Here is a 57671-nt window from a genome sequence, read left to right on the forward strand (position 1 = left end):
ACGTTGTCCACTCATAATGTTTTCTCCTATGCAAAAAGAATAGACCATATTTGTCTAGGAGAGTGGTGGCAGTCCATTATCTAACTAAAAGGTGTCTACAAAATCGGTGGCTATTCAATACATTATATGTCTGAATTAGGCTTAACAAATTGTAATATGAATTTTTATAAAGCAGGCTCAATAATTTTCCATGCCGATTCTAATAGCTTTGGCTGGGCAGTGGCATTAGGATGAATTTGATCTGCTTGCATGAGTTTCTTATGACCAGCTACGCCATCTAAAAAAAATGGTATTAATTTTACTTTATGCTTTGCCGCAACTAGTTTGTAGTTATTTTCAAATGCTTGGCTGTACTTTTTACCATAATTCGGTGGAATTTTCATGCCAAAGAGAAGAACTTTAGCTTTACTATTTTTACTGAGTACGACCATTTTTGAGATATTATTCTGAATAATTTGAGGCGGATAGCCTCTCAAACCATCATTTCCACCAAGCTCAATAACGACTACATGAGGTTGATATTGTTGTAATAGCTTTGGTAAACGAGCTAAGGCACCACTGGTTGTTTCACCACTCATACTGGCATTTATTACACGATGCCGCTTGGGATATTTTGAGTCTAACCGCAGTTGTAATAAATTAGTCCATCCCTGAGAGGGAGTCATACCATAGGCTGCACTGATACTATCACCCAAAATAAGAATAGTTTTTGCATGAGAAGTTGTACATACGCTAATAAATATTATCAGAAAGAAAGAGAAACTTGATTTTTTTATAGTCTTAAACATTAGCTGATAATTCCATAAAGTTATTGAGTATGATGTTTTCAATATAACCATAGGTGCTAAAAAAGAAAATCTATTAAAAGCATAGTTTTGTAAAACTAAGATTAAGTGCTTTTCTATGGAATAAGATAACAGCTGACCAATGACATAACAAGCATATCATTGGTCAGCTTAAGGTAAGGCTCTAACTAGTCTAATACATTAATCTTTAGATTTCGTGTAGGCATATGCATAGTTATAGCCATTACCATAGCTATTACTTTGTATGTCAACATTATTAAGAATGATTCCATTGACTTTAATGTCCACATTCTCAAAGCGGTTAATGGCTAATCCCATTTCTTTAATATGTGTTTGAGCATAGTTCGCAATGAGGACATTGACACCAGTATGTCGCGCAATAATGAGACTATCAGTAACAGCTAATACAGGAGGTGTATCAATGACAATATAATCAAACTTTTGTCTTAAATTTTGAATTAAAGCTTCAAATTGTTGGCTATTTAACAATTCAGAAGGATTGTTAGGGTGGCTACCGCGAGGTAAAAAATACAAGTTAGAGTGATCACTAGGAATGATCGCATCATCAATTTGTTTTTGTCCAAGAAGGACTTGAGATAACCCAGATTGATTTTCAGTATGGAAATATTTATATAAATACCCACGACGTAAATCTGCATCAATCAGTAGCACCTTCTTTGAGTTCTGCGCTAATAGTACAGATAAATTTGTCGAGATAAAAGATTTTCCTGCTTCAGGCGATGCACTACTAATTGCGATTACATTGTGCTTTGCATTTGCAAGAGCAAATAAAATCGTGGTGCGAACGCTCCTTAAACTTTCAACAGTCAAATCATCAGAGTGGTTAATTGAGAGAATTGGAATTTGCTTGAGCTTATCAGGCTTGCTTGGTTGATACATTGAGCGAGGAACTGTACCGTATACAGGTAGTCCGAAATTGGTTTCGATCTCAATACTGTCGCGAATCCCAGTGCGCATCATGTTCATTACAAGTGAAATGAGTACACCAAAAAATCCACCTAAAAATACCGAAAGCACTAGGATTTGTAATTTTTTAGGTTTGATTGGCTGAATAGGTTCGACCGCATGGTCAATCACACGAATATTACCAATCTCACCTGCTTTCGCAATGCGCAATTGTTGATAGTTATTTAGTAGAGTTGTATAGAGTTGAGTGTTGACCTCGACATCTCTAAATAATTGTAAATACTGACGCTGGATTTCAGGAAGTCTTTTTAAGTCATTATTTAAACCATTTTGTCTTTCTTGAATTTCCTGCAATTGTGCATTGACTTCACGCATTAGTGGGTGCTCTGAAGTATATTTTGCAGACAACTCAGCTTGTTTTTGCTGTAACTCTAGTTTCGTAGTTTCAAGAGCGATACTTTGGGTTAGAAGTAGTTCAGACTCTTTAGCAACATCAACGGTATTGTTTTGTTCACGAAAACGGTTGAAAGCACGTTCTGCTTGATCTAGTTCCTGTTTTAGCTCAGGTAGTTGTTCATCAAGAAATGAAAGAGTTTGTTGAGTTTCTGCGGAGCGGCGTTCAATATTTTGTTTGATATAAGTTTTTAATATTTCGTTTAAGACCTCAGTAATATGTGCCTTGTCTGTACCTTGATAACTTAAACCAAGAATACCAGTCAGTTTACCTTTTTCAGAAACAGAATATTTACTACTTAACATTTGAACGGCATTGCGCAAACTAAGTTTTTTAATGGTGTATTCCGTCTTGAAACCGTTCGGACTTTCAACTTTTAGTTGTACCAAACCATGGCTACCTGTCCAAATATTATCTTGACTTAATTTACCTTTAAAACTTTCACCTGTATTGGTATTTACAAGATGTAGCTCATTTTTATTTAAACGTATTGTAAAGTCTTGATCTAGATATGGTTGAGCAACTTGAAATTTGGTAATTGTGAATTTATCTTGATGATTGTTAATCTGTAAGCTAGCAGGAGAGTAATTTGCTTTAAAATCAGAACTATTAAATAAGCGATCGCTAAAACTGTTATTTGGTTGATCTACTAAAATATCGAGATTAAGCTTGCGAATGGTTTGACCCAAGATTAAGCGAGATTTTAAAATTTCTATTTCACTTTGTGCTGGAGATTTTTGTTCAATGACATTGGATAAGTCACCAAGAAGTGCAGCTGAGGCGCCCTTATTATCTTCAACTTGCACAAGCGCATCAACTGAATAGGTATTAGGGGTAACACGTAGGTAAAGCAGGGCACACACCAAACTCAAAAAAATACATAACAAAATCAGCTTCCAGTGGCTGAGAATTGAGAAAAACAACTCTTTTAAATCAATTGTGTCTTCAGAGTTTTCGATTTGTTTCGACATTTGAGCTAAGCCTTAAAATAAATTTTCCAATCTTCAATAAATTCATCAATCAACTTAGAAGTATGATCAAATACTTCTTGTGATTTTCCAAATGGGTCAGCAACATCCTTATTTTGCCAATGCCCCAATCTAAAAACTTTCCCTTTCACAAAAGGAAATAGTTCTTCTAAGTGATTTTTTTGTCTAGAGCTCATCACTAATATGAGATCAAACTGTTTCACAAGGTCGTTTGTAACCTGTTTAGAAACATGTGAGCGAATATCTAAGTTAATATTTAACATTGAAATTATTGCTTTTTCATCTGCAGGCTGCTGTGGTATATCTAGCAATCCAGCCGATTGAATGTGTATGTGGGGGTGTCTATGTTTTAATAAAGCTTCCGCCATAGGGCTACGACAAATATTCCCAGCACATAATACTAAAACTTTTTCAAAGTCCATTAGTTACCTAAGCGATCAAAGTTATACAACGCATTAGAGAACGGTAGCATTTGAGTAACCACACGTTGCCAACGAGCTAGACCAGATGCATCCACATATACGATATCGTTACTTTGCATGGCAAACTGATTTGCAAGTCCAAAGTCTGCAAAGTTAGTTAAATCCATATGGTAAAGTTGAGTGGATTGAGTCTGTAAATCATTGCGTAATACGTAAATTCGTTGGGCACTAGCAGATATTGGGTTTAAACCTAAACTTTCGCCTAATACATCACTTAATGTCATACCTTGAGCACGCATAGGAATCGCAACATTTTTTGCTGCTTCGCCCATAACATACACTTTTTGATTTTCTCGTGAGTTTACATAAATAGTATCATTTTTCTTGATAAAAAGGCGGTGTAAAGAGAGTCCTAATTTTTCCAAAGCAACAGGGTTTAAGTCATATACCACACCATCACGAATCAATTGAACAGCAGTATTATCTCCTTCTTGACCGAGCCCACCAGCTTGCCCTATAGCAGCGTAAATGCTTAATGGCTGGTCATTTAAGAAATACTGTCCGCCTTTTAATACATTCCCTTGCACTGAATAGGGTTGACCTTCATATGACAATACTCGCGTTACAGCATCTGGATTTTTAAGATAGGCAGAAAGTTTGCGTGATAGGTTGGTATTAAATTGGTTTAAAGAATATCCCTCAGCTTTAATTCGACCGACAAGAGGGAACTGAATATAGCCAGATTGATCAATACGATATCCTATTGATTGAATGCTTTGAGGGCTAGACACTGCACTGATAGGTGGGGTGATTTCTGGATATGCCCATAGCTGAATTGATAATATATCTCCTTTACTTAAATGATAAGTAGAAGGTTGATAATCAAACAAATTCCCCAAATTTGATTGCAAAAGTTGAGGGTGGGGCTGACTGTTTAGATTTGAAATGGTTTGCTGAGTAATCTGTTGTAACTGTACGGAAGTCCCTAAATCTGTTTGAAATGATTGATCGTTGGGTAATGTATAAGTTTGTAGACCAGACGTGACAGCACAGCCAGTCAATCCCAAACTCAATATTGTAGAAACTAAATATGTAAATCTCACGAGTAGCCCTTAAGATGTAAAATTGTATGAACTTGTCGCTATAATGTCATAAATTGTAGCTGTAATTTTGCTCAAAGATACAATTGGGAAATGTTTAATCGATTGGTGACAAATATTAGCATATTGATTGTAGTATTTGTTGAAATAATGTTAACCGTAAGTGATGTATTCTGATATAGTTGCGCTCAAAATTATTACCAGATCTAAATTATGTCATTTCTCGAGGGGAAATTAGTGAGTTTAGAAAGCTTGTTTGGGAGCAGGGTGTGAAAAAAATCCTTTTAGTATTTGGAACAAGGCCTGAAGCAATTAAGATGGCACCGCTAGCATTACTCTTGAAAGAACAGTTAAATGTTGAAACAAAAGTATGTGTGACTGGACAGCATCGTCAGATGTTGGATCAGGTGTTACATTTGTTTAATCTAACACCTGATTTTGATTTAAATTTAATGAAACCTGGTCAGACTTTGAGTGATGTAACGTCGGGTGTGCTGAAAGGGCTTGAGAAGGTTTTTGAGGAATGGTTGCCCGATATTCTTTTAGTACATGGTGATACAGCTACAACATTTGCAGCATCTTTAGCTGCCTACTACCATAAGGTGAAGATTGGGCATGTTGAGGCAGGATTGCGTACAGGAGATATTTATTCTCCTTGGCCGGAAGAAGCAAACCGCAAGCTTACAGGTGCCTTAACAAATTATCATTTTGCACCTACACAGTCTTCTTATAGTAATCTAATCAAAGAAAACATAAATCCAGAATCTATCAAGGTTACTGGTAATACTGTAATTGATGCATTGCTTACTGTAAAAGATAAAGTCGAAAATGACGCAACGATAATATCTGCCTTTGAACAGAAATTTGATTTTTTAGATTCATCAAAAAAAATGATTTTAGTGACAGGGCATCGTCGTGAGAATTTTGGGCAGGGTTTTTTAAATATTTGTACAGCACTCGCCAATTTGGCGAAAAAATATCCCGACATCCAAATTGTTTATCCAGTTCATTTAAACCCTAATGTACAACAACCTGTAAATGAGTTACTTTCTGGGGTTTCGAATATTTATTTAATAGACCCACAGGATTATTTACCTTTTGTATTCCTAATGAATCGTAGTTATCTTATTTTGACAGATTCTGGGGGGATTCAGGAAGAAGCGCCATCTCTGGGTAAGCCAGTATTAGTCATGCGTGATACAACAGAGCGCCCTGAAGCAGTTGAAGCAGGAACAGTCAGATTAGTTGGAACGGATGTTTCGGTGATTGAAGGTGCTGTAACAGAGTTAATAGAAAACCCTGAGATATATCATGCAATGTCGGCAGCTCATAATCCTTATGGGGATGGTATGGCTTGTCAGCATATTGTGAAATTTCTCCTTAGCTTTTAATTTTAAATAGTATTTTTGGATTGTAGTTCATTATGAGTAATCAAATTCAGCATATTTGTGTCATCGGTTTGGGTTATATTGGTTTGCCAACAGCTGCAACATTTGCTGCTCATGGTATAAAAGTAACAGGTGTGGATGTTAATCAACATGCTGTTGATATGATTAATCAAGGAAAAGTACACATTGTTGAGCCTGATTTAGATGCGCTGGTTCGTGATGTTGTAGCACAAGGAAAATTGTCGGCACAGATTACACCAACAGAAGCAGATGCCTATATTGTTGCTGTACCAACCCCATTCAAAGATGATTATCAACCTGATTTGAAATATATTGAAGCTGCATCGAAAGCCTTAGCTCCATTTTTAAAACAGGGTAATTTGGTAATATTGGAGTCAACTTCACCTGTAGAAGCAACTGAACAAATGTCTGCATGGTTAAGTGAAGCACGCCCAGATCTCACTTTCCCTCAAACCCATGGTGAGCAAGCAGATATTTTAGTTGCCCACTGCCCAGAGCGTGTATTGCCAGGTAAAGTTTTACAAGAGCTCATCAGTAATGATCGTATTATTGGTGGAATGACACCACGTTGTTCAAAAGCAGCATGTGATTTATACAAAATCTTTGTAAAAGGCGATTGTATTGAAACTAATGCTCGTACCGCAGAAATGTGTAAGTTAACGGAGAATTCTTTCCGTGATGTGAATATCGCTTTTGCAAATGAACTTTCGATTATTTGTGACAAGCTAGATATCAATGTTTGGGAGTTGATTTCATTGGCGAATCGTCATCCTCGCGTCAATATTTTACAGCCAGGGCCAGGTGTAGGTGGACATTGTATTGCTGTTGATCCGTGGTTTATCGTTGCTAAAACGCCAGAACAAGCGCGTTTGATTCGTACTGCGCGTGAAGTGAACGATGCCAAACCTGAGTGGGTGATTGATCAGGTTAAAATTAAAATCGCTGAGTTTTTACAGGCAAATCCATCTAAAACGATTAAAGATGTAACTGTTGCATGTTATGGTTTAGCTTTTAAACCAGATATTGATGATTTGCGTGAAAGTCCAGCTTTAGAGATTACAAAGCAGCTAGCTGAACAAGGTTTAAATGTTTTGGCGATTGAACCAAATATTGATACCTTACCTGCAAATATGCCTGCTAATGTTCAACTTATCCAGTTAGAAGAGAAGGAAAGAGCTGATATTCATCTAATTTTAGTTGATCATAAAGATTTTAAAAAGATTTCTTTAGATAATGAATATCTCTTGGATACTAAAGGTATCTCATAAAAATGTTAAAAAAGCATCTACTTTATATAATATTAAATAGTTGTTTTGTCCTTTTGAGCATATCCTTGTCTTTTATTGGGCAAGGATTTGGTTTGTTAGTTTACCTGTCGTCATTTGTTTTTTTGTTAGTTCAATCTTTTAATGTTTTTAATTTTAGATCTAATTACGTTTGGTTTGTTTTTAGTTATCTGGTTTTATTTTATATATCACCTATATTTGAATTTGTATTTCCTGGTGAAGTTTTGGTGGGAAGTCAGTCTTCTATTGCTTTATATCATTTTCTAAATATAAGCTCTATACATGCACTATCAATTTTTTATTTTCTTGTGTTTAGGCCAACTCCAGAAAGTAAGTTGCTTATAAATGATGCTAAATTTGATAGAACACTTTATATAATTGGTGGTGGGTTGCTTTTAGGTACATTATGGATGTTCTTAACAGTAGGTGGCTTTTCTGCCATTAAGAGTACTCGAGTTGATCTTAAATATGTTCAAGGTGGAAAAACCTATTCTTTGTGGATGGTATACTTTTTTTCGTCTTTTTTCTTTTTGTTAGGTATTAAGCTAGCTAAAATAAAACGCAATCCTTTATATATTTTTATCTTACTATTAATTTTTTGTGTATTGGAATTTGTTTATTTTATCGCTCTGAGAAATAGGACGATGATTCTGATGCATCTGACAGCTTTAATAATAGGTGTATTCGTTAGCAAACAAATTGTATTTGAAAATACAAAAAAATATTTAAACGAGAAAATTAAAAAAATTAAGATATTACCTCTAGTTTCTGTTATGTCAATATTAGCAGGATTAGGTATATTTATACGATTTGCTAGGGGTGTTTATTTGGAAGGCGATGGTGAATTAGGTATCTCATGGAAAGATATGTTGATCACTTCCGTAAAATCAGGTGATTTTGGTTATGCGAATATGGTCGTTAATATTATAGATCATGTTTATTACACGGATCTAAGCCTTAACGGTCAGTCTTATTACCGTTTGTTATTAGCTTTCATTCCTGAAAGTATTTATGATAAAAAGATACCAACCACAGATTCGCTAATAGGGCAAATGTTAACTGGTTTAGATGTTATGACAATACCGCCAGGAGTATTTGGGGATGCCTATCTTAATTTTGGTCTGCTAAGTTTTTTTGTTTTTATTGTATATGGTTTGTTGTTAGGTGCTATTGATAGGTCAAAAAATATATTAAAAGCTTATATCTTTTTTTCGCTATCTTTTACTCTTATTTATCATTTTGTTAGGGGATCGTTTGTTAATGTAATAATTTCTTTAATAATAATTTATTTGGGTGTTATTTTAGCCAATAGACTTGTTAGACCTAAATATATATGAAAATTTTAAGAAATAATTTTATACTGATAGGCTTGTCTGAGTTCTTTGCCAAGGGGTTGTCTTGGCTTTCACTGGCAATTATTCCTTTTTTTACTCCTCCAGAAATTTATGGGGAAATAGTTTTATTTTACTCTATAATTATTTTTTTTATGCCTATATATCTCTTTGGGCAAGATCGTTTGATATTGAAAAATAATCCAGAAGAGGAAGTTACTAATTCTGTAGTTTTTAGTATATTAATTGGTCTCTTTTTAGGTTTATTTTTTTATTTTTCTGATTATTTTTTAGCTTCATTTGCAGGCCTAATGCTGGCTTTTAATAAAATATATTTGACCTATTTTAGAGCAAACGAGAGTTTGAAGAGTTATGTTTTGAATCGTATCTCTTATTCTATTTTTAGGTTTTTGTTTGTTGTATTTACAGTATATTTTTTTTATAGTCTTAATAATTATATTTTTTCCGAAATATTTGCGGTTTTCTTTGCAACAATTGGACTCTTTGTAATATGTTTTAAGTCGAAGTGGAAAGTAAGTTTTAATTTTTTTGATAGGTTAAAACATGGATTTCCCCTAATGTTGCATGGGATATCACTTTTTGGAATAGCATTGGTTGACCGCTTTATTCTTGAGCGATTTACTAATTATGAAACTGTGGGGAATTACAGTTTTATTTATATATTTGCTTCTGGATTAATTTTCTTATACTCCATAGTGGGTGTGATTAATGAAAAGAAGATTTATAAATCTATTTTTTTAAAGGATTTATTGTTAAATATTAAAAGTACATTAGTTTTTATGTTTTTATTGGGTTTGGTAGGATCTATTTTAAGTATGATTCTATATCTTGTGTTATTTAATTTCGAGTTTGTTGCTAATTACGATTTTATGCTTACAGAGTTGATTGTACTTCTATTAGCACATTTAGTACTGCCTTTTTATCTGGTTTCTAATTACTTTTTGATTCAACAGGGAAGAAGTTATTTACTATTGCTTTGTTCATTTTTTGCTTTGATGATAAATATTATTTTAAATATTATTTTAATTCCTAGGTTTGGATTGCAGGGTGCTGTTTATTCAACACTGTTTTCAAATATTATATTGTGTATTGCTGTTCTATTTATATCTTATATGGTTTTTCAAGCTTGTAAGCGAGATATTTAATTATGATACGAGTTGCTATTAGTTATAGAGTTCTACAATCTTGGCGTGTTCCAGTATTTGAAAGATTGTCCAGAATTGAAGGGTTGGAGCTTTGTGTATTTTATTCAGATGATTTTGAAGGGACAAAAGTTAAAAGTTATAAGGGAAATGTTGGATTCCCAAGTATAAAGTTACAAACAAGAAAGTTTAGTTTTACTACACGTAATGGTAAAGCATACATTCCATATAATCCAAACTTATATACAGAACTGGATAAATTCAATCCTGATGTAATTATTGTTGAAGGTGCATCAAATTTAATCAATAACGTAATTTGTTTTATATATTCTAAAAAGAAAAATAAGAAAATTATACAGTGGGGATTAGGTGAAATTGAAGGTAGAAAGAAATCAATTCATAGACGACTAGCAGATATATTCTTCAATTATATTGAAAAAAAATCTGATGCCGCTATCTCATATAGTTCGTATGGTTCTGAATATTATAAAAAGATTGGTATAGATGAAAATCGGGTATTTACTGCTGTAAATGTAGTTGATACTGAGAAAAGGTTAAAAGAGATAAAAGAATATTGCTTAAATTGTGATCTTGAATATCCCTCTCCTTTACCACAAAAGCATAATTTTTTATTTGTGGGGGCTCTTTCTGAAAATAAAAATGTTGATTTATTAATTAAAGTATTTAGTAAGTTGTGTAATTTGAATGATAATATTCATTTGACAATAGTAGGTGATGGACCTTTAAGAAACGAGTTTGAGAAGTTAGCTTTTGATTTGAATGTAAATGATCATGTTAGTTTTTCAGGAAATCAAACTGTTCTAGCCCCATATATGTATAATGCTACTCTGATGGTTTTACCTGGTTTGGGAGGGCTAGCTATTTCGGATGCTCTAATTCATGGTGTTCCTGTTGTTTGTACAATAGGAGATGGCTGTGAAAAAGATTTAATTGTTAATAATGGGTTAATTATAAAAAATATAAATGAAGATAATTTATTTGAAAATTTACAGAATTTGATTTTGTCTAAATCTGAGTTGATCCGTATGCGGAAGGAGGCTCAGAATTTTGAATTTAGTAAATTTAATATTAATAATTATGTTGACGTTATATATAGGGCTGTTCGTTATGTTTGTAATTAAACTTTTTAGAAGGACTGTTTTCTTATTCAGGAAATTATTTTTTCTTTTATATAGACCAGATGTCAGATTTTCTTCTTATGCCTTAATTGGCAAAAATACTTGTTTTGGGAAAGGGCGTGATATACAAATTGGGCATAATTTCTTTTGTGGTCGGAATTGCCATATAGCTTCAAATGTTATTATTAAAGATGATGTTATGTTTGCTTCTAATGTTAGCTTAGTTGGTGGCGATCATAAATTTGAGGGTATTCAAACTACTATGAATAAAAGTGGTCGAGACATTTTTCTGACAACAATTATTGAAAATAATGTCTGGATTGGTCACGGGGCAATTATTATGCATGGTGTTCGAATCGAAACTGGTGCTGTAGTTGCTGCTGGAGCCGTTGTGACTAAAAACGTTCCAAAAGATGCGATTGTCGGTGGGAATCCAGCCAGAATCATACGTTATAGAAAGGTTTAGAGGTTGACTTGTAATGAAACAAATTCTTCAAGATATGGCAAATGGTGGTACCACTGTAACTGAAGCGCCAGTTCCGCAATGTTCAAAAGGTCATTTACTGATTTCCACAACGACTTCGCTTATTTCTGCTGGCACAGAGCGTATGTTGGTAGGTTTCGGAAAAGCATCTTTAATTGATAAAGCTCGTCAGCAACCTGAAAAAGTAAAAATGGTACTGGAAAAAGTACAAACAGATGGTCTGCTAACAACTTACGATGCGGTAAAGTCTAAGCTGGCCCAACCACTTGCATTAGGTTATTGCAATGTGGGTATCGTGCATGAAGTAGGTGCCAATGTAGATGATTTCCAAGTTGGTGATCGTGTTGTGTCAAATGGCCCACATGCTGATATGGTGAAAGTACCGAAAAACCTTTGTGCAAAAATTCCAGATAATGTCAGTGATGAATCTGCTTCTTTTGCTGTAGTCGCAAGTATTGGCTTGCAAGGTATCCGTCTTGCTCAACCGACTTTGGGCGAAAGCTTTGTCGTGACTGGTGCGGGTCTTATTGGCCTACTCACCATTCAGATGCTAAGAGCAAATGGCTGTCGTGTTCTTGCCATTGACTTCGATCAAAGTAAATTAGATTTGGCAAAACAATTCGGTGCAGAGATCTGTAATCCTGGTAAAGGTGAAGATCCAGTTGCTGTGGGTCTGGCATTTAGTCGTGGTGTGGGTGTAGATGGTGTCATTATTACCGCGTCAACCAAGGTCAGTGATCCTGTTATTCAAGCAGCACGAATGAGTCGAAAACGTGGTCGCATTATTTTAGTTGGTGTAACTGGCTTAGAGTTAAATCGTGCCGATTTTTATGAAAAAGAACTCAGTTTCCAAGTTTCTTGTTCATATGGTCCAGGTCGTTATGATTCTGAATATGAAGACAAGGGTAATGACTATCCACTTGGCTTTGTTCGCTGGACTGAACAACGCAATTTTGTTGCTGTTCTAGATATGATGGCTGCAGGTACTCTAAATGTAGAACCATTAATTACAGCTCGTTTTGAATTTGAAGATGCACCTAAAGCCTATGATGCCTTGACGGAAGACAAATCTGGTTTGGGTTTATTGCTTAAATATAACTCTCCAGTTGAAACTCGTCTGGAAAAACGAGTGGTATTACGTCCAATTTCAATTGAAGCCCAAAATGCTGTCGTTGGTTTTATTGGGGCAGGCAACTATGCTTCTCGTATCTTGATTCCTGCTTTCAAAAAAGCTTCTTCTCAACTACATACCATCGTAACGTCTGGTGGTATTAATGGTGTCATTCATGGAGAAAAAACAGGATTTGCTGAAGCTTCTACAGATATCGATGCTTTATTGAATAATAAAGATATTAATACTGTAGCGATTGCGACCCGCCATAATAGCCATGCATACTTTGTAGAAAGAGTTTTATCGGCAGGTAAGAATGTTTTTGTTGAAAAACCATTGGCTCTGACTGTCGAAGAAATTGAAAAAATTGAATCGGTTTACAACCAAAATATCCAGAATAATCAATACGCACGAGTAATGGTGGGTTTCAACCGTCGTTTCTCACCACAAGTGCAAAAAATCAAAACTTTGCTGGATACAGTAAAAGAGCCGAAGAGTTTTATCATGACCATGAATGCAGGTGCGATACCCGCGGATCATTGGACACAAGATAATGCTGTTGGTGGAGGGCGTATTATCGGTGAAGCATGTCACTTTATCGACTTGATGCGCTTCCTAGCTGGTTCAAAAATTGTTTCTATTCAGGCTCGACGTATGGGCGAAACTGATGCCGTACAGGTTCTAGAAGATAAGGCTTCAATTACGCTTGGTTTTGAAGATGGGTCATTTGGCACCATTTTCTACTTAGCAAATGGTGCTTCAAGCTTCCCTAAAGAGCGTGTAGAAGTCTTTACAGCAGGTCGAGTACTACAATTAGATAATTTCAGAAAGCTAAAAGCATTTGGCTGGCCTGGATTTAACAAGATGAATCTGTGGCGTCAAGATAAAGGTCAAGATGCTTGTGCTGCGGTCTTTGTAGACAGTATTCGAGATGGAAAAGAAGCACCAATTCCTGCCGATGAAATTTTTGAAGTTGCTAGAGTGACTATTCAGGTTGCCGAAATTTTAAGAGCACAAACATGAGTTTAGTCATGAAAGGTCAAACAGCGCTTGCATTAGGGCTGTTTAATTTGTTCAGAGTGTTTAAATATCGTGTGGGCGTAAAAACAGGTTTAAACCCTGTACAAAAGCTGTCTGCACAATTGCCAACGGGTTGCTTCTTTAATCAGAGTGCACCAACTGGCACAATGAATGTGCCCCTAAACTCAACGTTAACAGCCTTTGGATACCTCAAGTATCCAGTGGCTGGACAGCTGCCGAATTGGTTCTATAGCCCTTTAACCCAACATACCTTTCAAAATACAGAGAAGATGTGGTATCAAATTCCAGATTTTGATGGAAATGTTGGTGATATTAAAGGCATCTGGGAGGCTTCCCGTTTTGACTGGCTAATAGAGCTTGTTCTGCACGAGCGTCGAGTGAGAGATGGGCAAGCATTGCTTCAACTAGATTTATGGTTGAATGATTGGTGTGAGAAGAACCCTGCTTATTTTGGGCCGAATTGGAAATGTGGGCAGGAAGCATCCATCCGTGTCATGCATATCATTACTGCACTCATAGGTTTAGAGCAAGAGCAACATCCGCATGACAATGTCTGTGCATTTATCGAGGCACATTTAAAGCGTATTGAACCTACAATTGATTATGCCATTGCTCAGGATAATAATCATGGGACCTCTGAGGCAACTGCATTGTATATTGGTGGAGCTGTTCTAAATCTTTGGAAACCTAAGTCTCAATATCAGCAATGGCAGGCATTGGGTGAGAAATGGTTGGTCAACCGTGCAAGCAAGCTCATTATGCAAGATGGTGGTTTTAGTCAATATTCGATTAATTACCATCGAGTGATGCTGGATTCTTATTGCTTAGCCGAAATCGTCCGCCAAAAATTCGAATTGAAGCCTTTTTCAGGACAACTATACCGTCAATTGCAGAAAGCGACAGACTGGTTATATGTATTAACCCAAGCTGATGGGGATGTCCCTAATTTAGGTGCCAATGATGGTGCGCGACTGATTCCTGTAAGCCAAACGGATTATCGTGATTTTAGACCAACAGTTCAGTTGGCAAGTACCTTATTCCATCAACATAGTTATTATCCAGAACCAGATTCATATGATGAAAGTCTAACGTTCTTTCAAATACACAAATTGAAACAAGAGAACTTTGAGCTGCCTTCGCGAAATCAATTGTTTAATGAAAGTGGGTTAATCACGTCTCAAACTCATAATTTTTTTATTGCTTTTAAATTGCCTAAATTTAAATTTCGTCCAAGCCAATGTGATGCCTTGCATCTGGATGTTTGGTTTAAAGGACAAAACCTTTTACGTGATGGCGGAACTTATAGTTATAATTCCACCGTAGAAGATTTAAACTACTTTTCTGGCGTTGCCAGTCACAATACCGTTGAGTTTGATCAACATCAACAAATGCCGCGTTTAAGTCGCTTTTTATTTGGTGCATGGCTGACACCAAAAGAATTAACGTATAGCGCTAATGAATTTGGTTGTGGTTATCAAGATCATTGGAGTTGTACACACCACCGTAAAATTTCATTAACAGATAACGCAATTAAAATAGCAGATAATATCTCGGGTTTTCAGCAACAAGCGGTCTTACGTTGGCGTTTACAGCCAGATCATTGGGCTCTTGAGAACAATGTTCTAAGCAATGGTAAAGTGGAGATTATTTTAGAGGCTGAGCATCCGATCACCCTTCGTTGGAGTGAGGGAGAGGAGTCTAGGTACTACTATCAAAAGAGCAAAGTGCCTGTTCTAGAAGTGATTGCTACACAAGCGACTACAATTTTTACTGTAATTAAAGATTTAACATGAAAATATTATATTTGCATCAGCATTTCTCGACACCTAAAGGGTCAGCAGGAATCCGTTCCTATGCTATGGCTCAATCGCTCATTCGTAATGGCCATCAAGTGACGATGGTTTGTGGTTCTTTTGGTGCAGGTCAAACGGGTTTAACCCAGCCTTTTAATAAAGGAATGCGCCGTGGTATGGTCGATGGCATCGATATCATAGAATTTGAACTGCCTTATTCAAATGCGCTTTCTTTTCTCAAGCGTATTTTAATTTTTTTAAGTTTTGCTTTCAAATCGATCAAAGTTGCTTTGACTGAACAATACGATGTTGTATTTGCGACAACGACACCATTAACGGCGGGTATCCCAGGTATTTTTGCCAAGTGGTTTCGACGTAAACCATTCGTTTTTGAGGTGCGGGATTTATGGCCAGAGCTGCCTAAAGCGATGGGGGTGATCAAAAACCCAATTGTTTTATGGATGATGTCTGTGCTTGAATGGACTTCTTATCATTCAGCTGATCGTTTAGTAGGATTGTCTCCAGGTATTGTGGACGGCATTATTAAACGAGGGATTGCTCCTGAAAAAGTAGCCTCTATTCCAAATGGTTGTGATTTAGATATTTTTGCATCTGAGCATCAAGTATGGAGACCTGAGGGTGTTAAACCAACAGATCTTATGGCCATTTTTACTGGGACACATGGCTTGGCCAATGGGCTAAATGCGGTGTTGAATGCAGCGGTAGAATTAAAGAAACGCCAAAGAACAGATATTAAACTGGTTCTGGTTGGTGACGGAATGCAGAAAAAAGCATTGCTTGACCGAGCGGCCGAGCTTCAATTGGATAATGTGATTTTTCATGATCCTGTTAATAAAGCAAAGTTAGCAGGTCTTATGGCCAGTGCAGATATTGGTTTACAAATTTTAGCCAATATTCCAGCCTTTTATTATGGAACGTCACCGAATAAATTCTTTGATTATATTTCAGCAGGCTTGCCGGTTTTAAATAATTATCCGGGTTGGTTAGCAGAGTTAATTACTAAAGAACAATGTGGTTTTGCTGTACCCCCAGAGAATCCTCAAGCGTTTGCTGATGCCTTAGAACAAGCAGCGAATCAGCGCGAACGACTGATTGAAATGGGCAGAAATGGTCAGCAGGTTGCCAGAGAGCAGTTTAATCGTTCTATTCTTTCGCAGAAGTTTTCTGATTGGGTCACAGGAGCGTAATATGCTTAAACGTTTACTGGATATAGTTATTGCTTCAATTGCTTTGGTATTGCTTTCACCTTTATATTTTTATGTAGCATATAAGGTAAAAAAGAACTTAGGCTCGCCAGTCTTATTCCGTCAGGTTCGTCCAGGTTTGCATGGTAAACCTTTTGAAATGATTAAATTTCGCACCATGAAAGACGCACTGGATGAACAGGGCAATCCATTACCAGATAGTGAGCGTTTAACACCTTTTGGCAAAATTTTACGTTCGACCAGTCTGGATGAAATGCCTGAGCTTTGGAATGTAATTAAAGGGGATATGAGTGTAGTCGGCCCTCGTCCATTATTGATGGAATATCTGCCTCTATATAATGAGGAACAGGCTAAGCGTCATAATGTACGTCCTGGTATGACTGGTCATGCACAGGTGAATGGTCGTAATGCGATTAGTTGGGAAGAGAAATTTAAACTCGATACTTGGTATGTAGAAAATCAGTCTACTGTGTTGGATTTTAAAATTATGTTGCAGACAGTGAAAAAAGTCATCGCCAAAGACGATATCAGTGCTGAAGGTGAAGCAACGATGACAAGGTTTACTGGCTCTCAAAACAAGGATGATAGTTTATGACAGTTTCATTGATCGGCGTGTATGGTGCAAGTGGTTTTGGTAAAGAAGTCATGCCTCTTGTTCGTATGCAATACCCACAATTCAGCAACGATAGTTTTGTGTTTATTGATGATGGTCAAGCTGGTACTTTACTAAATGGCTACCCTGTATTGGGCTATGCTGAATTTTTGGATAGACTGAATACTGATAAAGCTGTCACGATTGCCATAGCAAATAGTCAAATTCGTGAAAAGTTAGCAATACGTTTAACTCAAGACGGGATACAGCATTTAAATATTAGAGCAAATAATACAGTCATTTTGGATGAAGTAGATATTGGCGAAGGAAGCCTATTTTGCTCATTTACATGTTTAACATCAAATATCAAGATTGGTAAGTTTTTCCATGCCAATATTTATAGTTATGTCGCACATGATTGCGTGATTGGTGACTATGTGACTTTTGCGCCGAGTGTAAAGTGTAATGGCAATGTTCATATTGAAGATCATGCCTATATCGGTACTGGTGCGGTGATCAAACAAGGTACACCAGATAAACCACTAGTGATTGGCAAAGGCGCTGTGGTGGGTATGGGTGCGGTCGTGACCAAAAGTGTGCCAGCAGGTGCAACAGTCATTGGTAACCCAGCAAGAATTTTAGAGAAAAAATAAAGATTTTTAAAAAATCAATTTAGGAAAGAGATATGTTAAACACTGCATTTGAACCATGGCCAAGCTTTACGCAAGAAGAGGCAGACGCTGTTTCTAAAGTACTGTTGTCGAATAAGGTAAACTATTGGACGGGTCAAGAATGCCGTGAATTTGAAAAAGAATTCGCAACATTTGCAGGAACACAATATGCAGTGGCTTTAGCAAATGGGACAGTAGCGCTTGATGTTGCATTAAAGGCTTTAAATATTGGTGCTGGGGATGATGTAATTGTTACCTCACGCACATTTTTAGCCTCGGCAAGCTCGATTGTCACGGCTGGTGCGAATCCTATTTTTGCAGATGTAGAACTTGATTCTCAGAATATTTCGGCACGAACAATAGCGGCTGTTTTAACACCGAATACCAAAGCCATTATTTGTGTACATTTGGCGGGTTGGATGTGCGATATGGATCCAATCATGCAACTTGCCGCTGAAAAAGGACTATATGTCATCGAAGATTGTGCGCAAGCGCATGGTGCTAAGTATAAAGGAAAAGCAGCGGGTTCAATTGGGCATATTTCGGCTTGGTCTTTCTGCCAAGATAAAATTATGACCACGGGTGGCGAAGGCGGCATGGTCACGACCAATGATGAAAATCTTTGGAAAAAGATGTGGTCATATAAAGATCATGGTAAAAATTTTGACAGTATTTATAACAAACAGCACCCACCAGGTTTTCGTTGGTTACATGACTCATTTGGTACTAACTGGCGGATGATGGAGATGCAGGCTGTGATAGGTCGTATCCAATTGAAGAAGATGGCTGAGTGGACTGAAAAACGTAATCAAAACATGCAGCATATTTATTCTGCATTTGAGAATTCTCCGTATATATCAGTTTTTCAGCCATCCAATGATTATGTGCATGCGGCTTATAAGTGTTATGTTCAAGTGAATATTGATCAATTACCAGAAGGTTGGTCTCGTGATCGCATCATGAATGAAATTTCTGAGTTAAATGTACCTTGTTTTAGTGGTTCATGTTCAGAAGTATATTTGGAACATGCATTTGATGATACGCCTTGGCGTCCAGCTCAGCGTCTTGAGAATGCACAAAAGCTAGGTGAGAGTAGTTTAATGTTTCTAGTGCATCCAACTTTAAGTTTATCGAATATTGAGCGTATGCTGAAGTCGATTACAGAAGTTATTGGTAGAATTGGTGTGGTTACCATTAAGTAACTAATATATAATTTTAATAAATATTTATATGTTAAATCAGATTGGCATCTAATGATGTTGATTTGATTTTTTTAACTAACTTGAGAATAAAGCTAATATGGTTAAACAAGTTGTAGTTAGGTTGGCCTCTACTCCAAGAGTTATAAAACAGATTTTTCTAATAGCATTGGATTTTACAACTCTCCCAATTTTACTTTGGTTATGTTATGTCATTCGTTTATTTGACTTGGGTGCTGAAGTTGTTCCTCATCTTGCTTTTGGTGCTTTTTGGGTGACTTTATTATCGATAGTCTCTCTATTTATATCTGGTTGTTATCGTCATATTGTACGCAGTTTTAACGAGTCCTTAATATTTAAATTAGCTATCGCCACTGCAATTTGCATGATTGGGATGTATGTGATGGCGTTTAGTACATCTGCATTTATTCCGACATCTATTCCAGTAATGTTTGGATTTATGATGTTTGCTTGGGTTTGGTTTAGCCGTGGTGTTATTCGGTTTGTAGTTAGTTCTTATTTAAAAGCGGATACTCCCAAAAAACGAATTGCTATTTATGGGGCGGGCGCTGCCGGTCAGCAGATCGCAGCTGCTTTATATCGTTCAAATGAGCATTTGCCTGTTTTTTTTATAGATGACAAGCAATCATTAACTGGGCAGATGGTTGGTGGTCTAAAAGTTCTACAATCTAAATACGCCTTACAATTGATTGAAAAAAAATCGCTAGTAGATGAAATTTTGATTGCTTTACCTTCAGTTGGTCGTCTTCGTAAAAGAGAAATTATTCAATTTTTAGAACCTGCTCACGTTAAAATTACTGAAATTCCTGGATTGACGAGGCTGGTTGATGGGACAATACGTATTTCAGATATTCAAGAAGTTGACATTGTTGATTTGTTAGGACGAGATCCTATTCCACCTGTACAAGAGCTTTTATTGAAGAATATCCAAGATAAAGTAGTTTTAGTGACAGGGGCGGGTGGCTCTATCGGCTCAGAATTATGCCGTCAAATTGTAAAAAATAAGCCCAAAAAAATCATTATTTTTGAGATTACTGAGTTTGCGTTATATAGCATTGATAAGGAGCTTCGATTAACAAGTAATATGACTATTATTCCTATATTGGGGACTGTACTTGATCAAGGGAAACTAGAGCGAATTATTGAGCAGTATCAAGTTCAAACAGTTTATCATGCGGCTGCTTACAAGCATGTACCTTTAGTAGAGTGTAATCCAATAGCAGGTTTAAAAAATAATGCAATTGGGACGGCGTTTAGTTTAAATGCAGCAGTAAAAAATGGTGTGGAAACTTTTGTATTGATTTCGACAGATAAGGCGGTAAGACCGACAAATGTTATGGGGGCTTCTAAAAGAATGGCAGAGTTATACTGCCAAGCTTTAGCAGCTGAACAAAATACTACTCAAATCAGTATTGTTCGATTCGGTAATGTGCTTGGATCTTCTGGCTCCGTTGTTCCACTATTTAAACAACAGATAGCTAAAGGTGGCCCTATCACTGTAACACATCCTGAAGTGACTCGATATTTTATGACTATACCTGAAGCCTCACAGTTAGTTATACAAGCTGGTGCTTTAGGTTTAGGTGGAGATGTATTTTTATTGGATATGGGTAAATCTGTTCGAATCCAAGATTTAGCGCGTCAAATGATTTCTTTGAGTGGGTTGCGAGTGCGTGAAGCAGGATCAGTAGATGGTGATATCGAGATTCATTATTCTGGATTACGCCCTGGTGAGAAGCTATACGAAGAGTTATTAATTGATCAAGAAAATACTGAAACAACAGTGCATTCAAGAATTCTACGTTCTTATGAGAAGCAATATCCTTTGGATGAATTGTTGCCCATTTTTGAACGCATTAATCAACTAAATGCTACAAATCAAGATATTGACTGGGCATTAACCCAATTAGAGTATTATGTTGATGGTTATCATCGAGGTAAAGAGGTTTGTGTTAACTAATATTGGGATCATTGTTTGAAGCAATCGGTAATATAAAAAGACACTTTTTTAAAGTGTCTTTTTATTACTGTAAGCTTATAGAGCTAATTAGTATTTACTTATTTATTTGTTCTATAAAAACAGATTTAATACGATCGAAGTGTCTATAGATATATGAGTGTGATAGCCGATCTCTGTTGTAGAGCATGTTATCTAGATTTAGGGGTGCCTCATAAAGACGTGTTCTTGAACCTGATCCAGCTATTAAATTCCTATCTGTATTTACTTCAGTTCGAATTGATTGTGTGTAATGATTGTCACCAGATACTTTCAACCAATTTGTATTAAAAGCACGCTTTGGTGTCAATGGTAGGACGATTTCTAAACCAGCAAAGCTACGAGCACTATTTTCATTGTCTTGTTTTGTTTGTTGATAAAATACATTAATGTCAGTGTCGGAAAACGTAAACCGACTAAGTGCTTTCATGCCGATATCACCATCAAGGAATTGACCAGCTTTTAATTCTAACTGTACATCATGATTTGGAAGTTGGTACCTATATCCTGCTAATACAGGTTGGTAGTCATCCTCTACATTATCATACTGGAAATATCCAACCGTCAAATTGAATTGATGTAATTGGTTCGGTGTGACGTATCTTGTTTCAGCAAATGTACCGTAGGTATCAGGATAGAGTTGCCCGACCGCAATATGCGCATTAATTTTACTCGCTCCGAAGTATTGATGTAACATCGCTCGGTCGATCCCACTGTCAAGGCTTTGATTATGAAAAGCTCCATTTTCTTCAAAGTCGATACTATTATCAACGGGATGGATATAACGTGCTTCAGCCAATAAACCATCCCACAGTAATGGAATTTCTAATGTGCTAGATACTCCTACAGAGTAATCAAATACTCCTAACTCTGTTCCTAAAGCATAATTGAGTACAGGAGCAAGAGTGATTCTTGGTTTGCCTATTAGGGAGGAATTATGTAAATGATCTTTATGGTTTTCTAAATCTTTCATTATATTGCGTAATGATTGACTATCAGTGATCAAATTTTTAATCGCTTGTTGCTGACAGTTTTTATTACTTGTGGCAAGCCATGTATCTAAGCATTGAGTGTTTACTTCAATGGCTAATGATGGAAGGCTTTCTTTGGTTAAGATAATTTCTAATGTATTGCTATTTAGCGGAACCATAGACTTATAGTAAATAGCTAAAATAGCACCAATCGCATCTAACTCATTCCATTGGTATAGCTGATTTTCAAGTGTAATAACTAACTTATTGTTTGAAAAATTATATACTACGATATTGTCAAAACCATGATTTTTTAAAGCTTGTTTCAAAGTTGGTAAGTTGTCACTGTAATTATCTTTAAAACTAACACTTGTATTCACAGCTATATTTTTAGGTTGAATTACTTTAGGGAGCTCTGTGTGGTGATTATTTTCATTAAGAGTATATCCTGTTGTATCGTGATCAGAAGGTCGATTATCAGGATAGAAGGCAAGAGGTCTTTGTAAACTCAGTCCCCAAATGAAATCCCCATCATTTGCAAAGTCATACTTTAGATCTGCGCTTAGATTAAAGTTGGCTGGTAAACTTTGCGGTGGTGTTAGAGCGCGTAAACCAAGTTGTGCATCTTTTCCGTCGTATTCTGCAATACTTTGAACCCATGGAGTTGCTTGATAAATAATATTAGCAAATGTCCCATCAACACGGTTTTTTAATCCATGTTCTTTTGCTTCAGAATATCCTAAACTGATATCTAGATCCTGCAATTGCCAAGAAGCTACCCCGTAAACTGTTTGAAAGTTAGCAGCGGCGCCTCCAATATCGGTAGCGCCAATTGCAAATTGTGGTTGGAGAGGTGAGTTGGGGGTGAGCATTCCCCAGGGTAGTGTCGGCAATGTTATTTTTAGCGACGCGGATAAATCTCGAACGATACAATCACCACTAAAACAAACCTCATCATTTGATCGATCTGCAAGCCGACCAAATAACTCTACATTAGGTAGTATACCTATACCCAAAACGTAGTTGTGATCATCATACCCAGTATTTTGAATTTGGGAGTCCAAGCTGTTGCTATAACCCAATGCAAAATTACCATGATCTAAGCTTTTTGCTACGGGTGTTGAAAGTGCGCCAGTAAATCCTGATGGGCTAATTCCAGAAATTTCTGCGGATGCTTGTGTAGTGACAAAGAAGCAACTCAAAATAGCTAAGTGGATTTGAGATCTTTTAAACACAGAAAATTCCTAAAATAGTTGAATATTAAAATTATTGAAAAAGAATAAGTGACCACTGTAAAAACAGAATGATAAGATTATAAATCAGTACAATTAATTTAAAGTCTTATTATTCGAAAATCCACTATGAAGCCGAAGCTCCATAGTAGGTGGGTATTGATTAATTCGAAGCGCCACTTGCACCAGTAATTACAACTGATTCACACTGAAGGTTCGGATAGTTGATGTCGATGGTTTGTGATGTCGCACCAACAGTAATCACTTGAGATTGGAAGCTCCAATTACGAGTATTGTAAACCCAAAGATTGTATTGAGAGCCTTGCTCTAAACCAGTAAAGTTGCCAGATGTACCATATTCAAATAGCCAATCGCTCCAATCTGAACGCACTAAATCAATATATGCAGGGACAGGGCGTTTGTTTGATCCGCTTGGGCAACTTTCAGTTACATTTACTGTAATTCCACTCACAACATTAGATGGAGCTGCTACAGGGACAGATGCACCAGCACATAGATCAACAGGAGCAGTTGTTTCACCAACTACAGTATTACCACTTAACACTTTAACATTAACTTTGGTATTGCGTGGGTAGTTGAAGATGGTTTGAGAAGAATCACGAACAGCAGAATATGAACGGAAGAAACGTAATCCATTTTCACCGATGATTTCAAAGTTTAATGGACGATTATCCTGTGCTGTACGGTTCAAATTCAATGTCGCTGTACACGTGTTGTAGTAATAATCTAAGTTCCAATAAGATAAGTGATTCGTAGTAAATGTTACAGTCCAATCACCATTCGCCTTAGCTGAAATGGTACCATTGGCTTCAAATTTCCAATTACCAGTTGTTTCGTCAAAGCTCCATACAGGATATGTATCTCCAACTGCTAATGCAGCACCTGTAGCTGGGTTTTTAGAATCTTTAGGTAGATCGATTGAAAGTTCAATATTGCCACTAAATTTCTTAATTGGAGTACCGTTAGCCGCTGTTAAGTTAAACTGCGCAAAACCACCAGTAATGAATGCACCATCATTGCGTGAAGCGCCAGTAGAGTCTACTACAGTTGGTGCGAAACCACCTGGGAAAGCTGAAAGTGCGCGAGATTCATTATTGCCAAATTTAACAATAGATACGTTCACACCATTTGCTGACAGTTCAGCGCCATTTTCGTCATAAACTTTAGTACCAGCTGGGATAGAGATAGTAGCAGTACCAATAGACTCGTTGTTCACTGTTTTAGCAGTTGTAGACTTGGTGTAACCTGCTCCTAGATTCGCAGTTTCAGTAACCATTGCTAAACCTAGGTTAGTATTTGCATTAATAGTAGCTGCATCACCAGTGTTCAGTAATTTAACTAAAACAGTTTGACTACCCGCTTTAGAATTGGTCTTTGAAAGTTGAATACCTGTTTCTTGCCAGCCCTTGCTACGATTTCCAGCTACTACTGTGAAATAATTGCTATCAGATAAGTTTGCTGCAATCGATAACATACCGTCAGTAACAGCAACAGTTTTGCCAGCTAATGATGCGCCAGTAGAATCAACGACATCAGTTGCAGTACCTGCAAATGTGACAGTAAGCTCATCGTCAATTGGTTCAAGTGTTGTGCCAGTAGCATCTACAAAAACTAATTGGTATTTGTAGGTTTGTTTTAGTTCAGAAATAGCAGAAGTAGTAGGTCGTTCAACTGTACGTTGAGTCTTACTATCGCCACTTCCCCCACATCCAGCCATCAAAGCTAAAACGCTTGACGCCAAAATAATTTTTGTTGCTTTCATCGTTAGTACATTCCCTAGGTCAATAAATCAATTAGATCATATTACACTAAATGTATATATGTTATACACTTTATAGAATAGTATACTCGTTCAAGTGCTTTCAAGACATTTTGTAAAAAAATCACAATCTCAACTGATTAATTGAGATAGTTGATTTTTCAAGTCTAACAAAACTTCTTCTTTGTCGATTATATCAGTGTTTTCATTTGCTTAGACATGTTTATTTAATATTCTTCAGAAGTGTGTTATTCAATATTTTTTGTAAAAAATAATTTACTAGCCTCGTCTTGCTACGTAATTCTGCCATAGTTGTGTTTTACAGATGTGTTATTGATTAATTCTATTTAACATTCTATTGCACAATTAAAAATTTATTGTAAGTATTCGCTATGATTCAAACGCAACAGCTCTCACAAGTTATACAAATCCATGATCAGCGTATCCATGTATTAAAGTCGATTGATTTAAAAATTGCTGAAAAGGAACAAGTCGCAATTACAGGACGTTCAGGTTCAGGAAAATCTACGCTACTGGGTTTGCTTGCAGCACTTGATCAGCCTTTTGATGGTGAAGTGCATCTTTGTGGTCATGCGATTCACAGCATGTCAGAAGAACAACGTGCCAAAGTACGTTTGGAAAATATTGGCTTTGTTTTTCAGTCTTTCCAGCTTTTACCACATCTGAGCGCACTGGATAATGTGTTGCTGCCGATGCGATTGCAAAGTGCCTATCGTTACAATGAAGCAAAAGAGAAAGCCCAAGCAATGCTTGAGCGAGTCGGACTGGTACGCCAAATGTCACAAACGCCTAAAGTCTTATCAGGTGGTGAGCAACAACGTGTTGCCATTGCCAGAGCGTTGGTCACAGAGCCAAAAGTGGTGTTTGCTGATGAGCCGACAGGCAATCTTGATCAAGATACTGCAAAAGAGATTGAACAGCTTTTATTTCAGATGAATCATGAGCTTGGTACGACATTGGTGTTAGTGACGCATGATCAAAAACTTGCTTCACAATGTCAGCGACAGTTACAACTTGAAGACGGTAATCTATTGGAAAGTACACTTCGCAATGCATTATCTGACTTGAAGATGGATGTATAAGTATGCGTTTATTTTCAAGTTTACTTCGGCAGAGTTTTCACAGCGGTGGGATTACTTTACTGGTCGTTGCTTTGGCATTGGCGATCAGCGCCAGTACTGCACTACGATTTAGTAATCAACAAATTCAATATGCGATCGAGCAACAAGCAGGGGAATTGCTTGCCTCGGATATGCTGATCGAATCCAATGAGCCGCTTGCAGATACATGGCAACAAAGCGCAATACACCACGGTTTAAAGACTTCGCAAAGTACCGTATTTAGCTCGATGGCACATACAGGCGAGCATTTCGTCATGGTCAATGTCAAAGCAATCGATGATGCATTTCCCCTACGGGGTGAACTGGATATTTCACCGACTGCCAAGCCGATCAAATCAGGTGAAATTTGGCTCAGTCCGCGTGTTTTTGATTTGCTTCATGTCAAGGTCGGCGATCAAGTCGATATTGCTGATGGATCATTTACCGTGACTGGCGAAATTACCTATGATGCCAATCAAGAAACAGGTTTTTCAGCCTTTTCGCCAACGGTGATTATTCATCAAAATGATGTCGCTCGGACTAATGCGGTACAAGTCGGTAGTCGGATTGATTATCGACTATTGATGGCAGGGCAACCCGAGCGATTACAAGCCTTCCAAACTGAAAATAAAAAGCTCATCGAAGAACCGCTGAAACTGCGTGTCGCCAGCGAAGGCAATTCACGGCTGATGCGACCAATACGCAATCTCGATACCTTTATGCAATTGGCGAATCTATTGACCTTATTGCTGTGTGGTATTGCCATTGCACTGACATGTCAGCGTTATGTGGCGCAGAATCAAGATCATATCGCCTTACTACGTTGTATGGGCGCGTCTCGTGGGCAAATTATCTTTGCATATCTTGGTTTATTAGGTGTGGTTGGTGGGATTGCCACCATTATCGGTACTATTTTTGGCGTGATTTTTGGCTATTTGTTGCTGAATTTGATGCTGAGCACTATGCCAAATATACATCTACAATTTTCAATTTTCTCGATTCTAATTGGTCCTTTGCCGAATGCGATTTTGACGTGCTTAGTGATTTTACTCGGTTTTGTGTTGCCGAGTATTTTGCATCTTGCCAAAGTGCCACCGATTCAAGTGCTTCGTAATAGTCAGATTGATCCTATGGCACTTTGGACTTTGGCGCTGTCTGCTGTATTTAGCCTTGCGATTTTCACCTTATATTTAACAGAAAATCTCACGCTTAGTCTGATGGTGATAGGCGCATTGGCACTGCTTTGTGTGTTGTTATTTTTACTGATGTGGGCTGTGCTCAGCTCGATTCGCAAAAGTAATGCACGATTTGAACAATGGCTTCGAGCACCTGCACAGCTGAGTCTGCAAATGACCGCTTTGGCATTGGGACTCAGCTTAATTACAGTGCTGTTTTTATTGCGCGGTGATCTGCAAAATCGTTGGGAAAATCAACTGCCTGAAAATACGCCCAATCAATTTGTTTATGGTTTACCGCCGTTCGATCAAAAAGCCTTAGTCGATCAGATTGATCAACTGGGCTGGCATCGCACGCCATTTTATCCCAATATTCGTGGGCGCTTAATTACCAAAAATGGACAAGCCTTTTTACCTGAATTGATTCGTGAAAATAACAGTTTGCGCCGTGAGCTCAATCTGACCCAAGCCGATCAATTTCCTGCGGACAATGAGTTAACTGCGGGTACAAAAAACTTTACAGCGACACATCAAGTATCTGTTGAGCAAGAAACAGCGGATAATTTGGGTATAAAAATTGGTGATGAGCTGGGCTTTCAACTGCCTGATGATGAGCTCAAAGCAAAAGTTGTCAGCCTGCGAAAAGTGGAATGGGAGAGTTTTAGTCCAAACTTTTTCTTTATCTTTTCCCCGGATACGTTATATGAAAATGCAGGAAGCTATCTCGGCAGTTTTTATGTACCTGATGCAGAAAAAGAACAATTGGTGAATGTGATTCAGCAATTTCCAACCACAGTATTTATTGATATTGACGGCATTATTGAGCAAATAAAACGTATTGTGAATGTCATTACGCAAGTGGTAAGTCTTCTTGCTTTCTTGGTGTTTTCCGCAGGGCTTTTGGTGTTGCTTGCTTGTTTGAATTTGATGATGGACGAACGCCGTCAAGAAGTGGCTTTACTTCGTGCGATTGGTATGTCGCAGCAAAGTTTAAAACGTTATCTGACCACAGAGCTGGCATTTATCGGATTTGGTGCAGGGGTTTTGTCAATTGCTTTTGCCGAAATGGTGTCTTATATCGTGGCGTGGCGTATGGAAATGCCGTGGTCTGTACACTATTTGTATTGGCTCATTTTACCGATATTAATGGCGATCTTGTGTGGTGTCATTGGGCGTTATCGATTGACTAAGTTATGGAAAATTTCACCGCTGAGTAGCCTGCGTTCTTTAAGCTAAATTTTTAGTAATTAAGAGCATTTATGGAATGAAAATATTGATTTAAAAATTACATTCTGTAACTTAGCTAGATGATGATGTTTGAAGTCTCACAATAATTAGGAAGACTTTGATGAATTTTATGGTTTGGATCATTCGTTGTATCGCTGTAATTGCGCTGTGTATTCAATTTGCTTATGCCAGTAGCACACTACAACCGGGCATTATTAATGGCAATGACGCAACTGATGCAGAGTTTCCGTGGCAAGTAGCTATTACCATTGATCCTGACTATCCATATCCTGCACACATTTGCTCAGGGAGTTTAATCTCTGATCGCTGGGTATTGAGTGCAGCGCAATGTGTTAAGGGGGGGAAATTGATAGGCAAGTCGTCAATTATGACATTCTTGCCGGAACGCAGAAACTTGATTCGGAGCAAGGACAAACAATTAAAGTCAAACGCAGTATTATTCATGAGCAATATCATGACACTACCTTTTTAATGGTATTGCTGTATTGGAACTAGAGAAGCCAGTAGATATGGCGTTATGTGGCTATAATTGTCAAATCACTGAAACCATTAGCCCAGATATTGAATCACAAAATATACGTGCTTCAACATCGCTATTTGCTTCAGGTTGGGGTGTTACTGAAGATTGTAATAATAGCGATTCGACGTATTGTTTGGATCAAGAGTTTACTGATGAAGAGCTCGAGAAAATTTATCCAAGAACATTGAAATTTACGTCATTGAATGTTGTTGAGTGTATTTCTCCATCATCAAATTACCATCCCTTGCAAATTGGATTATATATGATGTGTGCTGAATCCATGACAACACCAAAATCCGATACATGCTATGGCGATAGTGGCTCTAGTCTGACGCTTAAAGACCGCACAGCGAAATCCTATGCCGTAGGAATAACCAGTACAGGCAATGGTTGTGGTAAAGAAGGCTACCCTGGTGTCTATACCAAAATCTCTAGCTATCAGAAATGGATTAAAAATAATACAGGCTTAGAGATTGTCGAAGTTGTGGGAGAACCAGTAACGGAAACTCCTGAAAAAGAGCAACCAACGTTAACGATTAATACAAGCTCTAGTAGCAAAAGTAGTGGTGGTGGTAGTGTCGGTATTTTGATGCTTTTCGGTTTGGTGGGATTGAGTGTCATGCGTTCTCGTCAGCGCTTCACTACGAAATAATGCACAATTAAACGACGCTTAAATCGTTATCAGCGTGTTGATGGGTTATAATTCAAACCATCAACACTTTTTTTATTTGTGCTATGCGTGGCTTATATCTCATCACCAATGATGATCCTTTTGAATTATTAATTGAAAAAATCTCGACAGCCTTGGCGACCGATCAAGTTGCGCTGTTGCAATATCGTCGCAAAAAAGTTGAAAAATCTCATCAAGATACTGAAATTGAAAAAATTCTAAAAATCTGCAATCAGTACAATGTCCCTTTAATTATTAATGATGACTTAGCACAAGCACAGCGTTTTGGCGTACATCTGCATCTTGGGCAAGATGACGGCTCTATTGTTGAGGCACGGCAAGTATTAGGTGAGTCCGCAATCATTGGTCGTACTTGTTTAAATGATCTGTCCTTAGCTGAGCAAGCAATAAAAGACGGCGCAAGCTATGTGGCATTTGGCGCAATCTATGGCTCAACGACGAAACCAGAAGCGGGCAATATTGGTTTAGATGTTTTAAAGCAAGCTAAACAACAATTTGATATTCCCATCTGCGCCATCGGCGGATTAACAGCAGAGAATGCTCAAGCAGTCATTGATGCAGGTGCTGATTTATGCGCCGTGGTCAGTGATATAATTGGGATTGCATCTGAACTCATCCCACAACGTGTTCAAGCATGGTCAAAATTATTTAATCCTTTTTAATCGAATTACGATTGAAGTTCGAAACTGTCTTTAAATTATTCAAATCGAGAAATTTTATGTTCACTTCTGCCAAACAAGCACAACTTTTTGAAGAAGCTTCAAAGCATATTCCAGGTGGTGTCAATTCACCTGTACGTGCTTTTAAAGGCGTTGGTGGTACGCCAGTATTCATCAAACGGGCAAAAGGTGCATATTTATGGGATGAAGATGACAATCAATATATTGATTACGTTGGCTCGTGGGGTCCGATGATTTTAGGGCATTCCCATCCTGATATTGTGCAAGCTGTGCAAAATGCTGCTGAAGATGGGCTGAGTTATGGTGCGCCGACTGTTGCTGAAACCTCGCTGGCAGATGTAATTTGTGAAATTCTCCCTTCGATTGATTTAATCCGTATGACTAATTCAGGAACAGAAGCGACCATGACGGCGATCCGTCTTGCTCGTGGCTATACTGGACGAGATAAAATTATTAAGTTTGAAGGTTGCTATCACGGTCACTCCGATTCACTCTTGGTCAAAGCAGGCTCGGGATTATTGACTTTTGGTGAACCAACTTCCAAAGGTGTGCCTGAAGATTTTGCCAAACATACCATTGTCTTGCCGTTTAACGACATTGACGCTTTAGAGCAATGTTTTGAAAAATATGGCGCAGAGATCGCAGGTGTGATTGTCGAACCTGTGGCGGGGAATATGAATCTCGTCATTCCAAAAGATGGATTTTTACAAGCGATTCGTCGTGTTTGCGATCAATACAAAGCAGTATTTATCATTGATGAAGTGATGACAGGATTTCGTGTGGCGCTCGGTGGTGCGCATACATTGTACAATGTTGAGCCTGACTTAATCACTTTAGGGAAAATCATCGGCGCAGGGCTTCCAGTCGGTGCATTTGGTGGGAAGCGTGAAATCATGGAATGTATCGCACCACTTGGTGGCGTGTATCAAGCAGGCACATTGTCAGGAAATCCTTTGGCGATGCGTGCAGGATTGGCGATGTTTAAACATATTTGTCAAGATGGTTTCTATGCAAAGCTTGAAGCGCAACTGGCGAAATTACTAACAGGTTTACAATCTGCTGCTGATGAAGTGGGTATCGCCTTTAAAACCCAACAAGTCGGTGCTATGTTCGGGATGTACTTTACCGATCAAGACGATTTATCAAGCTTTGAAGCGATGTTGAAATGTGATGTTGAGGCATTTAAGCAATTTTTCCACGGTATGCTCAAGCGTGGTGTGTATCTTGCGCCTTCGGCTTTTGAAGCAGGCTTTATTTCATCTATGCATAGCGACGAAGATATTGCCAAAACCATTGCTGCGGCAAAAGCCACATTTGCTGAAATGGTAGATAATGCCTAGTTTTGGTATTTTTTATCAATTTTCTGTGTGATATGTGAATGCTACACTTTGCACGGCTTGTTGGTGGTTAAGCTATTTGATGTTTAAGCGAATTGCTTCAACAAGCCAATCATGTTTCGCCAAAGATTAAAAGGATTTTCAATGTCATCTTTCACATCAGTAAAAACCCACGCTAAACAAATTAAAATTCCTGCAACCTATATGCGTGGTGGGACAAGTAAAGGCGTATTTTTCGAACTGACTGACTTGCCAGAGGCGGCGCAGACAGCAGGACGGATTCGTGATCAACTTTTACTGCGTGTCATTGGCAGTCCTGACCCTTACGGCAAACAAATTGATGGCATGGGCGGTGCAACATCAAGTACCAGTAAGACAGTCATTTTGTCGAAAAGTGAAGTTGCTGATCATGATGTGGATTATCTATTTGGACAGGTGTCGATTGATAAAGCTTTTGTCGATTGGAGTGGGAATTGTGGCAATTTAACTGCTGCGGTGGGTGCATTTGCGATTAGTAACGGTTTAGTCGATGCAGATCGAATTCCTGAAAATGGCATTTGTACAGTACGCATTTGGCAGAAAAATATTGAGAAAACCATCATTGCGCATATTCCAATGACGGATGGTGAAGTACAAGAAACAGGTGACTTTGAACTGGATGGTGTGACTTTCCCTGCGGCAGAGGTACAAATCGAATTTCTTGATCCTGCCGATGATGGTGAAGATGGCGGTGCGATGTTTCCTACAGGAAATGTGGTGGATACGCTTGACGTACCCAATATTGGCAGTTTTCAAGCGACCTTTATCAATGCAGGCATTCCAACGATTTTTCTAAATGCAGAAGATTTGGGTTATACAGGGACAGAGCTACAAGATCAAATTAATAATGATAATGACGCATTAGCAAAGTTCGAAACCATTCGTGCTTATGGTGCGTTGAAAATGGGTTTAATTCAAGATGTGAGCGAGGTCGCATCACGTCAACATACCCCAAAAATTGCCTTTGTCGCCAAACCGATTGACTATATATCATCAAGTGGCAAACATGTTTTATCAAGTGATATTGATGTGTTGGTGCGAGCACTGTCGATGGGGAAAATGCATCATGCCATGATGGGAACGGCAGCGGTGGCAATCGGTACAGCAGCGGCTATTCCAAATACTTTGGTTAATCTTGCAGCAGGTGGTGGTGAGCGTCAAACAGTACGATTTGGTCATCCATCAGGTACGCTCAAAGTCGGTGCAGAAGCGGTACAACACAATGGTCAATGGCAAGTGAAAAAAGCCATTATGAGCCGTAGTGCACGAGTAATTATGGAGGGTTGGGTACGAGTTCCTGCGGAAACTTTGCAATAATCTTATTTAAAAAGAATGAAATTTTAAGGCATTGAGTCAATACAAATTGGCTCTAGATGTTCTTTTCTTATGTATACCTCTTCAAGGTGAATCGGTTCGTTTGGGAAATGCGTCAGCTTCATTTCATATGGAGTTAACGCTAATATTTGAAATGATTTTTTGTGCGAATTATTTTTTTCATAAAATGAAATGATATTGTTGCTGTCAATGTCGAAATCTAATTTCTCTTGATGATCAATCTGAAAATTCTGTGTTTCCGCATTACAGGTCATGGTATAAAAAGTTGCCTGTTTTTTATCATCAATCTCAATTAAATTCGCTACATTTGGACTAGATGGTAATAATGACCAAAAGCCAATAATACGCTTTGGCTCAAATGCAGACACAATAGAACTGCCAAACATGAGCAGTAAATAGAACGTTAATTTTAAGGATAGAGTGTTGTAATTCAATTAGAACCTCTACTTCAGTCAATTATCGACTTAAATGTGACGGCAAGGTCGTCAGTAATGAATCACCGAGGCGTTGTATTTCATCAGCATTCAAATGTTTATTTAAACGATGCCATTGCCCATCAAGCAAAATCTCAAGTGGTGCATATTGCGATTTATAATTCATCTTGTTGGAATGTGGCACCCAATAGCCAAGATAAAGATAACTTAAACCCAGACTTTTTACATAGTCGATTTGATTGAGAATGGAATACACGCCTAAGCTACGTTTCGCTTCTTCAGGTTCAAAGAAAGTATAGACCGCAGACAACCCATCATCGAGTTGGTCACAGGTTGCGACACTCAATAAACGATCATCTTTCCAAAGCTCAAGGAAAAAACTATTAGTACAGCTATTGACTAGAAACTTTTCAAACTGTTCGTAGCTCGGTGGAAACATATCCCCATCATGATGACGCAGACGAATATATTTCTCATACAAGGCATAATGATGATCTTGCTCTTGCGAGGTTGGCGTAATACGCATTTCTAAATCTTGATTACGCTTGATGGTTTTCTTTTGTTGGCTATTTGGAATGAATAAATCAGCAGGGACACGAGAAGATAAACATTGGCGACACAGATGGCATTCTGGGCGATAGATGAAATCACCACTACGACGAAAGCCTGAACGAGAAAGTTCTGATAAAGTTACTGTGTCGATGCGTTGGATTGGATCAAGAAAAACCATACGTGCTGAACGACGAGCCAAATAACTACAATCATGCGGTGGCGTGATGTAGTACTGTAAATCGTCTAAAGAGGTGAGTGGCGAGTATGATTTCATTGGCAATACCTATTTTGCGATGTGGTGATTGTCAATTGGCTAATTTATTGCGCAGAAGCTATCAAATATTGTGTTTCTGCAAGTCCTTTCGTAGAAAATACACTGTTTTGATACGGTTGCCAATCAATATTGGGCTGAGTGATGGTTTTTTCTAAAGATTGTAAAAAGTCAGCTCTTGGTAGCGCAGTCGCACCTAAACTCAACAAATGATCGTTGACCAATTGGCAGTCTACCCACGGCAAATTTTCTTGTTTAGCAAGGAGCATCAAGCTATAAAAAGCCATTTTCGAAGTATCAACGCGCGAATTAAACATGGATTCGCCGAAAAAGCCTCGTCCAAAGTTTAGTCCGTACAATCCACCAATCAGATCCTCACCATCCCATACTTCGACACTATGGGCAAAACCGAGCTGGTGTAATGCAACATATTGTTCGATGATTTCATAACTAATCCAAGTTTCTCTTGCGTAGCTACGAGGCGCTGCACATTGAGAAATGACGTCCCGAAAAGCCTGATCAAAACGAATTTGATAATCGAACTTTTTCATGTTGCGGACTAAGCTTTTACTCGGTTGAAATTGTTCAGGGTAAATCACACAACGTGGTTCAGGACTCCACCAACAGATTGGATCATCTTCATTAAACCATGGGAACAAACCTTGCTGATAAGCACAAATCAAGGTCGAAGGGTGTAGATCTCCACCAATGCAAATCAAACCTTGTCCATGCGGATCAGCCTCGTTAATATGAGGAAAATCATAAGCACAAAATGCGCTGATTCGACTGTCATGATCGGTGTGGGATGTGGACATATCATGCCTGTTTTAAAATTCTTTTAGAAAAAGTATATAGCAATTTGGAAAATGAAAAATATCAAAACCGTAAAGTATAAATGGATTGCAAAAAGTTTAGACAATAAAAAACCAAAGCAACATGCGTCACTTTGGTTTTGAATGATTGAACTAATGAAAGATATAGATTACAGATTGTCTAAATACACATCTGCATCTAAGGCAGCCATACAGCCCGAGCCAGCCGAAGTGATCGCTTGGCGATAAACATGATCCGCCACATCACCCGCAGCGAATACACCTGCAACACTGGTCGCAGTGGCATTGCCTTGTAGACCGCTATTAATCACGATATAGCCATCATTCAAAGTCAATTGATCTTGGAAGATTTCGGTATTCGGCTTGTGACCAATCGCAACGAATAAACCTTGTACATCAATATCTTGGGTTGAACCATCTTGAGTAGACTTGATGCGTACACCAGTCACACCTGTTTGGTCGCCAAGCACTTCATCGACTTGATTGTTCCAAAGAATTGAAATTTTACCTTCTATTTCTTTGGCAAAGAGGTGATCTTGCAAAATCTTTTCAGAACGTAAGCTGTCACGACGATGTACCAAAGTCACATGCGAAGCGATATTCGATAAATATAAGGCTTCTTCAACAGCAGTATTACCACCACCAACCACCATGACTTTTTGATTTTTATAGAAAAAACCATCACAGGTTGCACATGCACTGACGCCTTGCCCCATGAATTTTTGCTCGGATTCAAGACCCAAATATTGTGCAGTCGCACCTGTCGCAATGATCAAAGCATCACAGGTGTATTCACCCATATCGCCTTTGAGGACGAATGGACGAGTCTTTAAATCCACTTCATTAATGTGATCGTAAAGTAACTCTGTACCAAAGCGTTCTGCATGTTCTTGCATGCGCTCCATCAATGCAGGACCTGTCAAACCATGTTCGCCACCTGGCCAGTTATCAACTTCTGTAGTTGTTGTCAGCTGACCGCCAAGTTGCATACCTGCAATTAATAAAGGTTTTAGATTTGCACGTGCAGCATACACCGCAGCACTATAACCTGCAGGACCAGAACCGAGAATAATCAATTTTGAATGACGCGCACTCATTTACTTTTCCTTAAATTTAATAGCATTGAAGTATATGCGCCAAGTATACGTGATTTGGCTATGAATTTGGGGCTTTCTTCGACGTGTAATTTGAATCATGAAAATCAGCTTTTTCGATTGATTTGTGTGAATTAAGCCATTCGGAAATTACGACATATGTGAGTGCTCTTCAAGCCAACTCACCAATTTTGGCCAAAAATGCTCTGCGTTACTGCGACCTGAGATCATACCGAGATGCCCACCCGGAACAGCTTGTAGCTCAATATCTTGACTTGACGTAATTGAAAGCAAAGGTAACATCGCTTGTTCAGTTACGATATCGTCGTTGTCACCGTAGGCGAGGAGCATGGCACTCTGAATACGTTTGAAATCAAAATGATAATTTTTATAGTTTGCTTGACCTGTTTTTAATGGATTTTGTAGCCAAACCCATAACAACATATCTCGATTAATCGCACCCGGATAATCCACCATATCATCTAAAAAGTCAGACAACGTCGCATGCGCTTCAACTGTGCCAAGATCATGGGAGTGTTTAAGCATTTGCCAATGGGTATCTAAGGTTTTGATTGGATTTAAAAGCTTATAACCTAAGGCATTGAGCCATCCAGAAGTATGTAGGAAGTGGTTATTCATTGCTTTTTCAAGCCAAGCTTGACGTCCTTTTTGATCTATCTTGAACAGCTTATGTGATTTTGCAAAAAGTTGTCCAATCGGTCCCGAACTATAAGAGTCGATTGGGCTACCCATAATGACGATGTTACGAATATGCTGATCTTGATTTGATGCACTATAGAGCAAGGTGAAAATTCCACCCATGCTCCAACCGTGTAAAGAAACGTCTTTGCTATTAGAATGCTTTCGCACAGCCTGCATAAAGTGCGGAATTGCTTTAAAAATAAAATATTCAAAATCCAAATGGCGATCACTGCGATTGAGTTTTCCCCAATCCATCAAATATACATCAAAGCCATTTGCGGTGAGATAGCCCAAAAGTGAGCGCTCTGGAAATAGATCATAAATCGACATTTTTACCGCAAGTGGTGCAACAATGACCAAAGGTATGCGTTTGGTTGTCGTCGTTTGACTTGGATAAAAACGTAGCTTTGCCTTGTCAAAAAAGGAAATGACTTGATATGCCAATTGTTCTGACTGCACTTGTGATTGCTGATCAAAAACACGTTGCGTTAGATGCTTAGTCGCAGGTTTTATACGACGTTCAACTAGCCGTTTCAAACGTGTTGATGGACGTTTCTTGATTGCTTGAAATGGCGGTGTCGGTTTTTGAGGAATATCGTTCATATCAATCCATTTTGAAGTTGCCATTTTGAACTTGCGATTTTGAAGTTTAAAACTTGATCACAAGGTTTCAATTTGGCTTTTATACAGATTTCTCAATCAATTTCTAAATTAGCTTTTAGCAATGAATATTTGATTCAAACAATGCTTATTTAACAACATCTTCGGCTGTTAAATTTGCATTCGCTATCCACTGATGCAAACTGTACTGAACTTTTTTAGATTTTACCTTGACCAAAACTATCAGCACTAGCAAAATGAAGTCAGTTTTTTGTATAGGGCAGTCCTTTTGACTGTAAACACATGTCCCAATCATCAGATTCTTTTGAAGAACATGAATATGCTTTAGCCACTTTGGCGATTCGTACAGGTCATGACCGCACCTTTGAGGGCGAGCATAGCGAACCAATTTTCCTCACCTCATCATTTGTTTGTGAAAGTGCTGCTGATGCCGAGGCGAAATTTTCAGGGAAAATCGAGGGAAATACTTACTCTCGCTATACCAATCCGACGGTTCATACTTTTGAAAAGCGTCTGGCAAAACTTGACGGTGCAGAGCGTGCAATCGCCACCAGTTCAGGTATGGCAGCAGTCCATGCGATGTGTATGGCGTATTTAAAAGCAGGCGATCATGTGATCTGTTCACGTGCAGTATTTGGTTCGATCATTTCATTGTTTGAAAAGTATGTGATGAAGTTTGCTGTGGAAGTGACCTTTGTCGATCTTAACGATCTCGATGCTTGGAAAAATGCAATTCGCCCAAATACACGATTACTGTTTATCGAAACACCGTCTAATCCCCTTGCTCAAGTGGGTGATATGCAGGCCATTGCCGATATTGCCCATGCGCATGGTGCTCTGTTTGCGGTGGATAATTGTTTCTGTACGCCAATGTTGCAACAGCCGATTAAGTTTGGTGCCGATTTGGTATTGTATTCAGCGACGAAATATATTGATGGGCAAGGACGTGCGCTCGGTGGTGCAGTGGTTGGTAGTCACAAGTTGCTTGAAGAAGTGAATGGTGTGATTCGTACACTGGGCAACTCGATGAGTCCGTTTAATGCGTGGATATTTTTAAAAGGTTTAGAAACCTTGAATATCCGTATGAAAGCGCACTGTGAAAATGCGCAGAAACTTGCTGAATGGCTTGAACAACATGACAATGTTGAAAAAGTCTACTATGCAGGATTGCCAAATCATCCAGGGCATGAGCTCGCCAAGAAGCAACAAAAAGGCTTTGGTGGCGTGGTATCATTTGTGGTGAAAAATGCTCGTCAAGGCGCATGGCATGTGATTGATAGCACCAAATTCTTATCCATTACCAGTAACTTAGGCGATGTCAAATCAACGATTACCCATCCTGCGACCACTTCACATGGCAGAATGTCGGATGAAGCGAAGCAAGCCGCTGGTATCGTCGAAGGTTTGATCCGTGTATCGGTTGGGTTGGAAGATATTGATGATATTATTTGCGACTTAAAACGTGGTTTAGACCAACTCTAGGAAACTCGATAAACCATCTGCGTCGGCAAATTTCTATATTGCACATTGAAATTTGTGCGACTAGCAAGGTTGATCAAAACACCCTAAAGCGATATAAAGTTTTAAAACTGATTTAATTTTTTGAAAGAAAGGATAATACTATGAATATCAATATGTTGATGCAACAAGCACAGCGTATGCAAAAGGATATGGAAGGCAATATCAAAAAAGCCAAAGAAGAGCTTGCGCAAACTGAAGTGCACGCCGAAGCAGGTGGTGGCTTGGTCAAAGTGACCATGACAGCTCGCTTTGTGGTGAAACGTATCGAGATCAATCCTGAGCTTCTACAAGACGAAGCGGATATGATTGAAGACTTGATTGCTGCTGCGGTCAATGATGCCGTGCGTCAAGCGGAAGCAATTTCTGATGAAAAACTCAAAGGTGCGAATAGCGGTATGGGATTGCCACCAGGTTTATCAGGGATGTTCTAATCCGATACTTAAAATTCGTGTTTTAAATAATCGCTTTTCGCAATCAGTTGAGTGTGTTTATATCGAACACACTCAAATTTTTAAATGATCTTTCAATCTGTAGTGTTCTGTAGTTATGTATAGCGATCGCTTTAGTTTCCTTGTGCAAAAGTTGCGTTTATTGCCCAGTGTTGGCTCCAAGTCTGCACAGCGTATGGCATTGCATTTATTGATGCGACAACGTGTTGGTGCGTTGGAACTCGCTCAAGCAATCACCGATGCAGTAGAACATATTCATGAGTGTTCAGTCTGTCATTCATTGACCGAGCTTGACGTTTGTGAGATCTGCTTGGATACCGAGCGAGATCAGCAAGTACTGTGTGTGGTGGAATCGCCTGCAGATGTGTTTGCGATTGAGCATAGTGGTAGTTTCAAAGGGCGTTATCATGTGTTACATGGGCATTTATCACCACTAGATGGGATTGGTCCTGAAGAGGTGGGGATTCCGCATTTACTGCAACGCTTGAGTGATGGGCAAATTCAAGAAATTATTCTTGCCACCAATGCCACGGTAGAAGGTCAAGCGACAGCGCATTATTTGGTCGAGGCGTGTCGCCAGCTGCCAGTTCGGATTAGTCGGATTGCACAAGGTGTACCGCAGGGCGGTGAGCTTGAATATGTCGATAGTCATACCTTGCATCAGGCGTTGACGCATCGTTTGATGCTCAATCAGGATTAAGTTGCTGTAGCGAAGTCTGTGTTCAGGTTCAGGCTTAGATTTACTTTTATAATTTGTATTATCAATACTGTGTTATTGATTAAGGAATTTTATGCACTATAAATGGATTGCATCGCAAGCAGAATTGCCTGCAATCAGTGAAAAATTAAAACAAAGTGCAAGCCATGCGCTCGATACCGAGTTTATCAAGATCGATACGCTGTACCCAAAATTAGGTGTATTACAGATCAATGTTGATGAGCAAGTGTATTTGGTTGATGGCAATCTTGATCTATCAATACTTTGGCAAGCAATTTTTGAGGCAAAGCAAAATATTTTCCATGCTTGCGGAGAAGATGTTGACCTCATTTATCATTATGCACAGCAAAAGCCACTGACCAATATTTTTGATACCCAAGTCGCTATGGCGTATCTCGGCTATGGTATGCAGATTGGTTATCAGCCTGCGGTGGAAACCATTCTAAATATTCAAGTGGAAAAAGATCAAACGCGTTCAGATTGGTTGGCACGTCCACTGACCCAAGAGCAAGCGCAGTATGCCGCAAATGATGTGTTGTATTTACAGCAACTTGCTGATCATTTAATTGATGATTTAAAAGATAAAAATTTATATAAGTATGTGCTAGAGGATTGCCAAAACTATTGCCAATCCTTAGCGCAAAATTATTCTCCTGAAGATGCTTATTTGGATATGGCGAACTTTCGACATAGTTCCAAACAACTGACGCAACTCAAACAGCTGATGACATGGCGAGAAGAACTTGCACTTCGAGAGAATAAGCCACGCAGTTATATCCTCAAAAATGGCACGATTCAAAAAATCTTGGAACGTCATCCAAAGACACTTCACCAGTTGGCGAGTCAGTATGAGATTCGTTCGAGTGTTTTGCGTGAACACGGCAAACATATTTTAAGCTTAATCAATGACTTACCAGACCAATCAACATGGCTAAAACGGCTACCTAGACCTTGCCGTTATCAGCTCAAAGAAACCAGTGTGGCGATTGAACAGTTATTACAAAATGTCAGCCAAGAGTTATCTGTACCAATGGATATTTTGGTTCGCAAAAAATGGATGACACAACTTCAAGTCTTTGCAACGCAAGATCAGTCAAATTTAGATCAATTGAATCCTTATTTGTTAGGTTGGCGTTTGGAATGTGTGACCAAGCCAATTCTTGCCTTAATTGCTCAGGATATGGAAGCACAGCCACAGTCTGTTTAGCATAAAGTTTTACGATCATTGAAATTGACGCAGTGTTTATTTTCAAACTATGTATATTTTCAAACTGTGTATATTTCGAAATTACGTATATTTCGAAGCTAGGTATATTTCGAAACTAGGTATATTTTCAAACTAGGTGAACTTTGAAACCGTAACTTTGCAGTCACCATTTGCAATACTTCGTAAGACATTTCGGTGTATGCTGAATTTAACTAGGGATAAGTTGTGCTTTGAATCATTTATTCTGCGTGGCGTAAGCTAAGAAGTTTAGGTTCAAATTTAGACTTAAAAAATGCTTCAAGTTATAATTCGCCATAGTTTTGGTTTTTTCAAACTCAATTTTCCCTCAAATAACATAAATGAGTAACGCAGATGATTTGTGATATTTATCGATCAAGCAAACGTGATGAGATGTATCTCTACGTAGCACGTTCAAATGTGCAGGGTGAAAGTCAAGCAGATGCCGATAGCGATCATGCTACGGATCCTTTTGCTAAAGTCCCTGAAAGCATGCAAAAAGCGTTTGGTCGAGCAACATTTGTCATGCAACTTGAGCTCACTCAAGAGCGTAAGTTGGCACGAGTATCTACCATGCGTGTACTCGATGCACTACAGACTCAAGGCTATTTTGTGCAGATGCCACCAGATGGTTTGATTAACCCGAATGCTGTTGCGCCTGAAGGTTTGCGAGGAGCATAAATATGGATCAGATCTTAGCTGGATTGCAGTCTTGGTGGTATAGTTTTCTCAGCTTATTTGACACCATTCCAGAAGACACCATTGCTGTCACTGTCTATGTTGGTGGAACGATCATTGCGCTATGTTGTTGGTATAGCGTAGCAAAGCGATTACCAAGCCCATTAGGCGCGTTGACGTGGATTATTTTGTTTGCCTGCTTGTCGACACCGACCGTTTCAGAGGGTGAAAATGCAGGACTTGCACCAGCACTGATCGGGATGATTTTTGGAATTTTAACAAAAGAGCAGAATCTAATTTGGTCGAATCTCTCAGCAATTTTATTTGTGGCAGCGATCTGCTTTTTGGTGATGTTTTTTTGGTCCCGCTATCAAAATCAACGTAAAAATCTGCAGCAACACTCACGCTAATACAGCGTAATGCGAAATATCGGTCAATGCCTTTTCGCAAAAAATTTGTTTCACTAGAATTCATCAATTGGATTGAATAGGACATTTCATGCAAACACAACAATTTGAAGGCACTTCACAATACATCGCCACAGAAAGTTTAAAGTTGGCAGTCAATGCTTCTCGAACTTTGCAAAAACCATTGTTGGTCAAAGGCGAGCCGGGTACAGGGAAAACCTTGTTGGCGGAGCAAGTGGCAGATAGTTTGGGCATGAAGTTGATCACGTGGCACATCAAATCGACCACCAAAGCACAGCAAGGCTTATACGAATATGATGCAGTGTCACGTCTGCGTGATAGTCAGCTTGGCGATGATCGTGTTTATGATATTAAAAACTACATCAAACCTGGGAAATTATGGGAAGCCTTCACCAGTGAAGAGCGTTGTGTGCTGTTGATTGATGAAATTGATAAGGCAGATATTGAATTTCCAAATGACTTATTGCATGAACTGGATCGTATGGCATTTTACGTGTATGAAACCGGTGAAACCATCAGCGCAAGCCAACGTCCAATCGTGATTATTACCTCAAATAATGAAAAAGAATTGCCAGATGCGTTCTTGCGTCGTTGTTTCTTCCATTACATCGAATTCCCTGATGAAGCGACCATGCGTCAAATCATTGATGTGCATTTTGAAAATATTAATAACACGCTCGTGTCGGAAGCACTCCAAGTTTTCTTTAAACTGCGTGATGTTCCAGGTTTGAAAAAGCCACCGTCAACCAGCGAATTGATTGATTGGTTACGACTACTCATGGCAGATGATGTACCTGAAGATGTACTGCGCAATCGTGATAAGAGCTCAGCGATTCCGCCGATGTATGGTGCATTACTCAAAAATGAACAAGATGTACAGTTGCTTGAGCGTTTAGCCTTTATGTCACGTCGCTAAGTACAAGCAGACGAGGGCAGAAGAATGTTTATTCGTTTATTTTACAAACTGCGCAAATATGGCGTACCAGTCACTACTCGTGAGTTGATTGACCTCAATCAAGCCATTGCGAGTGGCGTGATCTTTGCCGATCAAGAAGAATTTTATCAATTGGCTCGTACCGTCATGGTCAAAGACGAGCGTTACTTTGATAAATTTGATCGAGCCTTTAAAGATTATTTTGAAGGCATTGAAAGTTTTGATATTGATGATTTACTCAATCAAGTCAAACATTTGCCTAAAGATTGGTTTGATCTTGAACTTTTAGAGAAGCATCTAACGCCTGAACAACGAGAAGAATTGCTTAAAGCGGGATCACTCGAAGAATTGATGAAAATGTTGGAAGAACGCTTGCGTGAACAACATAAAAAACATCAAGGTGGAAATCGTATGATCGGCACAGGTGGTACATCGCCATTTGGTGCATTCGGTGATCATCCTGAAGGTGTGCGCATCGGTGGCCCAGGGCGTAAAAAGTCTGCGGTGAAGGTGTGGGAACAACGCAAATATCAAAACCTCGATGATGATCAAATACTCGGTACACGTCAGATGCAAATGGCACTGCGTCGTCTGCGTAAGTTTGCCCGTCAAGGCGCAGAAGAAGAGCTCGATATAGATTCCACTATTCAAAAAACGGCACAAAAGGGCATTTTGGATGTACAAATGGTGCCAGAGCGCCGTAACCGCATCAAAGTACTGATGTTATTTGATATTGGCGGTTCGATGGATGCGTATATTGCTCAGTGTGAAAAACTCTTTAGTGCAGCCAAGACTGAGTTTAAAACTTTAGAATATTTTTATTTTCATAATTGTCTGTATGACTATGTCTGGAAAGACAATAACCGTCGTCAAAGTAGCCGTATGGAAACTTTTGATTTGTTTAATACCTATGGCAAAGACTATCGGGTGATCGTGGTCGGTGATGCAAGTATGGCACCGTATGAGCTATTTTCTGAAGGTGGTTCGGTGGAATATATGAATGCGGAAACAGGTGTGGTGTGGCTACAACGTCTGCGCAAACATTTTGAAAAAACAGCGTGGCTCAATCCTGAAGAACAAAATTATTGGCAATATACCCAGACCATTCAAGGCATTAAACAAGTCTTTGAAGATCATATGTATCCAATGACGCTGAAAGGTCTTGAGGATATGACGAAATATTTGTCACGTTAAAAGATGACTTTCCACCGCAGATAAATTCGTTAAACAGATGGTTTTTCGAAGTTCACAGACAAAATAAAGGTCAGTCAAGATGCGAGGCTTAACTGACCTGAGTCTTCGATTTGGGACGTGCATAAGATGCCATTATTACCACGTCGCAAACTTGAGAAAATGATCATCATTGTGAATATCGAATCCATTGATCTAAATGGCTAACTGCGGATGCCGTGCAAATTAGACTTTAGAATAGATCAGAGAGAATATGATCAATGTTATTCTATAAACGCTATAGTGATGGGATTGGTTGACAAGATATTTAGAAAAATTTGAATATTTTTGCCATTTTTTTAAGTTAAAATTTAAAATCCAATCTATTCATCAACTTATCCAAATCACCTTAAATCAATCATTCTGTGAAAATCTTATGAAACAATCGTTGCCTTATATCATCTATTTTCTGTGTTGGTTGATCGCACTGACTTTTGCACTTGGTGCACTAGGTATGCTACTTCCTCAAGTATTTAGTGTGTTGGTGCTTTTACCGTACATGATCAGTTTTTATTTGATGGCGAGGCATTTCGTCAAAAAGATGAAAGATGCTCCTGATATGACAACACGATGGCACCTCAGTATAGGCTGTGCCACTGCGTTTTGGTTTTATAGCATCATTGCAGGGATTGTCGGCATTTTCTTATTGCAGGGTAGTGTGGACTTCGCACCGATCGCACATGCGCTCAGTAGTACAGCATTTGTTTTTGTTTTCTTATCAATCTTCTTAATGGTGAATGCGTTTTTGGTGTTGCTTGGTTTTTGGTTTTTGGGTAAGCCGACGCAGATGATGTTAAATAAATACAACCAATAAATTTAGCCCTTATCACAACAATAAAAAAATCACGCCGAAGCGTGATTTTTATTGCATATATTTTGCTTATGGAGCAGCAAAGCTAATACGACGGTTACGGAATTTCCCTTGATCTGTTGCATTATCAGCAACTGGTTGGCTAGAACCTGCACCAGTAGAAGTCAATGCTGTCGAAGGTACACCTTGCTCAACAAGATATTCTTTCACCGCATCAGCACGTTCTTGAGATAAAGTCACGTTTTGGTTTTCATTACCAGTCGAGTCTATGTGACCTGTAATGTTCAATGCCGCATTTGGAATGACTTTCATCACTTCAACCGCTTTGTTTAGCACGACTTCATTTTCGTCAGGAATATCATCGCTACCGACTTCAAAGTTGATCACTTGAAGATTCAATGCATTCGCAAGATCGGCAGGCGTTGAGTTTGCATCAAGTGCATCTAACGCATTCATGGCAACTTGGACACTTTGATCAACAGTCGATTGCACATCTAAAGTTTGCGCACCTTCAACTGTTACACCTGTTAGTGTGCCTTGCAATTGGCTAACTAAATTGTTTAATGCAGTTGCATCAGGCGCATTCACAATCACTTTGCCATCTTTAAATTCAGCTGAAGCATTTGGTACAGCTTTGATTTGTGTCAATGCGGCTTCAAGATTTTCTTGACCTACAAGTGTCATAGCATTGTTATCATCGACTTGAATGTTGTCACATTTTTCACTTGTACCAAAGACATTGGCTACAGCATCGAGAATGTTGTCTTTTAGAGCTTGATCGCCAACCTCACCGCCACAGGCATAGACTTCATTGCCTTCACATGTCGTAATGTTGAAGCTTGAAAAGTCTTTATTTGCATCATCTGTAGGCACAGGAGCAACTTGTCCAGTGGTCGCATTTTCCGCAGGAGCGGTTGCTTTATTGTCATTACAACCACGCCATAAGAAGAAAATACTCAAACCGAGGAGTAATAAACCGATTAGAGTTAACAAGCCTTTTAATTCGCCACCTGAGTTTTTTCGTTTGTCGTTGACGAATAGTTAGACGTTGTAGCCGTGCTTTCATATTCTTGCCTGCTTGGATTATTCAGTACATGAGGTAATACAGCTGATTTTATCTGTTCGACGATATCCATAATGGATCCTCCAGTGTCGCTTATTTTTTTGAACCGTAAGGAACATATAAAATTTAAATAACAAGTTCATCAAATAATAATGCTTTGTCTTTACGATTCCTTATCGCAAAAGTTTTTAAAAGATCAAAAAGTTGTTAATGACAACTTCGTAATCCATATAACATGTTCATCATAATTAAAAAGTGTGCGCTAGTTCAGTTTTTATTTAGTACACTTTGTAATCAAATTGTGAGTTGTTCTTTACAATTGTTTGTCAAATAAGGAGAAATTACGAGCAAGCTTTGATATTCCTAAGAATCAAAATTATACGAAGGAAGTGGCTCGTCGCTATTCCATCTCGATCATTTTTTCTGTAAAATAGCGCATCCCTTACCTGCAGGTCGTATTGCATGGTGCAATCGAGCCGAACAGGTATCTAAAAGAGGTTGTTATGGCAGTTAAGTTAAAAACTCGCCGTGGTGCAGCTAAACGCTTCAAAGCGACTGCAAACGGTTTTAAACGCAAGCAAGCGTTCAAACGTCACATCTTGACCAAAAAATCTGCAAAGCGTATTCGTCAATTACGCGGCTGTGTAATGGTTCATGTTTCTGATATGAACTCAGTTCGTCGTATGTGCCCATACATCTAAGGAGATTTTAAATGGCTCGTGTAAAACGTGGTGTAGTGGCGCATCGCCGTCACAAGAAAATTCTTGCTCGTGCAAAAGGTTACTATGGTGCGCGTTCACGTGTTTATCGTGTAGCGTTCCAAGCTGTGATCAAAGCTGGTCAATATGCTTACCGTGACCGTCGTCAGAAAAAACGTCAATTCCGCGCTTTGTGGATTTCACGTATCAATGCTGGTGCACGTCAAAATGGTCTGTCATATAGCCGTATGATTGATGGCTTGAAAAAAGCTCAAGTAATCATCGACCGTCGCGTATTGGCTGACATCGCTTATCATGATGCGGTTGCATTTGCTGCTTTGGCTGAAAAAGCGAAAGGTGCATTGGCTGCTTAAGTCATTGATATTAAAAAAACGCACTCTATGTGCGTTTTTTTATGCCTGTAAGTTTATAATGGAAAAGCGAATTAAAAAATCCGTTTTTCATCTTGTTTAGTGGGTAAAGTCGCAATGGTTCGTTTTAATTTTTCTGCAATTGCAAAGTAATGACTTGCAGTTACATCTTCTGTGATCACACTTGGTTTGCCTTGATCAGTATTTTCACGAATCACTGCGTTGAGTGGTAGATGACCCAGCAAAGGCACATGATATTGTGTCGCAAGCTGATCACCGCCACCTATACCAAAAATATGATCTTCATGCCCGCAATTCGAACAAATATGCGTGGACATATTTTCTACAACACCAAGAACTTTGATATTCACTTTATTAAAGAGTTCGATGCCTTTTTGTGCATCCATGAGTGCCACATGTTGCGGAGTGGTCACGATCACTGCACCCGACACAGGAATACGCTGTGCTAAAGTCAGTTGAATATCGCCAGTACCCGGTGGCATATCAATGAGTAACACATCAAGATTCGGCCATTGGGTTTGGTTAAAGAGTTGCATCAAGGCGCCAGTCGCTTTAGGTCCACGCCATGCCACAGGTGTGCGCCCATCGCCAGTGAGATGACCGATCGACAGTACAGGCATGCCATAGGCATTGAGCGGGACGAATTGTTCATTCTCAATCAGTGGCGTTTGACCTTCATTACCGAGCATGGTTGGAATGCTTGGACCATAAATGTCTGCATCCAAGACACCCACTTTTAACCCTAACTGTTGTAAAGCAAGCGCAAGATTCACCGTTGTGGTGGATTTACCGACACCGCCTTTACCTGATGCAACCACGATCACATGTTGAATATGTGGATGAGCTTTGACATCGGACTGTGTTGGCGCAGGCTTTTTAATTGGCGCTTCATCATTTTTTGGCTGATATGTACTCGGTGCTTGATCGGTTTGTTTAGTTTGATTTTTATGAACTGCATTGCCACTGGCATCTTGTACAGGCGGTAGTTTTGTAGTGCTTGTAGACTTTGTAGCACTTGCAGGTTTTGCCTCATTATTTGCTTGAGGATTTTTCTTTTGCACCACATGTAGGTTTAAAGTTTCTACACCTGCTTTTGCTAAATCTTCACTGAGCGCATCATGGATCTGCTGAAGATCATCAATTTCACTTTCATAGACAAAAATACTCAGTTGCAAGGTATTTTGTTCAATTTTGAGCTGAGTAATGCGATCTTTTAAAGCATCATTGCTTTTTGGTAATTGGAATTGTTCAAGGTACTGTTCAATGCGTTCCTCATTTAGACTTGGCGAAGTCACCGCTTCATTGCTAGTGGAGAACTTTGCTTTTAAAGCAGAAAACCAAGACATGAAAAACTCCAAAGGCTGATCGCACAAAGACGTAGTGTATCGAGAAATTTTAAAAATATTAAGTAAAAACCACGCATTTGCTATTCAGCTTTTTGACAAAGGTTATTGATTAAGCTGAATAGGGCGCAAAATGATGCAATCGCCGAATTAACCTGCAAAATGTAAAGCGAGTTTTTGCATGGCTTGACCACGATGGCTGATTTTATTTTTTTCAGATTTAGGCAGTTCCGCACTTGAGCAATTCAACGTAGGAACCCAAAACAACGGATCATAACCAAAACCTTGTGCACCACGAATTTCCGTTAAGATCTCGCCGTGCCATAAGCCTTCCACCACGATCGGCAATGGATCATCCGCATGACGCACCAAAGCCAATACACAAACAAACATCGCAGGAATCACGGTATTTTCAGCACGAAATGGTAAAAGTGACTCTAAGAGTTTGGCATTATTGGCATCATCATTGCCGTGTTCACCTGCATAGCGTGCAGAATAAATCCCTGGCGCACCGCCTAAGATCGGGACGACTAAGCCTGAATCATCTGCGATCGCCGCTTTGCCAGACTGACGAGCAGCATGACGCGCTTTGATGATGGCATTTTCAATAAAGCTTAGACCATCTTCGATCGCATCCTCAATGCCAAGCTGTGCTTGCGGAATGATTTTGGTATCGAGATTGAGGTTGGCAAATAAACTTTCAAATTCAGCAAGTTTGCCTTTGTTGTTGCTGGCGAGCACCAATTCTTTACCTTGCCATTGCGGTCGTTTGTTGTGTAAGTCTGATGCTGAAAGTGCCATCGTTTTGCCTTTTATGATCTAAAAAATTTCTGAAAACTAGGGTCTGTTGACACTTCACAGATGCTTGCGACTATGGATGCTTTTTAGGCGATACGAGGCAGGAATGAGGAAGTTTAGTCATTCTAAATGACTCATTGCTAACGAAGTATGAGACGCACTGCGTCGCAAGGAAAGCATCCTAGTTCCGAAGGATTATCGCTAAAACTGCCATAAACTTCGTTATGAAACTTGGCAAGGGAGTGACCATTCCCTGCGTTTCATGCCTTGTTTATGTGGTTTTAGCGGATAACGCAATGCATGGTTGAAATGTCAACAGACCCTAATTATAAGAAAAAGTCGGCGTTTGCAAAACAACAACAATGTTAATTGACTGATTTTTAGGAGTAGTCAGTGCGTGGAAATATTTTGAAACAGTGAAGCGAGTAGAGTGACTTTACAGCAAAAACAATTGATCTAATCTAGAGAATACCGCCTCTGAAAATACAACTGGAAGTTTTGCAAGCGGACATCTCATGCCGAAGCTTTGTGTAGCATCATGAAGCAGCTATTGAGTTGATAAAACACTGAAATAAGAGGTAATTAGCCCATGTCACTCAACCCGAAAAAAGCATTTAAACATGCGACTTTTCATCGTATCGAGCTACTTGCAAGCCGAGCTTGCGGATGCTTTCAATGCCTAAAAATCTATACGCCTGACGTGATCGAACAATGGTCAGATCAGGGCAAAACCGCACAATGCCCATACTGTGGTGCCAACTCAGTGATTGGCGATGCGTCAAAATTTCCGATAAATGATAAGTTTCTGATGAGTTTGCAACAAAGCTTTAGCTGAGTAGCCAACTGAAATTCAGAAATTAATCTGATGGAAATAAATACACTGAAATCAAAAGCAGTCTAGGTCATTCCTATTGCAAATATATGACACCTATATTCTTACATTATAGGTTTCAATACATTTTTTGGACAGTCTACATTTTAGAATTAAGCGTTCAAGCTGAAACTTAAAATGGTTCTTGCTTTGATTTCGGTGTTTAATTTTTTTAAAGTTGGATAATTCGAAAACTTACTCGAAAACCATGTCAAAGACTAACTCGACTTGCGTTTCACTAAGTCCATCCACCAATTGTCTTGATGATGAGTTTTCCATGCAGGATGCTCAATCAATAGATTGAAATCACAGCTTGGATGATCTGCGTATTTTTTCAACCAATGACGTGTCATCGCCACTTCTTTTTGAGAAATCGCAGCATAGGCAAGCATAAAGAAAATATCGACATCTTGATAATGCGACAGTGGTTTAAGCACTTGCTGGGTGATGAGTGCAAAGCGAGTTTCACCTGTCACTTCAAAATAAATCATGTATGCCTGCGCAAGATGTAAGGACAGCGCAAGATAAAGACTTAAAGGCATCTCATCGACTTCAACACGTGCTTGCTCTAGGATCACAATCGCTTCTTGCAAAAAGTGAATTTGCTCTGATTTGACACGGCTGTGCGTCACTAATTCGAGGCGTAACTTGCCACGTTCAAGCGCAAGTTCAGACGAGTTCTCTTGTAGATAAGCTTGATCAGTTTCACCAATTTTACTGATGAGTAGTTTGCTTGCTTCGCTCATAATGCCTCGCTAAATTGCTTTGAATTTACGAATTTGAACTTAAGGAAATAAATTCTACAGCTATAAATGAGGGTGAATTGGATTTAATCAAGTTGGAATGAGGTGACTAACTTATATACTTTAGCCATTCAAAGTTAAAGATAAAATGGCATCTTTAGGAGGCGCTGTACTGACTTGAATCGCCAATCGTCCAGGTTGAACACGTAAACCGCAAATTTCAAATTGATCGACCAATTGGCGAACGAGTTCTTTGCTTTCACGCAGGATATTCAGCCCCGGTAAAATACTGAAATCGGTCAGGCTAATGAGTCGCTCGGTCATCCAAGATCGGTTGTTAATAAAATCTATGAATCCTGCTTGCTCAAGATCAATGTACCAAAGGCGGTGTTTTTCTTGACGAATTCCCGGAATATCTCGAATCAGATGATTCATAATTTTTGCTACAGGAATACGGTTGATGACTTCAAACCCAACCTTGCCGACACGACGTGTTGCCCAGTTGGTCATGGTGCCTGCATGACGCACTTGCAGATCAAGGTGTTCATCAGTTTGTTTTAAGCGCAAAAATTTTTCTTTACCTAGTCCACATTCCAGTACCTCGAATTTTAAGGTGAGGCGATAGAGTACACGGCTATAATGCCCATCGACTTCGATCTGAAATTGATCTTGCCCACATTGCACTGTGATGTTGTCAATATCTTTAGAATCGACTCGGCTTCGAATTTGTTTGTTGAGTAACACTTCGGGTAAATACAGTGTAATTGGGTTGTTGCCGAGGAAGTTTTTCGCCATATTGAGGCTGACACTGCGAGCGACTTCACTGGTTTCTGTGACCAGTCCTCGGACTGCTTTCGATGAATAGTTTTTCATGCCAACCACGCTATTTTTGGTGTGTTGGCTGATTTGATCAAGGGTGTCTAGCGTTGTATTGGTAACATGCCCAAGCGCACCCACAATATCCGTCGTCGTATCAGTGGCGAAGTTTACCGCAATCTTGGCACGTTTAAGCGTAGAACTAAAAGTCTTGTTGAGGAGTTCCCGAGAGTTTGGCTGATTCACATCAATACCAGTATCAAAATAATCCACACTTCGACTCATTTCAGGCTCGATATCTAGTTCTGGTTCGAGCTCTGATGCTGATTTTGATACTTGTTTTAATCCTAATTTTGAGTCTTGGTCTGTAAGTGGTGTTATTTCGGTGTTGCTAATATCTGTTGAAATATCAGGTGTTGCTACTTTCGTTTTGAGTGGTTCAGCTTGTTTAAGCGGATTTGATGACTTTTTTGAGGTTTTGCTAAGTAAATCATTTTGAGTCGGCATGTCCGAATTGACGTGATCGTCGTTCTGATCGTGCATGTCATACTCCTGTTGTTATTGTCCGAAATGTCCAAAGCGACGATAAAAAAGCAATCCAATGTGTACCAATGTGGAAATATCAAAATGCCTTTTTGGAATAATTTTAATATAACAAAATTCTAGGCAAGATTGTCAATGACTTAGACGTGGCAATTTTTGGATTTTTTTACAGCGAGATTTTCACTCAAATGCTTTAACTTAGGAATTTTAGCCGAGTACAGGGTCGCTATTACGCATCCATGCTGTGATGGAGAGTCGATCTTGCTTGGTTTCAAGCACTTCATGTAAGAGATCACTTTGGAACAATACCAAACGATTTGGCTGTGGCTCGATCACATGCCATTGATCTTGAATGTCTTGTAGGCGAAGTTGACCTTGCCAATCATCGTGCCATTCAGGATGTAGATAGTATACGGTGGAAAATACTCGACCATTTTTTTGTTGTGGATTGTCCCGATGTAAGGCGTAGAATTCACCTGCGTGATAGCAAGAAAAATGCGCTTCAATATCTCGAATGCCTGCAAAGAAGTAACGATTTAAATCTTGTGATAAGCATGCTAATTGTTCGATATGTTTTGAAGCCAAAGTCAAATGTGGCTCAATCCATAGGATATGATCGCTACGAATCTCCGTCATTACACCATCTTGAATAGATGCTTTACGAAATTGATCCAAATGCGTACTGCATTCTTGCTGAAGCGCTTGCATATATTCCAAAGGATAAAGTCCATCAATGATGCTAAAACCTTGAGTTTGCATTTCGTTGAGGATGTGTTCGATATCAAAATGTACATGAAGCTTGAGAGTGTGCTGACTCATGATAAGCGCCGATCAAAAGTAGAGTGAATAAAGCAACAAGGTATAAATAACAATGCAAATTTTGCTTATTCGTATTGTATGAAACAACACATTTGAATCAGCTTGGCTATTGTAGTGTATGTCGATAATGAAAGTCATCGAGAAAGTCGTACAACGGACGCACAATATTACAAATCATTTCATGCTAAAATAGCAGATATTCAATCATTTAAATTTAAGCTCAATGAATTATCGTCACCATTTTCACGCAGGTAACTTTGCCGACGTGATGAAGCATGTTTTACTGATGCAACTTTTACAACAAATGAACGCCAAAGATAAACCGTATCGATATGTGGATACGCATGCAGGTGCAGGTAAATATAATCTTGCGGATGCACCTGCACAGCGTTCAGGTGAGTATTTGTCAGGTATTCATCGTTTGATGCAGCTCAACAGTAAAACTCGCAAAGAAGCGCCTGAAGTCGTACAAGACTATCTCAAAGCAGTTGAAAATCTGCGTGAAACAGAAGGCAAGGGTGTGTATCCTGGTTCTCCGTGGTTTGCCCTAGATACCATGCGTGAGCAAGATGTCGCTACGGTGTTTGAATTGCAAAGTGATGTCTATGCACAGCTCCGTCATAATTTGTATGATCGACGTTTACAAAGCCATCAACGTGATGCCTATGAAGGTTTGTTGGCGGTGATTCCACCGAAAGAAAAGCGTGGCGTTGTGATGATTGATCCACCGTATGAAATTGAGCGTAAAGACTTTCCGCAGTTAGTCGAACTGATTCAAAGTGCTTATAAGAAATGGTCTACAGGTGTTTTTGCAATTTGGTATCCGATCAAAGATCGTGCCATGATTGAGCGTTTTGAAAAGAAAATGCAAAAGACAGGTATGCGCCGTCAGCTAGTCTGTGAAATCTGTGTGTGGCCTGATGATACGCCTGTCGGTTTGAATGGTTGTGGTTTACTTGTCATCAATCCACCGTGGCAGTTTGATCAACATGCTGATGATGCTTTGCAATGGCTATTGCCACATCTCAAAATGGCAGAAGGCGCACAGGCAAAAGTGAAATGGTTGGTGGGTGAGTAAGTTGGACTTGCTCACACTTGATGAAGTTTAAAATAATTCAAAATAGGAATAATGATGCACGATTCTAACGATACGCAACATGACGCCAAGCAGTCGATACAGACAGATACGATGCCAAAAGAGCACAGTGAGCAGAAAGCTTCAACAGGCTTGGATTATGACGGCATTACCTTTGAAGTGGTGGAAGAAGAGCAGACGGCAACTGGTAAAGTGCGCCGTCGTGGCATCTATCTGTGGCCGAATCTGATTACCACAGCGGCATTACTCAGTGGTTTTTACTCGATTATTGCCAGTATGAATGGTCAATATCTGCAAGCGGTGTATGCGATTATCATTGCGGCGCTACTCGATGGCTTGGATGGGCGTGTGGCTCGTGCGATTGGTGCACAAAGTGCTTTTGGTGAGCAGTTTGATTCATTATCTGATTTACTTGCCTTTGGTGTGGCGCCTGCGATCTTGATGTATAGCTGGAGTACGCATGATTTGGGTCGCATTGGCTTGGCATGTTGCTTTATCTATACCGTTTGTGCAGCATTTCGTTTGGCTCGTTTTAATGTGCAAATTGGTACTGTGGATAAACGTTACTTCATCGGAATAGCCAGTCCGCTTGCAGCAATTATCGTGATTTGCTCGGTATGGGTACAGCAAGACTTTAAAGATACACTGGACTTCAGTGCGGTATGGTTGCAAGGTTTGAATGCTGCGACCATGGTGATTGTTGGTTTATTGATGATTTCAAACTTAAAATATTATTCATTCAAAGTGATGGATCGTAAACGTGTACCGTTTGTAATTATGATTCCTGTCATTCTGATTTTTTCTGCGATTACTTATAACATTCCAGTTGGGATTTTGATCGTGTCAATTATTTATGCACTTTCAGGCATTGTGACCACTTTGATGAGTCGTAAGCAATCCGCTTAAAATTCAAAATTTTGCTGTAAAAAAACGGTCAATGGAGCAAATCAATTGACCGTTTTTTGTGGATGAGAGCGATGTGAATTAACGCTTTTTCACGATACCGTCATTAATCATTTGTTGGAAGTGTTCAATCACACTCACTTTAATATCACGATAATGAATGCCCAATTCTTTGATACTACGATCGGCATTAAAGTAAATTGGATAACCCATGTTCAATTTGACAAATTTACGGCTTAGTCCATAGATCGGTGCAATGGCTTGGAATAGGATTTTTGGCGCTTCCATTTTTGGGAATGGATATTTTGAACCAAACTTATTGGCTAAGATTTTACCCATTTCAAGCAGACTAAGTGTTCCACCACTGACGATATAGCGACCATGCGCACTTTCTGAGAAAGCCGCTGCAATATGTGCATCTGCGACATCACGCACATCAACAATGCCATTCCACATCGCAGGTACACCAAACTTCAATGTGCCATCACCAAACTGTTGCAACACTTCGACGCTACCAGATTGTGTGCTTGAAGTCAGCGATGGTCCCATCACCAGTGCTGGGTTGATACAGACGAGGTTCCATCGGCTTTGCTCTGATTGCATTTTCCATGCTTCACGTTCGGCAGCGACTTTAGAATATGGATAAGGTTGATGATCGGCGCTACTGGTTTCATTCCAATGGCTTTCATCGAAGCTATTATTTTCAGTATCTTTGATCTCAGCTGCGTCCCCATAAGTCGATGCGATACTTGAAGTCAGCACGACACGTTTGACCGTATTGGTACGATTGACTGATTCGAGCACATTGCGCGTGCCTTGGATCGCTGGCTCGATAATGTCTTTCACGGCATCTTTATAATTGCTGACCACAAAAGGTGATGCGGTATGAATTACTACCTCACAGCCTTGCATCGCTTCGTCAAAAGCTTGCGGTGTCAACAGATCTGCTTTAAAGAATTGGATTGGTGTTTCAGTTTGTTTTGACAGCTGTTCTAAATGTGCAATTTTATCTTTCTTTGATGGGTCACGGACTGTCGCATGAACAGGTGTACCTTGCTTGAGCAAGCCCTCAATGATCCAACCTGCGACATAACCTGTTGCACCAGTCACCAAGACAGGTTTTGATTTATCAATAATAGCCATTTTTCACCTAAATTTTAATGAATATATCCTTAACCGCACCCAACATCTAAACGATTGATTCTCTTATCTCTTGTGTTTAGATCGTGCGAATTTTTTATATCTTAAATCACAGACGTGACAACAACAAGAATTCATAGATGGGTGTGCAATAAAAAAGCTCACTTATCGGTGAGCTTTTCATTTGAAGTAATGATTTATTTCTTACTATGTTCATTGAGTAAAAATTCAACCAAAGCCTTTTGTGCATGCAGACGATTTTCAGCTTCATCCCACACCACAGCATTTGGATGATCGAGCATATTTTCTGAAATTTCTTCGCCACGATGCGCAGGCAAACAGTGCATAAATAAACAATCAGAATGCGCCAGTTGCATTAATGCTTCATTGACTTGATAGTTGGCAAAGGCTTTTTCACGAAGTTTTTGTTCTTCTTCCTGTCCCATGCTTGCCCATACATCGGTCACGATCAGATCGGCATCTTTGGCAGCGGCTTCAGGTGAATTCACGAGTTCAACATGATCTGCAAATTCAGCCAAGAATTTTGGATTTGGCGTGTAACCTTCAGGCGATGAAATGCGCAGTTTAAAACCAAGCATTTGCGCTGCTTCCATATAAGAGTTGCACATATTATTACCATCACCAATCCACGCAAC

Annotated in this window: 53 protein-coding genes (1 of these 53 running past the window's edge); 34 read left to right on the top strand and 19 right to left on the bottom strand. The window is 39.1% G+C overall.

Going from position 1 to position 57671, the window contains the following annotated elements:
* Positions 1-164 precede the first annotated feature (164 nt).
* The 4 genes from MKI79_RS05440 to MKI79_RS05455 all read right to left on the bottom strand — a co-directional run bounded on the left by MKI79_RS05440 (position 165) and on the right by MKI79_RS05455 (position 4701).
* Positions 165-788, bottom strand: coding sequence for an arylesterase (locus MKI79_RS05440; RefSeq protein WP_241571041.1), 624 nt, complete (start codon positions 786-788; stop codon positions 165-167).
* A 198-nt stretch (positions 789-986) separates the two neighbouring features.
* Complete coding sequence (locus MKI79_RS05445) at positions 987-3158, bottom strand: polysaccharide biosynthesis tyrosine autokinase (protein WP_241571042.1); 2172 nt, start codon at positions 3156-3158, stop codon at positions 987-989.
* A 5-nt stretch (positions 3159-3163) separates the two neighbouring features.
* Positions 3164-3598 carry an arsenate reductase/protein-tyrosine-phosphatase family protein gene (locus tag MKI79_RS05450; protein WP_241571043.1) on the bottom strand — a complete coding sequence of 145 codons (435 nt, stop codon included), beginning with the start codon at positions 3596-3598 and terminating at the stop codon, positions 3164-3166.
* On the bottom strand, positions 3598-4701 hold the full coding sequence (locus MKI79_RS05455) for a polysaccharide biosynthesis/export family protein (RefSeq protein WP_241571044.1): 1104 nt from the start codon (positions 4699-4701) through the stop codon (positions 3598-3600). The genes MKI79_RS05450 and MKI79_RS05455 overlap by 1 nt, the downstream gene beginning before the upstream one ends.
* Before the next feature lie 266 nt (positions 4702-4967).
* Here MKI79_RS05455 and wecB point away from each other — a divergent pair, with 266 nt between their 5' ends.
* From wecB to MKI79_RS05525, 13 genes are all read left to right on the top strand, one after another.
* Complete coding sequence (gene wecB, locus MKI79_RS05460; RefSeq protein WP_241571045.1) at positions 4968-6089, top strand: non-hydrolyzing UDP-N-acetylglucosamine 2-epimerase; 1122 nt, start codon at positions 4968-4970, stop codon at positions 6087-6089.
* 32 nt (positions 6090-6121) lie between these two features.
* Positions 6122-7375: a UDP-N-acetyl-D-mannosamine dehydrogenase gene (gene wecC, locus MKI79_RS05465; protein WP_241571046.1), complete on the top strand. Its 1254-nt coding sequence runs from the start codon at positions 6122-6124 to the stop codon at positions 7373-7375.
* A 65-nt stretch (positions 7376-7440) separates the two neighbouring features.
* Positions 7441-8730 (top strand): O-antigen polymerase, encoded by a 1290-nt coding sequence (locus tag MKI79_RS05470; protein WP_241571047.1) that lies wholly within the window; start codon positions 7441-7443, stop codon positions 8728-8730.
* Positions 8727-9890: an oligosaccharide flippase family protein gene (locus MKI79_RS05475; protein ID WP_241571048.1), complete on the top strand. Its 1164-nt coding sequence runs from the start codon at positions 8727-8729 to the stop codon at positions 9888-9890. The genes MKI79_RS05470 and MKI79_RS05475 overlap by 4 nt, the downstream gene beginning before the upstream one ends.
* A 2-nt stretch (positions 9891-9892) precedes the next feature.
* Positions 9893-11029, top strand: a complete 1137-nt coding sequence (locus MKI79_RS05480; protein WP_241571049.1) for a glycosyltransferase family 4 protein — start codon at positions 9893-9895, stop codon at positions 11027-11029.
* The gene (locus tag MKI79_RS11660) at positions 11016-11492 is read left to right on the top strand and encodes an acyltransferase (protein ID WP_274619067.1); all 477 of its coding nucleotides are present in this window, start codon (positions 11016-11018) and stop codon (positions 11490-11492) included. Before MKI79_RS05480 ends, MKI79_RS11660 begins: the two co-directional genes overlap by 14 nt.
* A gap of 13 nt (positions 11493-11505) precedes the next feature.
* Positions 11506-13644 (top strand): bi-domain-containing oxidoreductase, encoded by a 2139-nt coding sequence (locus MKI79_RS05495; RefSeq protein WP_241571050.1) that lies wholly within the window; start codon positions 11506-11508, stop codon positions 13642-13644.
* Entirely contained in the window at positions 13641-15455 is a 1815-nt protein-coding gene (locus tag MKI79_RS05500) for a heparinase II/III domain-containing protein (RefSeq protein WP_322111812.1), read from the top strand. Before MKI79_RS05495 ends, MKI79_RS05500 begins: the two co-directional genes overlap by 4 nt.
* Entirely contained in the window at positions 15452-16663 is a 1212-nt protein-coding gene (locus tag MKI79_RS05505; RefSeq protein ID WP_241571052.1) for a glycosyltransferase family 4 protein, read from the top strand. Before MKI79_RS05500 ends, MKI79_RS05505 begins: the two co-directional genes overlap by 4 nt.
* Position 16664: 1 nt before the next feature.
* Positions 16665-17276, top strand: coding sequence for a sugar transferase (locus tag MKI79_RS05510; RefSeq protein WP_241571053.1), 612 nt, complete (start codon positions 16665-16667; stop codon positions 17274-17276).
* Positions 17273-17926 carry an acetyltransferase gene (locus MKI79_RS05515; protein WP_241571054.1) on the top strand — a complete coding sequence of 218 codons (654 nt, stop codon included), beginning with the start codon at positions 17273-17275 and terminating at the stop codon, positions 17924-17926. Before MKI79_RS05510 ends, MKI79_RS05515 begins: the two co-directional genes overlap by 4 nt.
* Positions 17927-17958: 32 nt before the next feature.
* On the top strand, positions 17959-19146 hold the full coding sequence (locus tag MKI79_RS05520) for a DegT/DnrJ/EryC1/StrS family aminotransferase (protein WP_241571055.1): 1188 nt from the start codon (positions 17959-17961) through the stop codon (positions 19144-19146).
* A 97-nt stretch (positions 19147-19243) separates the two neighbouring features.
* Positions 19244-21124, top strand: a complete 1881-nt coding sequence (locus MKI79_RS05525; protein WP_241571056.1) for a polysaccharide biosynthesis protein — start codon at positions 19244-19246, stop codon at positions 21122-21124.
* Positions 21125-21218: 94 nt separating this feature from the next.
* Here MKI79_RS05525 and MKI79_RS05530 read toward each other — a convergent pair whose 3' ends face one another.
* Positions 21219-23366, bottom strand: a complete 2148-nt coding sequence (locus MKI79_RS05530; RefSeq protein WP_241571057.1) for a YjbH domain-containing protein — start codon at positions 23364-23366, stop codon at positions 21219-21221.
* Between the two features lie 160 nt (positions 23367-23526).
* The gene (locus tag MKI79_RS05535) at positions 23527-25146 is read right to left on the bottom strand and encodes a hypothetical protein (protein WP_241571058.1); all 1620 of its coding nucleotides are present in this window, start codon (positions 25144-25146) and stop codon (positions 23527-23529) included.
* Positions 25147-25535: 389 nt separating this feature from the next.
* Here MKI79_RS05535 and MKI79_RS05540 point away from each other — a divergent pair, with 389 nt between their 5' ends.
* From MKI79_RS05540 to prpF, 7 genes are all read left to right on the top strand, one after another.
* Positions 25536-26246, top strand: a complete 711-nt coding sequence (locus tag MKI79_RS05540) for an ABC transporter ATP-binding protein (protein WP_241571059.1) — start codon at positions 25536-25538, stop codon at positions 26244-26246.
* 2 nt (positions 26247-26248) lie between these two features.
* On the top strand, positions 26249-28675 hold the full coding sequence (locus tag MKI79_RS05545; RefSeq protein WP_241571060.1) for an ABC transporter permease: 2427 nt from the start codon (positions 26249-26251) through the stop codon (positions 28673-28675).
* Positions 28676-28787: 112 nt separating this feature from the next.
* Positions 28788-29159 (top strand): trypsin-like serine protease, encoded by a 372-nt coding sequence (locus MKI79_RS11665; RefSeq protein ID WP_274619068.1) that lies wholly within the window; start codon positions 28788-28790, stop codon positions 29157-29159.
* Positions 29160-29172: 13 nt separating this feature from the next.
* Positions 29173-29859: a trypsin-like serine protease gene (locus MKI79_RS11670; RefSeq protein WP_274619069.1), complete on the top strand. Its 687-nt coding sequence runs from the start codon at positions 29173-29175 to the stop codon at positions 29857-29859.
* A gap of 83 nt (positions 29860-29942) precedes the next feature.
* The gene (gene thiE / locus MKI79_RS05555) at positions 29943-30560 is read left to right on the top strand and encodes a thiamine phosphate synthase (protein WP_241571061.1); all 618 of its coding nucleotides are present in this window, start codon (positions 29943-29945) and stop codon (positions 30558-30560) included.
* A 56-nt stretch (positions 30561-30616) separates the two neighbouring features.
* The gene (hemL, locus tag MKI79_RS05560; RefSeq protein WP_241571062.1) at positions 30617-31918 is read left to right on the top strand and encodes a glutamate-1-semialdehyde 2,1-aminomutase; all 1302 of its coding nucleotides are present in this window, start codon (positions 30617-30619) and stop codon (positions 31916-31918) included.
* 141 nt (positions 31919-32059) lie between these two features.
* Entirely contained in the window at positions 32060-33271 is a 1212-nt protein-coding gene (gene prpF / locus MKI79_RS05565) for a 2-methylaconitate cis-trans isomerase PrpF (protein WP_241571063.1), read from the top strand.
* Between the two features lie 23 nt (positions 33272-33294).
* Here the strand turns inward: prpF and MKI79_RS05570 are convergent, their stop codons facing one another.
* From MKI79_RS05570 to MKI79_RS05590, 5 genes are all read right to left on the bottom strand, one after another.
* A complete protein-coding gene (locus MKI79_RS05570; RefSeq protein WP_241571064.1) occupies positions 33295-33657 on the bottom strand; it encodes a hypothetical protein in 363 nt (120 codons plus the stop codon).
* 88 nt (positions 33658-33745) lie between these two features.
* Positions 33746-34549: an arginyltransferase gene (locus MKI79_RS05575; RefSeq protein ID WP_241571065.1), complete on the bottom strand. Its 804-nt coding sequence runs from the start codon at positions 34547-34549 to the stop codon at positions 33746-33748.
* 44 nt (positions 34550-34593) lie between these two features.
* The gene (aat, locus tag MKI79_RS05580) at positions 34594-35361 is read right to left on the bottom strand and encodes a leucyl/phenylalanyl-tRNA--protein transferase (RefSeq protein ID WP_241571066.1); all 768 of its coding nucleotides are present in this window, start codon (positions 35359-35361) and stop codon (positions 34594-34596) included.
* 167 nt (positions 35362-35528) lie between these two features.
* Positions 35529-36476: a thioredoxin-disulfide reductase gene (trxB, locus tag MKI79_RS05585; protein ID WP_241571067.1), complete on the bottom strand. Its 948-nt coding sequence runs from the start codon at positions 36474-36476 to the stop codon at positions 35529-35531.
* Between the two features lie 147 nt (positions 36477-36623).
* Positions 36624-37802, bottom strand: coding sequence for an alpha/beta fold hydrolase (locus MKI79_RS05590; RefSeq protein ID WP_241571068.1), 1179 nt, complete (start codon positions 37800-37802; stop codon positions 36624-36626).
* A gap of 276 nt (positions 37803-38078) precedes the next feature.
* On the opposite strand from MKI79_RS05590, the gene MKI79_RS05595 reads away from it, so the two are divergent.
* The 9 genes from MKI79_RS05595 to MKI79_RS05635 all read left to right on the top strand — a co-directional run bounded on the left by MKI79_RS05595 (position 38079) and on the right by MKI79_RS05635 (position 45793).
* On the top strand, positions 38079-39278 hold the full coding sequence (locus tag MKI79_RS05595; protein ID WP_241571069.1) for an O-succinylhomoserine sulfhydrylase: 1200 nt from the start codon (positions 38079-38081) through the stop codon (positions 39276-39278).
* A gap of 140 nt (positions 39279-39418) precedes the next feature.
* On the top strand, positions 39419-39748 hold the full coding sequence (locus tag MKI79_RS05600; RefSeq protein ID WP_241571070.1) for a YbaB/EbfC family nucleoid-associated protein: 330 nt from the start codon (positions 39419-39421) through the stop codon (positions 39746-39748).
* Between the two features lie 115 nt (positions 39749-39863).
* The gene (gene recR, locus MKI79_RS05605; protein ID WP_241571071.1) at positions 39864-40466 is read left to right on the top strand and encodes a recombination mediator RecR; all 603 of its coding nucleotides are present in this window, start codon (positions 39864-39866) and stop codon (positions 40464-40466) included.
* Between the two features lie 91 nt (positions 40467-40557).
* Positions 40558-41691 (top strand): ribonuclease D, encoded by a 1134-nt coding sequence (locus tag MKI79_RS05610; RefSeq protein WP_241571072.1) that lies wholly within the window; start codon positions 40558-40560, stop codon positions 41689-41691.
* Positions 41692-42063: 372 nt separating this feature from the next.
* The gene (locus MKI79_RS05615) at positions 42064-42390 is read left to right on the top strand and encodes a YcgL domain-containing protein (protein ID WP_241571073.1); all 327 of its coding nucleotides are present in this window, start codon (positions 42064-42066) and stop codon (positions 42388-42390) included.
* An 11-nt stretch (positions 42391-42401) separates the two neighbouring features.
* Complete coding sequence (locus MKI79_RS05620) at positions 42402-42797, top strand: hypothetical protein (RefSeq protein ID WP_407651577.1); 396 nt, start codon at positions 42402-42404, stop codon at positions 42795-42797.
* A gap of 88 nt (positions 42798-42885) precedes the next feature.
* The gene (locus tag MKI79_RS05625) at positions 42886-43731 is read left to right on the top strand and encodes an AAA family ATPase (RefSeq protein WP_241571075.1); all 846 of its coding nucleotides are present in this window, start codon (positions 42886-42888) and stop codon (positions 43729-43731) included.
* A 24-nt stretch (positions 43732-43755) separates the two neighbouring features.
* Positions 43756-44943: a vWA domain-containing protein gene (locus tag MKI79_RS05630; protein WP_241571076.1), complete on the top strand. Its 1188-nt coding sequence runs from the start codon at positions 43756-43758 to the stop codon at positions 44941-44943.
* 412 nt (positions 44944-45355) lie between these two features.
* The gene (locus MKI79_RS05635; protein ID WP_241571077.1) at positions 45356-45793 is read left to right on the top strand and encodes an ABZJ_00895 family protein; all 438 of its coding nucleotides are present in this window, start codon (positions 45356-45358) and stop codon (positions 45791-45793) included.
* Between the two features lie 66 nt (positions 45794-45859).
* On the opposite strand, the gene MKI79_RS05640 is transcribed toward MKI79_RS05635, so the two are convergent.
* The gene (locus MKI79_RS05640) at positions 45860-46783 is read right to left on the bottom strand and encodes an OmpA family protein (RefSeq protein ID WP_241571078.1); all 924 of its coding nucleotides are present in this window, start codon (positions 46781-46783) and stop codon (positions 45860-45862) included.
* 573 nt (positions 46784-47356) lie between these two features.
* Here MKI79_RS05640 and rpmI point away from each other — a divergent pair.
* Together rpmI and rplT are read left to right on the top strand one after the other, a co-directional pair.
* A complete protein-coding gene (gene rpmI / locus MKI79_RS05645) occupies positions 47357-47554 on the top strand; it encodes a 50S ribosomal protein L35 (RefSeq protein ID WP_092614686.1) in 198 nt (65 codons plus the stop codon).
* An 11-nt stretch (positions 47555-47565) separates the two neighbouring features.
* On the top strand, positions 47566-47925 hold the full coding sequence (gene rplT, locus MKI79_RS05650; protein WP_241571079.1) for a 50S ribosomal protein L20: 360 nt from the start codon (positions 47566-47568) through the stop codon (positions 47923-47925).
* A 71-nt stretch (positions 47926-47996) separates the two neighbouring features.
* Here the strand turns inward: rplT and MKI79_RS05655 are convergent, their stop codons facing one another.
* Together MKI79_RS05655 and rdgB are read right to left on the bottom strand one after the other, a co-directional pair.
* Positions 47997-49289 (bottom strand): Mrp/NBP35 family ATP-binding protein, encoded by a 1293-nt coding sequence (locus MKI79_RS05655; protein WP_241571080.1) that lies wholly within the window; start codon positions 49287-49289, stop codon positions 47997-47999.
* 147 nt (positions 49290-49436) lie between these two features.
* Entirely contained in the window at positions 49437-50087 is a 651-nt protein-coding gene (rdgB, locus tag MKI79_RS05660; protein WP_241571081.1) for an RdgB/HAM1 family non-canonical purine NTP pyrophosphatase, read from the bottom strand.
* Between the two features lie 586 nt (positions 50088-50673).
* Here rdgB and MKI79_RS05665 point away from each other — a divergent pair.
* Positions 50674-50919 (top strand): cytoplasmic protein, encoded by a 246-nt coding sequence (locus MKI79_RS05665; RefSeq protein WP_241571082.1) that lies wholly within the window; start codon positions 50674-50676, stop codon positions 50917-50919.
* 254 nt (positions 50920-51173) lie between these two features.
* Here MKI79_RS05665 and MKI79_RS05670 read toward each other — a convergent pair whose 3' ends face one another.
* The 3 genes from MKI79_RS05670 to MKI79_RS05680 form a co-directional block, all read right to left on the bottom strand.
* Positions 51174-51701, bottom strand: a complete 528-nt coding sequence (locus tag MKI79_RS05670; RefSeq protein ID WP_241571083.1) for a hypothetical protein — start codon at positions 51699-51701, stop codon at positions 51174-51176.
* A gap of 120 nt (positions 51702-51821) precedes the next feature.
* On the bottom strand, positions 51822-52799 hold the full coding sequence (locus tag MKI79_RS05675; protein ID WP_322111813.1) for a hypothetical protein: 978 nt from the start codon (positions 52797-52799) through the stop codon (positions 51822-51824).
* Between the two features lie 465 nt (positions 52800-53264).
* Positions 53265-53876 (bottom strand): 2OG-Fe(II) oxygenase, encoded by a 612-nt coding sequence (locus MKI79_RS05680; protein WP_241571084.1) that lies wholly within the window; start codon positions 53874-53876, stop codon positions 53265-53267.
* A gap of 223 nt (positions 53877-54099) precedes the next feature.
* Between MKI79_RS05680 and MKI79_RS05685 the strand changes: the two genes are divergently transcribed.
* Positions 54100-54954 (top strand): 23S rRNA (adenine(2030)-N(6))-methyltransferase RlmJ, encoded by an 855-nt coding sequence (locus tag MKI79_RS05685; protein ID WP_241571085.1) that lies wholly within the window; start codon positions 54100-54102, stop codon positions 54952-54954.
* 111 nt (positions 54955-55065) lie between these two features.
* Positions 55066-55878 carry a CDP-diacylglycerol--serine O-phosphatidyltransferase gene (gene pssA, locus MKI79_RS05690; protein WP_241571167.1) on the top strand — a complete coding sequence of 271 codons (813 nt, stop codon included), beginning with the start codon at positions 55066-55068 and terminating at the stop codon, positions 55876-55878.
* Positions 55879-55956: 78 nt separating this feature from the next.
* Here pssA and MKI79_RS05695 read toward each other — a convergent pair whose 3' ends face one another.
* On the bottom strand, positions 55957-57009 hold the full coding sequence (locus MKI79_RS05695) for an SDR family oxidoreductase (RefSeq protein WP_241571168.1): 1053 nt from the start codon (positions 57007-57009) through the stop codon (positions 55957-55959).
* Between the two features lie 203 nt (positions 57010-57212).
* Positions 57213-57671 carry the 3' portion of an ornithine carbamoyltransferase gene (argF, locus tag MKI79_RS05700; protein ID WP_241571086.1) on the bottom strand. The gene runs 459 nt beyond the window's last position, so only the last 459 of its 918 coding nucleotides appear in the window; its start codon lies beyond the right edge, outside the window; its stop codon occupies positions 57213-57215.

This window comes from Acinetobacter sedimenti, assembly GCF_022601685.1.
GTDB lineage: Bacteria > Pseudomonadota > Gammaproteobacteria > Pseudomonadales > Moraxellaceae > Acinetobacter > Acinetobacter sedimenti.

Coding starts and splice junctions, on each gene's coding strand:
- MKI79_RS05440 (WP_241571041.1), bottom strand. CDS start 788: ATGTTTAAGACTATAAAAAAATCAAGTTTCTCTTTCTTTCTGATAATA.
- MKI79_RS05445 (WP_241571042.1), bottom strand. CDS start 3,158: ATGTCGAAACAAATCGAAAACTCTGAAGACACAATTGATTTAAAAGAG.
- MKI79_RS05450 (WP_241571043.1), bottom strand. CDS start 3,598: ATGGACTTTGAAAAAGTTTTAGTATTATGTGCTGGGAATATTTGTCGT.
- wecC (WP_241571046.1), top strand. CDS start 6,122: ATGAGTAATCAAATTCAGCATATTTGTGTCATCGGTTTGGGTTATATT.
- MKI79_RS05475 (WP_241571048.1), top strand. CDS start 8,727: ATGAAAATTTTAAGAAATAATTTTATACTGATAGGCTTGTCTGAGTTC.
- MKI79_RS05480 (WP_241571049.1), top strand. CDS start 9,893: ATGATACGAGTTGCTATTAGTTATAGAGTTCTACAATCTTGGCGTGTT.
- MKI79_RS11660 (WP_274619067.1), top strand. CDS start 11,016: ATGTTTGTAATTAAACTTTTTAGAAGGACTGTTTTCTTATTCAGGAAA.
- MKI79_RS05495 (WP_241571050.1), top strand. CDS start 11,506: ATGAAACAAATTCTTCAAGATATGGCAAATGGTGGTACCACTGTAACT.
- MKI79_RS05500 (WP_322111812.1), top strand. CDS start 13,641: ATGAGTTTAGTCATGAAAGGTCAAACAGCGCTTGCATTAGGGCTGTTT.
- MKI79_RS05505 (WP_241571052.1), top strand. CDS start 15,452: ATGAAAATATTATATTTGCATCAGCATTTCTCGACACCTAAAGGGTCA.
- MKI79_RS05510 (WP_241571053.1), top strand. CDS start 16,665: ATGCTTAAACGTTTACTGGATATAGTTATTGCTTCAATTGCTTTGGTA.
- MKI79_RS05515 (WP_241571054.1), top strand. CDS start 17,273: ATGACAGTTTCATTGATCGGCGTGTATGGTGCAAGTGGTTTTGGTAAA.
- MKI79_RS05520 (WP_241571055.1), top strand. CDS start 17,959: ATGTTAAACACTGCATTTGAACCATGGCCAAGCTTTACGCAAGAAGAG.
- MKI79_RS05525 (WP_241571056.1), top strand. CDS start 19,244: ATGGTTAAACAAGTTGTAGTTAGGTTGGCCTCTACTCCAAGAGTTATA.
- MKI79_RS05535 (WP_241571058.1), bottom strand. CDS start 25,146: ATGAAAGCAACAAAAATTATTTTGGCGTCAAGCGTTTTAGCTTTGATG.
- MKI79_RS05540 (WP_241571059.1), top strand. CDS start 25,536: ATGATTCAAACGCAACAGCTCTCACAAGTTATACAAATCCATGATCAG.
- MKI79_RS05545 (WP_241571060.1), top strand. CDS start 26,249: ATGCGTTTATTTTCAAGTTTACTTCGGCAGAGTTTTCACAGCGGTGGG.
- MKI79_RS11665 (WP_274619068.1), top strand. CDS start 28,788: ATGAATTTTATGGTTTGGATCATTCGTTGTATCGCTGTAATTGCGCTG.
- thiE (WP_241571061.1), top strand. CDS start 29,943: ATGCGTGGCTTATATCTCATCACCAATGATGATCCTTTTGAATTATTA.
- hemL (WP_241571062.1), top strand. CDS start 30,617: ATGTTCACTTCTGCCAAACAAGCACAACTTTTTGAAGAAGCTTCAAAG.
- prpF (WP_241571063.1), top strand. CDS start 32,060: ATGTCATCTTTCACATCAGTAAAAACCCACGCTAAACAAATTAAAATT.
- MKI79_RS05575 (WP_241571065.1), bottom strand. CDS start 34,549: ATGAAATCATACTCGCCACTCACCTCTTTAGACGATTTACAGTACTAC.
- aat (WP_241571066.1), bottom strand. CDS start 35,361: ATGTCCACATCCCACACCGATCATGACAGTCGAATCAGCGCATTTTGT.
- trxB (WP_241571067.1), bottom strand. CDS start 36,476: ATGAGTGCGCGTCATTCAAAATTGATTATTCTCGGTTCTGGTCCTGCA.
- MKI79_RS05590 (WP_241571068.1), bottom strand. CDS start 37,802: ATGGCAACTTCAAAATGGATTGATATGAACGATATTCCTCAAAAACCG.
- MKI79_RS05595 (WP_241571069.1), top strand. CDS start 38,079: ATGTCCCAATCATCAGATTCTTTTGAAGAACATGAATATGCTTTAGCC.
- MKI79_RS05600 (WP_241571070.1), top strand. CDS start 39,419: ATGAATATCAATATGTTGATGCAACAAGCACAGCGTATGCAAAAGGAT.
- recR (WP_241571071.1), top strand. CDS start 39,864: ATGTATAGCGATCGCTTTAGTTTCCTTGTGCAAAAGTTGCGTTTATTG.
- MKI79_RS05610 (WP_241571072.1), top strand. CDS start 40,558: ATGCACTATAAATGGATTGCATCGCAAGCAGAATTGCCTGCAATCAGT.
- MKI79_RS05615 (WP_241571073.1), top strand. CDS start 42,064: ATGATTTGTGATATTTATCGATCAAGCAAACGTGATGAGATGTATCTC.
- MKI79_RS05625 (WP_241571075.1), top strand. CDS start 42,886: ATGCAAACACAACAATTTGAAGGCACTTCACAATACATCGCCACAGAA.
- MKI79_RS05630 (WP_241571076.1), top strand. CDS start 43,756: ATGTTTATTCGTTTATTTTACAAACTGCGCAAATATGGCGTACCAGTC.
- MKI79_RS05635 (WP_241571077.1), top strand. CDS start 45,356: ATGAAACAATCGTTGCCTTATATCATCTATTTTCTGTGTTGGTTGATC.
- rpmI (WP_092614686.1), top strand. CDS start 47,357: ATGGCAGTTAAGTTAAAAACTCGCCGTGGTGCAGCTAAACGCTTCAAA.
- rplT (WP_241571079.1), top strand. CDS start 47,566: ATGGCTCGTGTAAAACGTGGTGTAGTGGCGCATCGCCGTCACAAGAAA.
- MKI79_RS05655 (WP_241571080.1), bottom strand. CDS start 49,289: ATGTCTTGGTTTTCTGCTTTAAAAGCAAAGTTCTCCACTAGCAATGAA.
- rdgB (WP_241571081.1), bottom strand. CDS start 50,087: ATGGCACTTTCAGCATCAGACTTACACAACAAACGACCGCAATGGCAA.
- MKI79_RS05665 (WP_241571082.1), top strand. CDS start 50,674: ATGTCACTCAACCCGAAAAAAGCATTTAAACATGCGACTTTTCATCGT.
- MKI79_RS05670 (WP_241571083.1), bottom strand. CDS start 51,701: ATGAGCGAAGCAAGCAAACTACTCATCAGTAAAATTGGTGAAACTGAT.
- MKI79_RS05675 (WP_322111813.1), bottom strand. CDS start 52,799: ATGAGTCGAAGTGTGGATTATTTTGATACTGGTATTGATGTGAATCAG.
- MKI79_RS05680 (WP_241571084.1), bottom strand. CDS start 53,876: ATGAGTCAGCACACTCTCAAGCTTCATGTACATTTTGATATCGAACAC.
- MKI79_RS05685 (WP_241571085.1), top strand. CDS start 54,100: ATGAATTATCGTCACCATTTTCACGCAGGTAACTTTGCCGACGTGATG.
- pssA (WP_241571167.1), top strand. CDS start 55,066: ATGCCAAAAGAGCACAGTGAGCAGAAAGCTTCAACAGGCTTGGATTAT.